The sequence below is a fragment of the Streptomyces sp. NPDC004629 genome (assembly GCF_042873595.1).
Lineage (GTDB): Bacteria > Actinomycetota > Actinomycetes > Streptomycetales > Streptomycetaceae > Streptomyces.
In genome coordinates, this window is sequence record NZ_JBIALO010000027.1 from 57,672 (window position 1) to 113,468 (window position 55,797).

52 protein-coding genes (2 of these 52 running past the window's edge) are annotated in these 55,797 nt (G+C 71.7%); 27 read left to right on the plus strand and 25 right to left on the minus strand.

The window, feature by feature from the left end; translation table 11 throughout:
* From ACFYTE_RS32265 to ACFYTE_RS32275, 3 genes are all read right to left on the minus strand, one after another.
* Window positions 1–1,674, minus strand: the 5' portion of a protein-coding gene (locus ACFYTE_RS32265) for a glycosyl hydrolase family 18 protein (RefSeq protein WP_388718287.1). Its footprint begins 147 nt before the window's first position; the window shows 1,674 of its 1,821 coding nt (coding positions 1–1,674); its start codon is at window positions 1,672–1,674; its stop codon lies off the left edge, out of view.
* A 154-nt stretch (window positions 1,675–1,828) separates the two neighbouring features.
* Complete coding sequence (locus ACFYTE_RS32270; protein WP_388718290.1) at window positions 1,829–2,470, minus strand: response regulator; 642 nt, start codon at window positions 2,468–2,470, stop codon at window positions 1,829–1,831.
* Window positions 2,467–3,636 (minus strand): sensor histidine kinase, encoded by a 1,170-nt coding sequence (locus ACFYTE_RS32275; RefSeq protein ID WP_388718293.1) that lies wholly within the window; start codon window positions 3,634–3,636, stop codon window positions 2,467–2,469. The genes ACFYTE_RS32270 and ACFYTE_RS32275 overlap by 4 nt, the downstream gene beginning before the upstream one ends.
* A 152-nt stretch (window positions 3,637–3,788) precedes the next feature.
* On the opposite strand from ACFYTE_RS32275, the gene ACFYTE_RS32280 reads away from it, so the two are divergent.
* On the plus strand, window positions 3,789–4,352 hold the full coding sequence (locus ACFYTE_RS32280; RefSeq protein WP_388718296.1) for a hypothetical protein: 564 nt from the start codon (window positions 3,789–3,791) through the stop codon (window positions 4,350–4,352).
* Between the two features lie 29 nt (window positions 4,353–4,381).
* On the opposite strand, the gene ACFYTE_RS32285 is transcribed toward ACFYTE_RS32280, so the two are convergent.
* The gene (locus ACFYTE_RS32285; RefSeq protein ID WP_388718299.1) at window positions 4,382–4,954 is read right to left on the minus strand and encodes a cob(I)yrinic acid a,c-diamide adenosyltransferase; all 573 of its coding nucleotides are present in this window, start codon (window positions 4,952–4,954) and stop codon (window positions 4,382–4,384) included.
* A gap of 230 nt (window positions 4,955–5,184) precedes the next feature.
* Between ACFYTE_RS32285 and ACFYTE_RS32290 the strand changes: the two genes are divergently transcribed.
* From ACFYTE_RS32290 to ACFYTE_RS32300, 3 genes are all read left to right on the plus strand, one after another.
* On the plus strand, window positions 5,185–6,033 hold the full coding sequence (locus tag ACFYTE_RS32290; RefSeq protein ID WP_388718303.1) for a 3-hydroxyacyl-CoA dehydrogenase family protein: 849 nt from the start codon (window positions 5,185–5,187) through the stop codon (window positions 6,031–6,033).
* Between the two features lie 201 nt (window positions 6,034–6,234).
* Window positions 6,235–6,558 (plus strand): STAS domain-containing protein, encoded by a 324-nt coding sequence (locus tag ACFYTE_RS32295; RefSeq protein ID WP_007499006.1) that lies wholly within the window; start codon window positions 6,235–6,237, stop codon window positions 6,556–6,558.
* Window positions 6,559–6,878: 320 nt separating this feature from the next.
* Complete coding sequence (locus ACFYTE_RS32300) at window positions 6,879–9,452, plus strand: ATP-binding protein (protein ID WP_388718307.1); 2,574 nt, start codon at window positions 6,879–6,881, stop codon at window positions 9,450–9,452.
* Window positions 9,453–9,512: 60 nt separating this feature from the next.
* On the opposite strand, the gene nucS is transcribed toward ACFYTE_RS32300, so the two are convergent.
* Window positions 9,513–10,193, minus strand: coding sequence for an endonuclease NucS (gene nucS, locus ACFYTE_RS32305; protein ID WP_388718310.1), 681 nt, complete (start codon window positions 10,191–10,193; stop codon window positions 9,513–9,515).
* A gap of 299 nt (window positions 10,194–10,492) precedes the next feature.
* Between nucS and ACFYTE_RS32310 the strand changes: the two genes are divergently transcribed.
* On the plus strand, window positions 10,493–10,885 hold the full coding sequence (locus ACFYTE_RS32310; protein WP_388718313.1) for an SCO5389 family protein: 393 nt from the start codon (window positions 10,493–10,495) through the stop codon (window positions 10,883–10,885).
* Window positions 10,886–10,978: 93 nt separating this feature from the next.
* Here the strand turns inward: ACFYTE_RS32310 and ACFYTE_RS32315 are convergent, their stop codons facing one another.
* Window positions 10,979–12,007, minus strand: a complete 1,029-nt coding sequence (locus ACFYTE_RS32315; protein ID WP_388718316.1) for an LLM class flavin-dependent oxidoreductase — start codon at window positions 12,005–12,007, stop codon at window positions 10,979–10,981.
* A 210-nt stretch (window positions 12,008–12,217) separates the two neighbouring features.
* Here ACFYTE_RS32315 and ACFYTE_RS32320 point away from each other — a divergent pair, with 210 nt between their 5' ends.
* Window positions 12,218–12,559, plus strand: coding sequence for an ATP/GTP-binding protein (locus ACFYTE_RS32320; RefSeq protein ID WP_388718319.1), 342 nt, complete (start codon window positions 12,218–12,220; stop codon window positions 12,557–12,559).
* A gap of 46 nt (window positions 12,560–12,605) precedes the next feature.
* Here the strand turns inward: ACFYTE_RS32320 and ACFYTE_RS32325 are convergent, their stop codons facing one another.
* The 7 genes from ACFYTE_RS32325 to mce form a co-directional block, all read right to left on the minus strand.
* Window positions 12,606–13,496 carry an ABC transporter permease gene (locus tag ACFYTE_RS32325; protein WP_388718322.1) on the minus strand — a complete coding sequence of 297 codons (891 nt, stop codon included), beginning with the start codon at window positions 13,494–13,496 and terminating at the stop codon, window positions 12,606–12,608.
* Complete coding sequence (locus ACFYTE_RS32330; RefSeq protein WP_388718325.1) at window positions 13,493–14,884, minus strand: ABC transporter ATP-binding protein; 1,392 nt, start codon at window positions 14,882–14,884, stop codon at window positions 13,493–13,495. The genes ACFYTE_RS32325 and ACFYTE_RS32330 overlap by 4 nt, the downstream gene beginning before the upstream one ends.
* Window positions 14,885–15,011: 127 nt before the next feature.
* Window positions 15,012–15,782, minus strand: a complete 771-nt coding sequence (locus tag ACFYTE_RS32335; protein WP_388718328.1) for an ABC transporter permease — start codon at window positions 15,780–15,782, stop codon at window positions 15,012–15,014.
* Window positions 15,783–15,785: 3 nt separating this feature from the next.
* On the minus strand, window positions 15,786–16,739 hold the full coding sequence (locus tag ACFYTE_RS32340) for an ATP-binding cassette domain-containing protein (RefSeq protein WP_388718331.1): 954 nt from the start codon (window positions 16,737–16,739) through the stop codon (window positions 15,786–15,788).
* 83 nt (window positions 16,740–16,822) lie between these two features.
* The gene (locus ACFYTE_RS32345; protein ID WP_388718334.1) at window positions 16,823–17,758 is read right to left on the minus strand and encodes a cellulose-binding protein; all 936 of its coding nucleotides are present in this window, start codon (window positions 17,756–17,758) and stop codon (window positions 16,823–16,825) included.
* Between the two features lie 183 nt (window positions 17,759–17,941).
* On the minus strand, window positions 17,942–21,823 hold the full coding sequence (gene scy / locus ACFYTE_RS32350; RefSeq protein WP_388718337.1) for a polarized growth protein Scy: 3,882 nt from the start codon (window positions 21,821–21,823) through the stop codon (window positions 17,942–17,944).
* A 213-nt stretch (window positions 21,824–22,036) separates the two neighbouring features.
* Window positions 22,037–22,477, minus strand: a complete 441-nt coding sequence (mce, locus tag ACFYTE_RS32355) for a methylmalonyl-CoA epimerase (protein WP_388718340.1) — start codon at window positions 22,475–22,477, stop codon at window positions 22,037–22,039.
* Between the two features lie 150 nt (window positions 22,478–22,627).
* Between mce and ACFYTE_RS32360 the strand changes: the two genes are divergently transcribed.
* A complete protein-coding gene (locus ACFYTE_RS32360; protein WP_388718342.1) occupies window positions 22,628–23,830 on the plus strand; it encodes an acetyl-CoA C-acetyltransferase in 1,203 nt (400 codons plus the stop codon).
* Window positions 23,831–23,895: 65 nt separating this feature from the next.
* Window positions 23,896–24,852, plus strand: a complete 957-nt coding sequence (meaB, locus tag ACFYTE_RS32365) for a methylmalonyl Co-A mutase-associated GTPase MeaB (RefSeq protein WP_388718344.1) — start codon at window positions 23,896–23,898, stop codon at window positions 24,850–24,852.
* 363 nt (window positions 24,853–25,215) lie between these two features.
* On the opposite strand, the gene ACFYTE_RS32370 is transcribed toward meaB, so the two are convergent.
* The 4 genes from ACFYTE_RS32370 to ACFYTE_RS32385 form a co-directional block, all read right to left on the minus strand.
* Entirely contained in the window at window positions 25,216–25,692 is a 477-nt protein-coding gene (locus tag ACFYTE_RS32370) for a MarR family winged helix-turn-helix transcriptional regulator (protein WP_388718346.1), read from the minus strand.
* A 92-nt stretch (window positions 25,693–25,784) separates the two neighbouring features.
* Window positions 25,785–26,585 (minus strand): AIM24 family protein, encoded by an 801-nt coding sequence (locus ACFYTE_RS32375; RefSeq protein WP_388718348.1) that lies wholly within the window; start codon window positions 26,583–26,585, stop codon window positions 25,785–25,787.
* Window positions 26,582–27,232: an AIM24 family protein gene (locus tag ACFYTE_RS32380; RefSeq protein ID WP_388718350.1), complete on the minus strand. Its 651-nt coding sequence runs from the start codon at window positions 27,230–27,232 to the stop codon at window positions 26,582–26,584. Before ACFYTE_RS32380 ends, ACFYTE_RS32375 begins: the two co-directional genes overlap by 4 nt.
* A 1-nt stretch (window position 27,233) precedes the next feature.
* Window positions 27,234–27,866, minus strand: coding sequence for an AIM24 family protein (locus ACFYTE_RS32385; protein WP_388718415.1), 633 nt, complete (start codon window positions 27,864–27,866; stop codon window positions 27,234–27,236).
* A 154-nt stretch (window positions 27,867–28,020) separates the two neighbouring features.
* On the opposite strand from ACFYTE_RS32385, the gene ACFYTE_RS32390 reads away from it, so the two are divergent.
* From ACFYTE_RS32390 to ACFYTE_RS32405, 4 genes are all read left to right on the plus strand, one after another.
* Entirely contained in the window at window positions 28,021–28,365 is a 345-nt protein-coding gene (locus ACFYTE_RS32390) for a DUF3817 domain-containing protein (RefSeq protein ID WP_388718352.1), read from the plus strand.
* Window positions 28,362–28,655, plus strand: a complete 294-nt coding sequence (locus tag ACFYTE_RS32395; protein ID WP_388718354.1) for an MTH1187 family thiamine-binding protein — start codon at window positions 28,362–28,364, stop codon at window positions 28,653–28,655. Before ACFYTE_RS32390 ends, ACFYTE_RS32395 begins: the two co-directional genes overlap by 4 nt.
* A 182-nt stretch (window positions 28,656–28,837) precedes the next feature.
* Window positions 28,838–29,590 carry an SRPBCC family protein gene (locus ACFYTE_RS32400; protein ID WP_388718356.1) on the plus strand — a complete coding sequence of 251 codons (753 nt, stop codon included), beginning with the start codon at window positions 28,838–28,840 and terminating at the stop codon, window positions 29,588–29,590.
* Entirely contained in the window at window positions 29,587–30,234 is a 648-nt protein-coding gene (locus tag ACFYTE_RS32405) for a TetR/AcrR family transcriptional regulator (protein WP_388718358.1), read from the plus strand. The genes ACFYTE_RS32400 and ACFYTE_RS32405 overlap by 4 nt, the downstream gene beginning before the upstream one ends.
* Window positions 30,235–30,598: 364 nt before the next feature.
* Here ACFYTE_RS32405 and ACFYTE_RS32410 read toward each other — a convergent pair whose 3' ends face one another.
* Window positions 30,599–31,585 carry a DUF5937 family protein gene (locus ACFYTE_RS32410; RefSeq protein ID WP_388718360.1) on the minus strand — a complete coding sequence of 329 codons (987 nt, stop codon included), beginning with the start codon at window positions 31,583–31,585 and terminating at the stop codon, window positions 30,599–30,601.
* Window positions 31,586–31,798: 213 nt separating this feature from the next.
* On the opposite strand from ACFYTE_RS32410, the gene ACFYTE_RS32415 reads away from it, so the two are divergent.
* From ACFYTE_RS32415 to ACFYTE_RS32430, 4 genes are all read left to right on the plus strand, one after another.
* Window positions 31,799–32,944: an MFS transporter gene (locus ACFYTE_RS32415; RefSeq protein ID WP_388718417.1), complete on the plus strand. Its 1,146-nt coding sequence runs from the start codon at window positions 31,799–31,801 to the stop codon at window positions 32,942–32,944.
* A 10-nt stretch (window positions 32,945–32,954) separates the two neighbouring features.
* The gene (locus ACFYTE_RS32420; RefSeq protein ID WP_388718362.1) at window positions 32,955–33,464 is read left to right on the plus strand and encodes a MarR family winged helix-turn-helix transcriptional regulator; all 510 of its coding nucleotides are present in this window, start codon (window positions 32,955–32,957) and stop codon (window positions 33,462–33,464) included.
* 129 nt (window positions 33,465–33,593) lie between these two features.
* The gene (locus ACFYTE_RS32425) at window positions 33,594–33,932 is read left to right on the plus strand and encodes a DUF3817 domain-containing protein (RefSeq protein ID WP_388718364.1); all 339 of its coding nucleotides are present in this window, start codon (window positions 33,594–33,596) and stop codon (window positions 33,930–33,932) included.
* 75 nt (window positions 33,933–34,007) lie between these two features.
* Window positions 34,008–35,708, plus strand: coding sequence for a methylmalonyl-CoA mutase (locus ACFYTE_RS32430; RefSeq protein WP_388718366.1), 1,701 nt, complete (start codon window positions 34,008–34,010; stop codon window positions 35,706–35,708).
* Here ACFYTE_RS32430 and ACFYTE_RS32435 read toward each other — a convergent pair.
* Entirely contained in the window at window positions 35,705–36,361 is a 657-nt protein-coding gene (locus ACFYTE_RS32435; RefSeq protein ID WP_388718368.1) for a TetR/AcrR family transcriptional regulator, read from the minus strand. The genes ACFYTE_RS32430 and ACFYTE_RS32435 overlap by 4 nt on opposite strands.
* 224 nt (window positions 36,362–36,585) lie before the next feature.
* On the opposite strand from ACFYTE_RS32435, the gene ACFYTE_RS32440 reads away from it, so the two are divergent.
* From ACFYTE_RS32440 to ACFYTE_RS32455, 4 genes are all read left to right on the plus strand, one after another.
* Window positions 36,586–37,563 (plus strand): tetratricopeptide repeat protein, encoded by a 978-nt coding sequence (locus ACFYTE_RS32440; RefSeq protein WP_388718370.1) that lies wholly within the window; start codon window positions 36,586–36,588, stop codon window positions 37,561–37,563.
* Between the two features lie 660 nt (window positions 37,564–38,223).
* Window positions 38,224–38,856 (plus strand): DUF6230 family protein, encoded by a 633-nt coding sequence (locus ACFYTE_RS32445; protein ID WP_388718372.1) that lies wholly within the window; start codon window positions 38,224–38,226, stop codon window positions 38,854–38,856.
* Window positions 38,857–38,973: 117 nt separating this feature from the next.
* Window positions 38,974–39,522 (plus strand): DUF6114 domain-containing protein, encoded by a 549-nt coding sequence (locus ACFYTE_RS32450; RefSeq protein ID WP_388718374.1) that lies wholly within the window; start codon window positions 38,974–38,976, stop codon window positions 39,520–39,522.
* Window positions 39,512–40,888 carry a hypothetical protein gene (locus tag ACFYTE_RS32455; protein ID WP_388718376.1) on the plus strand — a complete coding sequence of 459 codons (1,377 nt, stop codon included), beginning with the start codon at window positions 39,512–39,514 and terminating at the stop codon, window positions 40,886–40,888. Before ACFYTE_RS32450 ends, ACFYTE_RS32455 begins: the two co-directional genes overlap by 11 nt.
* Before the next feature lie 124 nt (window positions 40,889–41,012).
* Here ACFYTE_RS32455 and pyk read toward each other — a convergent pair whose 3' ends face one another.
* The 3 genes from pyk to pta all read right to left on the minus strand — a co-directional run bounded on the left by pyk (window position 41,013) and on the right by pta (window position 45,913).
* A complete protein-coding gene (gene pyk, locus ACFYTE_RS32460) occupies window positions 41,013–42,443 on the minus strand; it encodes a pyruvate kinase (protein WP_388718378.1) in 1,431 nt (476 codons plus the stop codon).
* A gap of 108 nt (window positions 42,444–42,551) precedes the next feature.
* On the minus strand, window positions 42,552–43,814 hold the full coding sequence (locus tag ACFYTE_RS32465) for an acetate kinase (RefSeq protein WP_388718380.1): 1,263 nt from the start codon (window positions 43,812–43,814) through the stop codon (window positions 42,552–42,554).
* Window positions 43,811–45,913 (minus strand): phosphate acetyltransferase, encoded by a 2,103-nt coding sequence (pta, locus tag ACFYTE_RS32470; protein WP_388718382.1) that lies wholly within the window; start codon window positions 45,911–45,913, stop codon window positions 43,811–43,813. The genes ACFYTE_RS32465 and pta overlap by 4 nt, the downstream gene beginning before the upstream one ends.
* 268 nt (window positions 45,914–46,181) lie before the next feature.
* On the opposite strand from pta, the gene ACFYTE_RS32475 reads away from it, so the two are divergent.
* Entirely contained in the window at window positions 46,182–47,207 is a 1,026-nt protein-coding gene (locus ACFYTE_RS32475; protein WP_388718384.1) for an ATP-dependent 6-phosphofructokinase, read from the plus strand.
* A gap of 361 nt (window positions 47,208–47,568) precedes the next feature.
* Here the strand turns inward: ACFYTE_RS32475 and ACFYTE_RS32480 are convergent, their stop codons facing one another.
* Window positions 47,569–48,429 carry a 5'-methylthioadenosine/S-adenosylhomocysteine nucleosidase gene (locus tag ACFYTE_RS32480; RefSeq protein ID WP_388718386.1) on the minus strand — a complete coding sequence of 287 codons (861 nt, stop codon included), beginning with the start codon at window positions 48,427–48,429 and terminating at the stop codon, window positions 47,569–47,571.
* A gap of 31 nt (window positions 48,430–48,460) precedes the next feature.
* Between ACFYTE_RS32480 and ACFYTE_RS32485 the strand changes: the two genes are divergently transcribed.
* Window positions 48,461–49,018 (plus strand): hypothetical protein, encoded by a 558-nt coding sequence (locus ACFYTE_RS32485; RefSeq protein WP_388718388.1) that lies wholly within the window; start codon window positions 48,461–48,463, stop codon window positions 49,016–49,018.
* Window positions 49,019–49,027: 9 nt separating this feature from the next.
* On the opposite strand, the gene ACFYTE_RS32490 is transcribed toward ACFYTE_RS32485, so the two are convergent.
* The gene (locus tag ACFYTE_RS32490; protein WP_388718390.1) at window positions 49,028–49,714 is read right to left on the minus strand and encodes a response regulator; all 687 of its coding nucleotides are present in this window, start codon (window positions 49,712–49,714) and stop codon (window positions 49,028–49,030) included.
* Window positions 49,711–51,414, minus strand: a complete 1,704-nt coding sequence (locus ACFYTE_RS32495; RefSeq protein WP_388718392.1) for an ATP-binding protein — start codon at window positions 51,412–51,414, stop codon at window positions 49,711–49,713. Before ACFYTE_RS32495 ends, ACFYTE_RS32490 begins: the two co-directional genes overlap by 4 nt.
* 121 nt (window positions 51,415–51,535) lie before the next feature.
* Here ACFYTE_RS32495 and ACFYTE_RS32500 point away from each other — a divergent pair, with 121 nt between their 5' ends.
* The 5 genes from ACFYTE_RS32500 to ACFYTE_RS32520 form a co-directional block, all read left to right on the plus strand.
* Entirely contained in the window at window positions 51,536–52,963 is a 1,428-nt protein-coding gene (locus tag ACFYTE_RS32500; RefSeq protein WP_388718419.1) for a cation:dicarboxylate symporter family transporter, read from the plus strand.
* A gap of 421 nt (window positions 52,964–53,384) precedes the next feature.
* Window positions 53,385–53,525 (plus strand): hypothetical protein, encoded by a 141-nt coding sequence (locus tag ACFYTE_RS32505; protein WP_388718394.1) that lies wholly within the window; start codon window positions 53,385–53,387, stop codon window positions 53,523–53,525.
* A gap of 46 nt (window positions 53,526–53,571) precedes the next feature.
* Window positions 53,572–54,000 carry a MerR family transcriptional regulator gene (locus tag ACFYTE_RS32510; protein WP_388718395.1) on the plus strand — a complete coding sequence of 143 codons (429 nt, stop codon included), beginning with the start codon at window positions 53,572–53,574 and terminating at the stop codon, window positions 53,998–54,000.
* Window positions 53,997–54,329, plus strand: coding sequence for a thioredoxin family protein (locus ACFYTE_RS32515; RefSeq protein WP_388718397.1), 333 nt, complete (start codon window positions 53,997–53,999; stop codon window positions 54,327–54,329). Before ACFYTE_RS32510 ends, ACFYTE_RS32515 begins: the two co-directional genes overlap by 4 nt.
* A 137-nt stretch (window positions 54,330–54,466) precedes the next feature.
* Window positions 54,467–55,797: the 5' portion of a HelD family protein gene (locus tag ACFYTE_RS32520; protein WP_388718399.1), read on the plus strand. It continues 940 nt past the right edge of the window; the window shows 1,331 of its 2,271 coding nt (coding positions 1–1,331); the start codon lies at window positions 54,467–54,469; the stop codon falls past the right edge of the window.

A 55,797-nucleotide genomic window follows, 5' to 3' on the forward strand; every position in this document is an offset into this window, starting at 1 on the left:
GTTGCTGCCGCACTTTGCGTACGCCGTGCCCGCGACGGTGCCGGTGGCCGGGCAGGACGTCTTGAGCACCTTGTAGTCCTCGATGCCCGGTTCGTAGGTGCCCGCCGCCGGTCCGGTGGCCGTGCCGCCGGGGGCGTCCTGGGTGACCCCGGTCCAGCCGCGTCCGTAGAAGCCGATGCCGATGAGCAGCTTCTTCGCCGGCACGCCCTGCGCCTTGTACTTGGCCATCGCGTCGGCGGTGGTGAAGCCGGCGGTCGGGATGCCGCTGTAGGAGGTGAGCGGGGAGTGCGGGGCCGTCGGGCCCTGCGCCGCCCAGGCGCCGAAGAAGTCGTACGTCATCACGTTGTACCAGTCGACGTACTGCGCAGCACCCGCGTAGTCGGTGGCATCGATCTTGCCGCCGGAGGAGCCGTCGGCCGTGGTGGCCGCGGTGACCAGGTACTTGGCGCCGAACTTGGCCCGCACCGCCGACATCAGGTTCTTGAAGGCGTCCCGCCCGCTGCTGTCGCAGCTCAGGCCGCAGGCGTTCGGGTACTCCCAGTCGATGTCGATGCCGTCGAAGACGTCGGCCCAGCGCGGGTCCTCGACCAGGTCGTAGCAGGACTGCGCGAAGGCCGCCGGGTTCTTGGCCGCCTCGGTGAAGCCGCCGGACCAGGTCCAGCCGCCGAAGGACCACAGCACCTTGAGGTTCGGGTACTTGGCCTTCAGCTGCCGCAGCTGGTTGAAGTTGCCGCGCAGCGGCTGGTCCCAGGTGTCGGCGACGCCGCTGACCGACTGGTCGGCGGTGAAGGACTTCTCGTAGTCGGCGAAGGAGTCGCCGATCGCGCACTTGCCGCCGGTGACGTTGCCGAAGGCGTAGTTGATGTGCGTGATCTTGGCCGCGGAGCCGGACGTCACCAGGTTCTTGACCTGGTAGTTGCGGCCGTAGATGCCCCACTCGGTGAAGTAGCCGAGCTTGACCTTGTCGCCGGTGGGCGGCTCGGTGGTGCCCCCGGTGGTGCGCACGGCGACCGCGCCGCCGGCCGGGCCGGTCTGGTCGGCGGTGTCGCGGGCCCGGACGCTGTACGAGTAGTCGGTGCCCGCGGTCAGGCCGGTGTCCGTGTACGAGGTGGTCGTCACGGTGGCGACCTTGGCGCCGTCGCGCAGCACGTCGTAGTTCTTGACGCCCTTGTCGTCGGTGGCCGCCGACCAGGACAGCTTCACCGAGGTGTCGGTGATGCCCGAGGCCGTCGGGGTGCCCGGCGCGGACGGCGGGTTGTCGCCCGGTACCGTGGTGCCGTCACAACTGCCGCCGTTCAGCTTGCAGTTGGCGGGGGAGCCGGAGCCCGCGCCGTTGAAGCCGAAGGAGACCGAGGCGCCCGGGGCGAGGGTGCCGTTGTAGGACTTGTTCTTGGCGGTCCAGTGGGTGCCGGAGGATGTGACGTCCGCGTCCCAGGAGGAGGTGACGGACGTACCGGAGGGGAAGTCCCAGTCGATGGTCCAGGAGCTGATGGTCGTGGTGCCGGTGTTCTTGACGGTCCACTTGCCCTCGAAACCGGTTCCCCAGTCCTGGGTCTTGGTGTAGGTGGCCGTGGCGGTCTCGGCCGCCTGGGCGGGACCGGCGAGGCCGACCAGTCCGGCGAGGGGGAGCAACAGGGTCGCGAACCCTGCCGCGGCTCTGTGTCTGAAGCGCATCGCGCGCCTCCTCTTCTGTTGTCGGCCACCAGGGCGCCAGAACCGGTGACCGGGGTGTCGGGGCATGACTTGAGCCTTCACGCCCACAGTGCCGCGAGAATAGAAAGGTCTGGACCACGGGTCAATAGGTCTGGACCACTACGCCTGTGGTCGGTCAGATCCCCAACTCCTGTGCCAGCACCGCGGCTTGCACCCTGCTGCGCAGCTCCAGCTTGGCCAGCAGACGGCTCACATGGGTCTTCACGGTCGCCTCGGCCATGGCGAGCCGCTCCCCGATCGCCGCGTTGGACAGCCCCTCACCCAGACACGACAGCACCTCACGTTCCCGTCGCGTCAGCGCCTCAAGCGCCGCCGGATCGGCCGTCGTCCGGCGCACCGGCCGGGCGGCGAACTCGGCGATCAGCCGCCGGGTGACCGCCGGAGCGACGATCCCCTCCCCGCGCGCCACCGTGCGCACCGCCGACAGCAGGTCCCTCGCGTCGGTGTTCTTCAGCAGGAACCCGGCGGCCCCGGCCCGCAGCGCCCCGAACACATACGCGTCGAGGTCGAACGTGGTCAGCACCAGCACATCGGCGAGCCGCTCCCCGACGACCTCGCGGGTCGCCGCCACCCCGTCCTTGCGGGGCATCTGAATGTCCATCAGCACCAGGTCCGGCCGCAGCTCCCGGGCCAGCTCCACCGCCCGCTCGCCGTCCGCCGCCTCGCCCACCACTTCGATGTCGGGCGCGCTGCGCAGGATGAGCACCAGCCCGGCGCGGACGGCGGACTGGTCCTCGGCGACCAGAACACGGATCATTCGGGGTCTCCTTCGGTCACGGGAAGGGTGGCGCGCACGGTCCACACGGTGCCCTCGGGGCCGGCCTCGAAGCCGCCGCCCAGCAGCACGGCCCGTTCCCGCATCCCGATGAGTCCGGCCCCGGAGCCGGGCGCCCGAGGGCCCTGCGGACGGCCGTACGGGCTGCTCACCCGCACGTCCAGGACGCCGTCACGCTGGACGAGGCGGACGGTGACCCGCCCCGGACCCGCGTGTTTGAGCGCGTTGGTCAGGGACTCCTGCACGATCCGGTAGGCGGCCAGCTCCACGGGGGCCGGGACCCGGTCGTGCCCGGTGTCGAGCGTGACGTCGAGGCCGTTGGCGCGGGCGCCGTCGACCAGGGTACCCAGGCCGTCCAGCGTGGGGGTGGCGAACGGCTCGTCGTCGGCGTGGTCCCGCAGGATCCGGATCAGCCGGCGCATCTCGGCCAGCCCCTCGACGCTGTTCTCCCGGATCACCCCCAGCGCCGCCTTGGAGGTTCCGGGGTCGTCGATCGACAGTGCGGCGGTGGAGTGGATGGCGATGGCGGACAGATGGTTGGCCACCAGGTCGTGCAACTCGCGTGCCATCCGCGCCCGTTCCGCGGTGACGGCCTGGGTGCGGTCCATCTCGGCGAGCAGCGCGGTCTGTTCCGCGCGCAGCCGCGCCGCCTCGGCCGCGTCCCGGTGGTTGCGCACCACCCAGCCGGTCGCGGCCGGCGCGAAGGCGACGACGCCCACGCCGACCCCGATGAGCATCCCCTGCGGATCGCGCCAGAGCGCCGCCGGCACCACCCCGCCGAGCACGGTGAGCAGCCCGGTGATCCACGGGATGCGGCGGGCGGCGGCGGGCGTGCCGTACAGGACCGCCGCGTACACCAGGTCCGTGTAGAGCACGATCGTGGCGATGCTGCCCCGGGTCAGCAGGTCCGCGACCACCGCGACCGTGCCGATCAGCAGGCCCAGGCCGGGCCGGATGCGGCGCAGCGGCTCGCAGGCCGCCGTCACGGCCAGCGGCACCAGGGGCGCCCAGTACCCGGGCCACAGGACCAGGTCGTCCGACATGACTCTGGGGAAGATGCCGACCGCCCACAGCAGCAGCCCGCCCAACCACCCGCCCACCGCGATGCGCAGGTCGTCGCGGTGCGGGAGGGGCAGGGTCGGGGCCATGGCCCCATCCAACACGGCCCGCGGGCGGCCCGCTTCTTCCCGGGGGAGTGTCCGGCACTGCATCTTTCGATGTACTGAGAGTTCGTCGCCGATGACGACGAAACGGGCGGCCCGGGCCGGAAGACTGGAGGGGTGAGCGAGGGGAGCGAACCGTGATCGTCGGGTTGATCATCGCCTGTGAGGTGGCGTTCTGGGTGCTGCTGGCGGCCGGGCTGGCCTTCCGGTATCTGCTGCGGATGCCGCGCACCGGCCTGGCGCTGCTGCTGTGCGAGCCGCTGCTGGAGATCGTGCTGTTCACCGTCACGGCGATCGACCTCAAGAACGGGGCGGAGCCGGACTGGCGGCACGGTCTCGCGGCCGTCTACATCGGCTTCACGGTGGGCCTCGGGCACGCCACGATCAAGTGGGTCGACGCCCGGGTCGCCCATCGCTTCGCGGGCGGGCCGCCGCCGGTGAAGCCGCCCAAGTACGGCATGGCCCGCGCCGTCCACGAGTGGCGGACCGCGGGCCGCTGGATCCTCGCCTCAGCGGTCGCCATCGCGCTGTTGCAGGCCGCGGTCTGGTACGTCGGCTCCGACGGCGGGACCGGATCGCTGCGGGCCTGGCAGCTGAGGATGGTGTGGCTGATCGGGATCAACGTGGTGATCGCCGCCAGCTACACCCTGTTCCCCAAGCGCGCACCCGCCGGGCAGCGGGATTCCGCCAAGCTGCCCTGAGCGCGCCCGCGCCCCTCGGGGCGAAACGGCTAGCGCTCCCCGCCCGGTACCCACAGCACGTCGCCGGTCTCCTGGTTCGCCGTGCGGGCCAGGATGAACAGCAGGTCGGACAACCGGTTGAGATAGGTCGCGGTGAGCGGGTTCATGGTGTCGCCGTGCGCCTCAAGGGCCGTCCAGGTCGAGCGCTCCGCGCGGCGGACGACCGTGCAGGCATGGTGGAGCAGGGCGGCGCCGCGGGTGCCACCCGGCAGGATGAAGGAGCGCAGTTTCGTCAGCCGCTCGTTGAAGCGGTCGCAGTCGGCCTCCAGCCGGTCGATGTAGAACTGCTCGATCCGCAGCGGCGGGAACTCGGGGTTCTCCACCACCGGGGTCGACAGGTCCGCGCCCACGTCGAACAGGTCGTTCTGCACCCGGGTCAGGACCTCGACGACCTCCGCGTCGAGATCGCCCAGCGCGATCGCCGTGCCCAGCACCGCGTTCGCCTCGTTGGCGTCGGCGTACGCGGCGATCCGCAGGTCGGTCTTGGCGACCCGGCTCATGTCACCGAGGTTCGTGGTGCCCTGGTCGCCGGTCCTGGTGTAGATGCGCGTCAGATTGACCATGTGGCCAATCTAGACGCTGCCTCCACGCATGCCGAGGGCGTGCCCGGCGCAGGACGGACGGCCCCGGCCCGCCCGCATCGGTCCGGCACGGACGTGCGTGGCGCGGGGAGCCGGAATCCATGCGTTCCGGACTGTGAGGAGGATCGCCGATCAGCGGCCGTACAGCCCCGTACGGGCACTGCTAGGGTCCGCCGGAGAGGCAATCTGAACAGTGCGTAAGGGGAGTCGGAGTGGCACGGAAGCTCGCCGTCATCGGGGCCGGTCTCATGGGGTCCGGCATCGCCCAGGTCTCCGCGCAGGCGGGTTGGGACGTGGTTCTGCGTGACGTCACCCACGAGGCGGTGGAGCGTGGCACCGACGCGATCAGGGCCTCGTACGACAAGTTCGTGGGCAAGGGGAAGATGGCGGCGCAGGACGCCGACGCCGCACTCGCCCGCATCACCGCCACCACCGACCTGGACGCCGCGGCGGACGCCGACGTCGTCGTCGAGGCCGTCTTCGAGAAGCTGGACGTCAAGCACGAGATCTTCCGCGCGCTCGACAAACTGGTGCGCCCGGACACCGTGCTCGCCTCCAACACCTCCGCCATCCCCATCACCAAGATCGCGGCGGTGACCGAGCGCCCGGAGCGGGTCGTCGGCGTGCACTTCTTCTCGCCGGTGCCGATGATGCAACTGGTCGAACTCGTCCGCGGCTACAAGACCAGCGACGAAACCCTCGCCACCGCACGGGAGTTCGCCGAGTCCGTGGGCAAGACCTGCATCGTCGTCAACCGGGACGTGGCCGGCTTTGTCACCACCCGGCTGATCTCGGCGCTCGTCGTCGAGGCGACCAAGCTGTACGAGTCGGGCGTCGCCACCGCCGAAGACATCGACCTGGCCTGCAAGCTGGGGTTCGGCCACGCCATGGGCCCGCTCGCCACGGCGGACCTCACCGGCGTCGACATCCTGCTGCACGCCACCAGCAACATCTACACCGAGTCCCAGGACGAGAAGTTCGCGCCGCCGGAGCTGATGCGCCGGATGGTTGACGCCGGTGACATCGGACGCAAGAGCGGGCAGGGCTTCTACACCTACTGACCTCCGGCCGACCTCTGGCCGACCTTCCGGCTGACCTCCGATCGAGCAGCCTCGCCGAGACCGCACCGACCCCTGAGATATCACCCTCAAGGGTGAATTCGGTATCGGTTCGCTGACAGACGGCAACCTGGTCGCCGCTGAAGCAGTCAGACGGTGCACAGCACCGTCCGACTACGCCGCCGCACTCACGGGGAGCGCATTATGCACATCAGGGGCGACCACGCCGAGCTGGTCGTCGGGGGCCGCCTCGACGTCCGCAGCGCGGCGGACGCCCGTACGGTCCTGCACTCGGCCGTCGACGACGGAGTCGGCGACCTGGTCCTCGACCTGTCCGAACTCGACTCCTGGGACGCCACCGGGCTCGGGGTGATCATGGGAGCGCACCGGCGGGCCGGCCGCTGCGGTCGCCGCCTGGTGCTGCGCGACGTACCGCCCCAGATGCAGCGCCTGCTCGTCGCCACCCGGCTGCACCGGATCCTGGCCATCGAGGGGGGCATCGGAGTCGAGTCCCTGCCCCGGGTGTGACGCCGCGATCGGGTGTGACGCCGCGATCGGGCGCGACGCCGCGATCGGGCGCGAACCGGGCGAGGGGGAAGACCCGGGCAAGGGGAAAGACCCGGGCGCAGCCCCTGGAACCGCACGTCGTGCGCAATCCTCACTGGACCGTGACGTCTCGGGCCGACCGGTACCCCGGCCTGTCGTAGATACTGTGCCAAGGATTAAGGTTCGGTCGCCCGCTGCCATGCGACCCTCAAGCGGGCCCGGACCAGAGGCGACAGCGCGGTGTGCAGCAGGCCGGGAGGGGCCGGACAGGGGCACACGACGCTTTTGGGGGGCTTGAACCCATGGACCCGACCAACCCGGAACCCGAGGACCACGGCCACGAAGGCACCGGCCACATGCCGCGCCCGCGTCCGCCCCGGGAATCCCTCACACCGGACTTCGGCCAGAGCACACCCGCGCTCGCCCGCACGGTGCGGCTCGTCTCCGGTGACTTCCTGCTCACGGTCAATCCCGTCGACGGCAGTGAGATAGAGCCCTGCCCGCCGCGGGAGCGGCCCGGCCGGCCGGTGAAGTCCACCGCGGCCGAGCGCGCCGAGTCCGAGCGGGCCGCACGGCCGCCCGTGCCGCCGGGACCCGCGGGACCCGTGCTGCCGCTGCTGGAACGCCAGGACGAGCGCGAGCGCCTGCTGCGGCTGCTGGCCCGCGGTCGCTCCGTACGCCTCACCGGGCCCTCCGGGTCCGGCCGCACCTCTGTGCTCGACCTCGTCGCCGAGGACTGCGCGGACCTCGCCCCCGACGGCGTGGTCCGGCTGAGCGGCTTCCACCGCACGGCGGGCGAGCTGCTGTACGACCTCTTCCACGCCGTGTACGACGCGCCCGGATACCGGCCCGAGCGGGACGAACTGCTCGGCCTGGTCGCCGAGATCGGCGCCGTCGTCGTCCTCGACGACATCGAGTTCGGCGGTGCCGCCCTCGACGAACTGATCGGATCCACCCCCGAGTGCGCGTTCCTGATCAGCGCCACCCCCGAGGTGCCGGCACCGTCCGCCGACTCCACCGTCGAAGAGGTCTTCCTCGGCGGCCTGGACCGGGTCGGCGGCGTGGAACTGCTGGAGCGCGCCGTAGGCCGGGCCCTCACCGAGGAGGAGGCCAACTGGGCGGGCGACCTCTGGTTCGAGTCCGAAGGGCTGCCCCTGCGCTTCGTCCAGGCCGGCGCCCTGCTGCGACAGCGCGACCGGCTGCGGGCCAGCGCGGGCGCCGTGGACGAGTTCGGGGTCTTCGAGGACGTACGGCCCGCCTCCCCGCTGTCGGCGTCCTCCGAACGGGGCGGCGGCCCCGTGCCCTTCGACGCGGACGCCGAGGACGGCGAGGAGGCGCCCCTGCCGTCGCTCGGCGAGGCGGCGGCGCCCGCGCCGCTGCTCGCCTCCCGGCTGAGCGCCTCGGCACGCGCCACCCTGCGGCTCGCCGTCGCCCTCGGCGGCGAGGTGCCGCACCAGGCGCATCTGCCCGCCCTGGCCGGCGACACCCACGCGGACGCCGCGCTCGGTGAACTCGCGGGCTGCGGACTGGTCTCCCCGGTCGGCTCCCGCTACCGCCTCGCGGCGGGCGTGCAGACCCAGTTGGAGGCCGCCGGCTACGCCGACGACCTGGTCGCCGAGGCCCTGACCGCCGCCCGGCACTACGCGTGGTGGGCCGGTCACCCCTCCGTCACGCCCGAGCGGGTGTGCGCCGAGGCCGACGCCGTGCTCGCCGCGCTGGCCGTTCTCGTGCCGCGGACCCCGCCGGCCGTCGAGGACGAGGAGAGCCCCGCCGTCGGGCTCGCCCGCACGGCCGCGCCCGCCTTCGCCTCGGGGCTGCACTGGGGCGCCTGGGAACGGGCGCTGCGGTCCGGCGCCGAGGCCGCGAGGCTCGCCGGGGACGTGGCCGAACAGGCGTACTTCCACCACGAGTTGGGCGTTCTCGCGCTGTGCGGCGGTCAACTGGACCGGGCCCGCGCCGAACTGGAGGCGTCCATCGGTCTGCACGGCGCCCTCGCCGACAAGCGGGGCGCCGTGGCCGGCCGCCGCGCCCTCGCCCTGGTCGCCGACCGCGCGGGCGATGCGCCCGGGGCCGGTGCGCCCGCGGGCGGTGCCGGCTCGGGCGAGGAGGCACCTGCCGGCCGCCGCGACCAGTCCGCCGCGCCGCCCGGCGGTGTCCCCGCCGGCTTCTCCGCCGCGGTCCCGCCGGTCGGCGACACGGTCGTCACCCACCGGATCGCCACTCCGGGCCCGGCGCCCGCGCCGGGGCCCCGGGGCGGGCTGCGCCGGCTGGCCCGGCGCAACCTGGTGGCCGCCGGTTCCGGCGCGCTGCTCGCGGCCGTGCTCGGCACGGTGGTGACGCTCGGCATGACGTCCCACGACAGCGCCGACGACCCGTCCGGCAAGGCCGACGTCAACCCGTCGGCCGGTCAGGGCGCCGACGACGGCGCTCCGGGTGCGGACACACTCAAGGACGACAGCGGCGACACCGGCACGGCGACCAGCAGACCGACCGACCCGGGTCCCGACGGCACGCTCGGCACCTCCGACGACCCGACGCCGCCCCCGCCCGCGGCCACGACCGGGCCGTCGGACGACCCGACCGGGACGCGGCCGGGCGATGACGGCACGTCGGGTCCGTCGTCCAAGCCGCCGACCGGTGAGCCGTCGACGTCGAAACCGCCGACGTCCAGGCCGCCGACGTCCAAACCGCCCACGACACCGTCGACCTCGCAGCCGCCGCCCTCCGAGTCGCCGACCTCACAGCCGCCGGAGTCCTCGCCGTCCACGTCCGACTCGGCCAGCGGTCCCGCCTCCAGCGCGCCGGCGGAGGCGAGCAGTTCGGCGAGCGCGCCGGACGGCACGGGCTCGCCGAGCGGCCCGGACTCCGTCATCTGACACGCGGCGGGCCGGATCCGCCGCCCCGGATCCGGCCCGCCGCGCGCTCTCGCGTGCCCGTCAGAACAGCCGCAACTTGTCGTCCTCGATGCCCCGCAGGGCGTCGTAGTCCAGCACCTGGCAGCCGATGCCGCGGTCGGTGGCGAGGACCCGGGCCTGGGGCTTGATCTCCTGGGCGGCGAAGATGCCGCGGACCGGGGCGAGATGCGGATCGCGGTTCAACAGCTCCAGATAGCGCGTGAGTTGCTCCACGCCGTCGATCTCGCCGCGCCGCTTGATCTCGACGGCGACGGTCTGTCCCGCCGCGTCCCGGCACAGGATGTCGACCGGACCGATGGCGGTCATGTATTCGCGGCGGATCAGCGTGTAGCCGTCGCCGAGCGTCTCGATGCGGTCGGCGAGCAGTTCCTGGAGGTGTGCTTCCACGCCGTCCTTGATCAGGCCGGGGTCCACGCCGAGTTCGTGCGAGGAGTCGTGCAGCACCTCCTCCATCGTGATGATGAGCTTCTCGCCCGCCTTGTTGATGACGGTCCAGACACTCGCGGAGCCGTCGCAGTCCCCCGTCTCCTCCTTGAGCGTGCAGGGCGGGGACATCCAGTTGAGGGGCTTGTAGGCCCGGTCGTCCGCGTGGATGGAGACGCTGCCGTCCGCCTTGACCAGGATCAGACGGGGAGCGGAGGGAAGGTGGGCGGTGAGCCGTCCGGCGTAGTCGACGGAGCACCGGGCAATGACGAGACGCATGGTCGGCAACGCTACTCGACGCGCCCCGATGCCCGCGATTCGCCCGCCGGCACCGCCTCGCCCCCGCCGGCCGCCTTTGGGGCGGGTCGTCCCGCTTGCCATGTAAAGAGTTGTTCATCCCTGGCCGATTGTGCGCCCAATCCGATCGGCCCATGTACGCATTCTGCTGGTGCCGTCACCGACCGTTGCCTACCGTAGTAAACGGGAGGTCGCGGCATGTGTACTCAGCGTGTCCGTCATCGCGAACTCCCTGACCTGTCCGGCAACCCCTGCACAGCGGGGGTGCGAGAGGAGAACTCATGTCGCTCGACGTCTCACCGGCCCTACTCGAACAGGCCGAGCGAGGCGAGGTCGACGAAGCCGATTTCGTCGACTGCGTCCGGACCTCCCTGCCCTACGCGTGGGAGATGATCAGCTCCCTGGTGGCCCAGCTGAAGGTGGACGGCGGAGAGTTCGCCGACAACCAGACGCCCCCGCCGGACGAGCAGGCACGCGGTCAGCTGCTGCGTGCGCTCGCGAGTGACGCGATACGCGGCGCGCTGCAGCGGCACTTCGGTGTGCGGCTGGCCTTCCAGAACTGCCATCGGGTGGCGGTGTTCCCGCTGGACGGCGCGGTCGACGAGACGTTGGCCCGTTTCACCTCGGTGCGCAGCCAGTTGCTCAACCAGTCGCCCGAACTCCGGGACTGCTGACGGTGTGAGCCGCTTGCTTGCCGCCCCGCCCGCGGGAGGTGCCATCAGTTCTGGGGCGGCAAGCTCCCCGCTCGGCACGGAGTCCGCACCGCGTCAGCGGAGTTGCGGCAGTACCTCGGTGCCCAGCCGCCGTACGTTCTCCTCCGTCGTCGCGAGGTCGCCCGAGCCCTCGACGAGCAGGGCGAAGCGGGAGATGCCCGTCCGCTCCGACGTCGCCGCGAGCCGGTCCGCGCACAGCCGCGGGGTGCCCACCGGATGCAGCCCGCAGAGGAGTTCGGTGTAGGCGAGGGGATCGCGCATCGCGCGCACCCGGCCGTCCACCGTCACATGCGCTTCCAGTCCCTGTTTCAGCCACCCGGGCATCGCCTTCAGCAGCGTCTCCACTGCCTCGCTGCCCCGGTCGGCGATCTGGCAGACGCCCGCCGACACATGGGCGGCACCGGCGATCTCGTCGGCGGACCGTCCCGCCGCGCGCGCGTGCCGCCGCCACAGGGCGACCATCTCGGCCTTCTCCTCGTCCCCGGCGTGCATTCCCAGCAGCATCGACAGCCCGTGTTCGGCCGCCAGCCGGACGCTCGCCGGGGAGGTGCAGGCCACCACGACCTCGGGGCCCGGAGCGTCCGTCAGCGCCTCCGCGGGGCGCGGCACGACCGGGACCTCACGGAAGGCGAACCGCTCGCCCGAGGCCGCGACCGCCGGTTCGCGCAGCCAGCGCACCAGCAGATCGAGTGACTCCGGGAAGCCGTGCTCGTACGCGGCGAGACCCGAGCCGAACACCTCCAGGTCCACCCAGGGGCCGCCGCGTCCGACACCCAGTGTGAAGCGCCCGCCGCTCGTCACATGCAGCAGCGCGGCCTGTTCGCCGAGGGCGACCGGATGGACCGTGGGCAGCACGCTGACCGCCGTGCCGACCCGGATGCGGCTGGTGCGGCCCAGCAGCAGCGCCGCCAGGGTGATCGCGGACGGACAGGTGCCGTACGGCACGAAGTGGTGCTCGGCCAGCCAGACCGCGTCGAGCCCCGATTCCTCGGCGACCTGCGTCGAGCGAACGGCCCGGTGCAGCGCCTCCCCCTGGCCCTGCCCCGGGAACTGGGCGGCCAGCACAAAACTTCCAACTTGCATTGCGTTTCCTGCTTTCCTGGCTCCCCCGCCCGGCATAACCCCCTGACACGTGCCGAGGACACGGTCTCGCGACGGGATTTGCCGATTGTCTGCAGAATGCAGGGCTGCGGTGGGCGACTTGTGTGCTTTGGCAACCCTTCGCGTACCCCCGTGCGGGCCGCGTAGGCTGGACACAGCCCCTGCATCCTGTATAGCCCCGTGAGGTGTCCCGTGTCCCCGCGTCGCAACCGGCCCAAGGACCCCAAGGGCGCGACCTCGTCCGGCCGGAGCGCCGAGGACGACCGCGCCGGCCGCTACGGCGGCTGGCAGTCCACGGAGCAATGGCAGGGCGAGAACTGGAGCGTGCGCCATGTCGCCGGGGCCAGCGTGGAGGGCAAGACCTACCGCTGCCCCGGCTGCGACCAGGTCATCCCCTCCGGCCTCCCGCACGTGGTGGCCTGGCCGGAGCACTCGGGCGTCGACGACCGCCGCCACTGGCACAAGGCCTGCTGGAACGCGAAGGACCGCCGCACCACACGGGCGCAGCGGTCCCGTAACGCACCGCGGTTCTAGGCCCCCTCGCCCCACGCGCGTGCGGGCCGGGCGGCGGCGAGCGGGGTCAGACGTCGCGCTTCTCCAGGAGAAGGCAGGCCGCGCCGAACGCGACCGCCGTCACACCCAGGGCGATCCACAGCGGGTCCCAGCCCGACGGGCCCGAAGTGCTCAGCGAGTTGGCGTAGAAGACGCTCAGCTGGTTCGGGATCGAGTACTCGAACAGCGCCTCGCGCAGCTTCTCCAGCGACGACGAGAACATGAACAGGGCGATCACCAGCGGCGCGAGCAGGGCACCGATCATGATGGTGATCGCGCCCGCCGAGTGCCGGATCATCGAGCCGACGAGCAGCGAGAGCAGTCCGAGCAGCGCGATGTACAGGCTGACGCCCACCGTGCCCTTCAGCCACTCCCCGCCGGACGGGGTCCGGGCACCGGGGAGTCCGTCCAGCATGGACGTCTGCGCCAGGGCGACGACGGAGGTGGCCACCAGCGTGACGACGAAGGCGACGACGAAGAACACGAGCGCCTTCGCCGCCAGCACCCGCACCCGCGAGGGGCAGGCCGTCGTCGTCGTACGGATCATGCCGGTGCCGTACTCCGACGCGGTGGTCAGCACGCCCAGCGTGATGATGCACATGCTGCCGAGCAGCAGTCCGAAGAAGCCGAGCGCCAGCGGGTTCTCGTCGGACATTTCCGAGGACGTGCCGCTGACCAGCGCCCCGGCCAGCAGACCGATGCCGATCACGAGGAGGACGAACACACCGAGCGTCCACATCGTCGAACGCACCGACTTGATCTTCGTCCACTCGGAGGTGACCGCATGCCCGAGGTGGGTGCGCACCACCGGGATCGGCGAGGTGTAGCCGGGGAACGGGCCGCCCGGGGCCGGCCGCCAGTCGGTCGCGTCCATGGCCGCCTGCGGCGCCTGGGGCATCGGGGGCTGGTGGGTGCTCATCGGGCGTCCTCGGGCTTGGTCGGGTCGGCGGAGACGGGAGCGGCGGCGGGCGCCGCGGACTGCACCGGCTCGGCGGCCGGCGCCGCGGGCTGGGCGGGCGCTCCGGCCGCCGGGGCGGGCGCGGCGGCCGGCTGGGCCGGTGTGCCCGTGGCGGGCGGCGCCTGGGGCGGCTGCGGGGCCGGCTGGGCGTACGGGTTGGGCTGCCCCGTGCCGGGCGCCGCCGCGGGCGCGGCGCCGTACGGGTTCGGCGCGCCCGCCGGGGCGCCGTACGCACCCGCGGGCGCCTGCTGCCCGCCGTAGGGCCCCGCGGGCGCCCCGCCCGGCGCCTGCTGCCCCGGCGGCATCGCGAACGGCTGACTGCCCTGCTGGGGCGGCGGCGGGGCGTACCAGCCCGGCTGGCCCTGGCCCGGCACCGGCATCGGCGGCTGCGCGCCCGGCGGCAGCGGCTGCTGGAGCCCGGCCTTCTGGTCGATGGTGGAGCGGTAGTCCACGGCGCCCTGCGTCATCCGCATGTACGCCTCCTCCAGCGACGCCTGGTGCGGCGACAGCTCCCACAGCCGCACATCGGTCTCGTGCGCCAGCTCGCTGATGCGGGGCAGGGGCAGCCCCGTCACGCGCAGCGCGCCGTCCTGCTCCGGCAGCACGTGCCCGCCCGCCTCGGTGAGCGCGGAGGTCAGCTTCTCGCGCAGCTGGGGTTCGGTGTCCGGGGTCCGCACGCGCGCGAAGTCGGCGGAGTTGGCCGAGATGAAGTCCGTCACACTCATGTCGGCGAGCAGCTGCCCGCGCCCGATGACGATCAGATGGTCGGCGGTCAGCGCCATCTCGCTCATGAGGTGGCTGGAGACGAACACCGTCCGCCCCTCCGCGGCGAGCGCCGTCATCAGATTGCGCACCCACAGGATGCCCTCGGGGTCGAGCCCGTTGACCGGTTCGTCGAACAGCAGCACCTGCGGGTCGCCGAGCAGCGCCGCTGCGATGCCGAGCCGCTGCCCCATGCCGAGCGAGAAGCCCTTGGAGCGCTTTTTGGCCACGTCCTGGAGGCCGACGACACCGAGCACCTCGTCCACGCGGCGGGCCGGGATACCGGACAGCTGGGCCAGGCACAGCAGATGGTTGCGGGCGTGCCGGCCGCCGTGCACCGCCTTGGCGTCGAGCAGCGCGCCCACCTGACGGGCGGCGTTGGGCAGCTTGCGGTAGGGGTAGCCGCCGATCGTCACCGAGCCCGCGGTGGGGTTGTCCAGACCCAGGATCATCCGCATGGTCGTCGACTTCCCCGAGCCGTTCGGCCCGAGGAAGCCGGTGACGGCCCCCGGCCGCACCTGGAAGGAAAGATTGTGGACGGCGGTCTTGTCGCCGTAGCGCTTGGTCAGGCCGACAGCCTCGATCATGCTCCGGTCCCCATCGGAAGGTATGCCTCGAACAGTTCAGGACAGCGGGGCACACGCCCCCGTAAGGGTTAGGAGCTTATCCGGGCGCTGACGGTTCCGCCCAAGACACAGTAAAGGCCCGTCGTCACTAGGCGTCCCGCTTCTTCAGCAGGACGTAACCGCCGATGACGGCCGCGAGCACCCACAGCACCATGATGCCGAGGCCGCCCCAGGGCCCGTACGGGGTGTCGTCGTCGACCCCGGGGACCACCTGCATGATCCGATTGCCGGCCTGGTCGGGCAGGTACCGGCCGACGTCCTTCGTCGCGTTGACGCTGCCGAGGATGTTCGAGATCAGGAAGAAGAACGGCATCAGGATGCCGAGTGACAGCATCGGCGAGCGCAGCATCGTGGTGACGCCCATCGAGAACACCGCGATGAGGGTCATGTAGAGCCCGCCGCCGATGACGGCCCGCAGTACGCCGGGGTCGCCGAGTTGCGTCCGGTGGGAGCCGAGCATCGCCTGGCCGAGGAAGAACGCGGCGAAGCTGGTCACCAGGCCCACCGCGAGCGCCAGCCCGGCGGCCACCGCGATCTTGCTGAACAGGAACGTGCCGCGCCGCGGGACCGCGGCCAGCGAGACCCGGATCATGCCGGTGCTGTACTCGTTGGACACCACCAGCACCCCGAACACGATCATCGCGAGCTGACCGAGGCTCATACCGGCGAAGCTCACATAGGTCGGGTCGAACGACAGCCGGTCCCGGGCGGACATGTCGTCGAACTGGCTGCGCGACAGGGCGGAGATCAGCATGCCGAGGGCGAGCGTGACGACCACGGCGAGGGACAGCGTCCACACCGTCGATGCCACGGACCTGATCTTCGTCCACTCGGACCGGATGACCTGTGCGGTCGTCATGGCTCAGGCTCCCTTCCAGTCGGCACCCCAGTCCCGCGGGACCGGGGTGGCTTCGGAGTGCGCGTGGTACTCCACCGACTCCGCCGTCAACTGCATGAACGCCTCCTCCAGGGAGGCCTGTTGCGGGCTCAGCTCGTGCAGCACGACCCCGTGCTGGGCGGCCAGTTCGCCGATCCGCTCGGCCTTGCCGCCCTCCACCTCCAGCGCGTCGCCGTCGGTCCGCACGACCGCGATCCCGGCCTCGTGCAGCATGTCGAACAGCCGTTCACGCTGTGGGGTGCGGATACGGACGTACGACCGCGAGTTCTCCCGGATGAAGTCGGCCATCGAGGTGTCGGCGAGCAGCTGCCCCTGTCCGATGACGACGAGGTGATCGGCCGTCAGCGCCATCTCGCTCATCAGATGGCTGGAAACGAACACGGTCCGGCCCTGGGCGGCCAGAGACTTCATCAGGTTCCGGATCCAGTGGATGCCCTCCGGGTCGAGCCCGTTGACCGGCTCGTCGAACATCAGGATCCGCGGGTCGCCGAGCAGCGCGCCCGCGATCCCGAGCCGCTGCCCCATGCCGAGCGAGAACCCCTTGGCCTTCTTCCGGGCCACCGCAGTGAGCCCCACCGTCTCCAGCACCTCGGTCACCCGGCCGGTGGGGACCCCGTTGCTCTGCGCCAGACACAGCAGATGGTGGTAGGCGCTCCGCCCGCCGTGCACGGCCTTCGCGTCCAGCAGCGCGCCTATGTACGTGAGCGGGTCCTTCAGTTGGTCGTAGTGCTTGCCGTCGATCCTGACGTCGCCCGCGGTGGGGTGGTCGAGACCCAGGATCATCCGCATCGTCGTGGACTTGCCGGCGCCGTTGGGCCCGAGGAAGCCCGTGACGATGCCCGGCCGCACGGTGAAGGTGAGGTCCTGCACCGCGACCTTGTCGCTGTACCGTTTGGTCAACCCCTCCAGCTCGATCATGCCGACACGTTAAGACGGGACGAAGCCCTCCGCCACCTGAGTGGCGGAAGGCTTCGCGTTGTTCGGTCGGCGTACGCCGGGCGTTACCGGGACTGCTGGGCCGGCACACCGCGGGAGATCGGCTCGTCCTCGGTGGGGGAGCCGGCCGCGGCCACCGCGGCACCCGTGAGCGTGGCGAGCATCTCGCGGACGTTCGTCAGCTGGGCGTTGATGCTGTCGCGGCGGTTGGTGAGCGCCGCCAGCTCGCGCTCGGATTCCGAGCGGATGCGGTCGGCCTTGGCGTTGGCGTCGGCCACGATGTCCTCGGCCTGGCGCTGGGCCGTCTCCACCGTCTGGCGGGCGCGGCGCTCGGCGTCCGTGCGCAGCTTCTCGGCCTCCAGGCGCAGCTGCTCCGCGCGGTGCTCGATCTCGGCAAGGCGCTTCTCGGCCTTCTGCTGACGCGAGGCCAGGTCGCGCTCGGACTGCTCGCGGCGCTTGGCGAGGTTCGTCTCGAAGTCGGCGGCGGCCTGCGCGGCCTTCGCACGGGTCTCCTCGAAGAGGGCGTCCGCCTCCTCGCGCTTGGACTGCGCGTCCTTCTGCGCATCGGCACGCAGCTGCGAGGCGTCACTCTTGGCCTTCTCGACGATCCGGACGCCCTCGTCCTCGGCCTTGGCCTTGCGCTCGGACGCGAACGACTCCGCGTCGTTGCGCACCTGCTGAGCTGCCGACTCGGCCAGCTCGCGGTGCTGCTCGGCCGCCCGGCGGGCCTCCTCGCGCAGATCCTTGGCCTCCTCCTCGGCGAGGCGGAGGATCTTCTCGACCCGTGCGCCGAGACCTGCGTACGACGGTTCGGCGTCGCTTACCTGTGCCTGGGCGTTCTGCGTTTCGAGGTGGAGTTCCTCGATGCGCTTTTCCAGAGCGGTGATGCGGGCGAGCGCGCTGTCACGGTCGGAGACGAGTTTGGAGATCCGTTCGTCCACCTGAGCGCGGTCGTACCCACGCCGCACAAGCTCGAAGCCGTAGGGGGAAGTGTCGCTCATGGGGTTCCTGTCGAAAGAGACCGGTGAGGTGATAGGGGGAATCCTAGGGGCCGAAGCGGTGTGTCATCGAGCGGATGCGTGTTTGATCTGGAGAATGACACCCCTTTTGAGTGGCGAAGCGGCAGATGGCTTGCCAAAGACTTGGGCAAAGAGCCCACAACATACCGGAACGCTCCTGGCCCGCTAGCCTTCTGACGACTTGCCACCCGATCGGGGAGCGCCGACCGTGGCGCCCGCCTTGACCCCTGAGTCCTTGCCGGACGACGGGGCCTCGAAGGACTCCAACGCCTCCAGGACGTCCTGGACACGGGAGATCTCCGCATTGATGTCCTCGCGGCGGCGCACCAGGACCTCAAGTTCGCGCCTGCCCTCCTCGACCGTGCGCCGGGCCTCGCGGATCGCCTCGGCCTTCAGCTCCTCGGCCTCCTTGACGAGCGTGGCCTTCTTCTGCTCGGCCTCCTTGAGCAGCCCCTCGGCCTTCTTGACGGCGGCGATACGGACCTTGCCCGCCTCGGAGTTGGCCTCCGAGACGATCTCCTTGGCCTTCGCCTGCGCCTTGGCCAGCTGCTCCTCGGCGGCCTTGATGAGTGCGTCGCAACGGTCGCCGGTCGACCTCATCGTCTCGGCGGCCTCGCGGCGGGCCCGCTCGTGCAGCTCCTCGATCTCGTTGGTCAGGCGCTCGCGCAGCTCCTCCGCGCGCTCCCGGATCGCGGTGGCGTCCCGGCGGGCGCCGACCAGCAGCTCGTCCGCGTCCGTACGGGCCTTCTCCACCGTCGAGTTGCCCTCGACCGTCGCCTCCGACATCAGCCGGTCGGCCTCCTGGCGGGCCGCGCCCACCATCGTGTCGGCCTGCGCCTCGGCGTCCGCGGTGGTCTTGTGGGCCTGCTGCTGCGCCTCGGTGAGCAGCTTGTCGGCCTCCGCCGTGGTCTCCGTGATGAGCGTGTCGACCTGCTCGGCCGCCTCGGACCGCCGCTTGTTGGCGTCCCTGCGGGCCTCGTCCAGCGTCCGGTCGGCCTCCTCGCGCGCCGTGGACACCAGCCGCTCGGCCTCCGCCTCCGCCTGCGCCCTGACCCGCTCGGACTCGGAGCGGATCCGCTCGGCGTGCTGCTGCGCGGAGCCGACGGTCTCGGCGGCCTCGGCGCGCAGCCGCTCCGCGTCCCCGCTCGCGTCCGCGACCAGCCTCTCCGCCTTGGCGACGGACTCGGCCCGCACCCGCTCGGCCTCCGCGGCCGTGTCCGCGCGCAGCCGGTCGGCCTCGACGACGGTCTCCCCCTGGAGCCGCTCCGCCTCGCTGCGCGCCTCGGTGATCAGCGTGTCCGCCTGCGTCGCCGCGTCCGACCGGATGCGGTTGGCGTCCTCGCGGGCCTCCGCGCGGGTGCGCGCGGCGGCCTGCTCGGCCTCGGCGATGGTGTCCGACGCCTCGGTGCGCACCCGCTGGGCGTGCGCCGACGCCTCCGTACGCAGTCGCTCCGCCTCGGTGATCGCCTCCGTCGTCGTCCGCTCGGCGAGCGCCCGGGCCGCCTCCGACTCCTCCTGGGCCGCCTGCCGCATCCGGCTCGCGTCCTCGCCGGCCCGCTCCCGCTCGGCGTAGGCGTCGGCGCGGACCCGGTCCGCCTCCTCCTCGGCCTCCCGCCGCGTCCGCTCTGCCGCATGCTCGGCCGCCGAGCGCAGACCGGTGATCTCCTCCTGCGCCTGCTCGTGCAGCCCCGCGACGGACTCCCGGACCTGCTGGGCGTGCTGCTCGGCCGCGGAGACCATCTCGGTGGCGCGCCGGTCGGCCTCCTCGACCAGCCGGACCGCCTCGGCCTGCGCGTCCTCGACCCGCTTGCGGGCCGACGCCAGCAGTTCCTCGCTCTGCTCGCGGGCCCGTTCCCGCTCCTGGTCGGCCTCCTGGCGGGCGGCGCCGATGAGTTCATCCGCCTCACGGCGGCGCCGGGCGGCCTCCTCCTGCGCGGCGGCCAGCGTCTCCGACGCCTCCGTGCCCAGCCGCTCGGCGGCGGCCTGCGCCTCGGCCCGCACCCGGTCGGCGGTGTCCTGCGCCTCCGCCTTGAGCCGCTCGGCCTCGGCCGCGGCCTCCGAGCGCAGCCGCACCGCGACGGCCTCGCCCTCCGCGCGGGACGCGGAGGCGTCGGCGGCGGCCTCGGTGCGCAGCCGCTCCGCCTCCGCCTCCGCCTGCTGCTGGAGCGTGCGGATCCGCTCGGCGGCCTCGGAGCGCAGCCGCTCCGTCTCCTCGGCGGCCTCACGGCGCAGCCGCTCCGCCTCCTCACGGGCGTCGTCCAGCGCCTGCTCGGCGGCGGCGAGCCGTTCCTCGGCCTCCGTGTGCAGCCGGGTCAGCTCCTCGGCCGCCTCTTCACGCCGCGCCTCGACGGCCCGCTCGGTCTCCTCGCGCAGCTCGCGTGCGGCCCGCTCGGCGTCCGCCGTGACCGCCTCGGCCCGCTCCGCGGCCTCCGCACGGTGCCGCTCGGCCTCCTTGCGGGTGCGCTCCAGGGTCTCCTCGGCCTGCCGGCGCAGTGTCGTCGCCCGCTCGATGGCCTCCGTACGGACCTTCTCGCTGTCCGTCGTGGCCGTCTGGCGCAGCTCGTCCGCGTCCGCCTTGGCCTTGGCCAGCAGCTCCTCGGCGGACCTGGCCGCCTCCTCGATCTGCTGGACCGCCTCGCGCCGGGCCTCGGCGCGGATGCTCTCGCCCTCGGCCACCGCGTCGGCCCGCAGCTGCTCGGCCTCGCCGCGCAGCCGGCGCGCCTCCTCCTGCAGCTCGACTGTCTTGGCCCGGTACTCCTTGGTGTCGTCCTTCGCCGCGCCCTTGAGCTGCTCGGCGATGTCGTGCGCCTCGGCGCGCAGCCGGTCCGCCTCGCTCTCCGCCTCGGTGCGGATCCGCTCGGCCTCCTCGGCCGCGGCCTTGGTGGTCCGCTTGGCCTCCTCGGCGGCCTTGTCGAGGACGTCCTCGGCGGTCTTCGCCGCCTTCGACAGCTGGGAGGCCGCCTCCTCGGCGGTGACGGTACGGGCCTTCTCGCCGGCCTCGGCGACGATCTTCTCGGCCTCGGCGCGGGCGTCCGCGACGATCTGCTCGGCCTCGGCCCGGGTGTGCTCCGCGTCCTTGGTGGCCTCGCTGACCAGCCGTGCGACCTGCTCCTTGGCGGTGCGCGTGCGCTGCTCGTTGGTCGCCTCCGCGCCGGCGAGGGCCTTGGCGGCGGCCTCCTTCGCCTCGGTGACCAGCTTCTCCGCCTCGCTGCGCGCCTCGCGCAGCGAGGTCTCGGCCTCCGCCATGCGCTGCTCGGCGGCCCGGCTCAGCTCGCTCGCCTGCCGGCGCGCCGCGTCCGACTCCGAGGCGGTGGAGGAGCGCAGCTGCTCGGCGTGGTCGGTGGCCTCCTGGGCCTGCGTGGAGGCGGCGTTCAGCAGCCGCTCGGCGTCGGTGCGGGCCCGGCGCAGCAGCTGTTCCGCCTCCGCGCGGGCGGCCTCGGCCTCGGCCTGGAGCCGCTGCCTGGCCTGGGCGGTCAGCCGCTCGGCCTCGGCGCGGGCCGCGGCCATGGCCTGCTCCACCTCGGCGCGGGACTCGTCGAGCAGGCGGCGGGCCTGCGCCTCGGAACGGGCGCGCAGCTGCTCCGCCCACGCCACGTTCTCGTTGACGTGCGATTCGACGGTCTGCCGGCGCTCGGCCAGCTCCTGGTCGAGCTGCTGGCGCCGGGTGACCGCCTCCTGGTGCAGCTCCGCCTGGAGCCGGGCGGCCTGCTCGGCGTGCTCCTGGAGGATGCGCTGGGTCTGGGCGCGGGCCTGGCTCAGCTCCCGCTCGGCGTCCTGGCGCAGCTGGTCGGCCTGCACCTGGGCGTTGCGCAGCAGCTGCTCGGCCTGGTAGCCGAGGTCGCCGCCGTCGAACGCCGGCCGGGACATGATGGTGCGCCGCGCCTCGTGCAGCTTGGCGCGCAGCACCTCGACCTGGTAGCCGAGGTCCTCGGCGTGCTGGATCGCCTTTTCCCGCTCGGTCTTCAGCCGCTTCATCTCGGCCTCGAACCGAGAGAGGTGGTCGACGTCAGCCGCCGGCTCTCGCTCCTGGCTCTCGTAGCCCCGCACTGCGCGGTCCCATCCGTCCCCTGGTCGCAAGTTTCTCCGAACGAGCACCGTCCGTCCGCCGAACGGGGCCCCCGGGGAATGGTGTCAGATCAACGGCGGAGCACGGGCTGCTGCCCCGATGCTCGTCCCCCGAAACCCGGACCCCGGCATGCGGCCGCCGCCCGGCCTTCGAGGGCGACCGCCCCCAACCCTACCGGCCCCTATGTACGCGGGTCAGTGCTCAGGTGACTCAACAGGCGCCGAAGTGACCAGTTCTGTGAGTACGCCATGGCAATCCTTCGGGTGCAGGAAGGTGATCCGGGACCCCATGGAGCCGCGCCGGGGCTCGTCGTACAGGACGCGTACGCCCTTGTCGCGGATGGCGGCGGCGTCCCCGTCCACGTCCGGCGTACCGAAGGCGATGTGGTGGACGCCCTCGCCGTTCTTCGCCAGCCACTTGGCGACCGTGGAGTCCTCCCGGACCGGTTCCAGGAGCTGGAGGTACGAAGCGCCGCCGTCGGACGTATCGTTGATCTTGAGCATGGCCTCGCGTACGCCCTGCTCCTCGTTGATCTCGGTGTGGAAGACCTCGAAGCCGTAGGTCGCCCGGTAGAACTCGACGGTCGCGTCGAGGTCGTGGCAGGCGATCCCGATGTGGTCGATTCGCGTCAGCATGAGTTCAGTGCAGCGCTCCGGAGGTGGTTACGCAACGTGCGCGCGATCACACCGAAAGGCCGGTGACGGCCGCGACTACCCCTCAGTACATTCGAAGTAAACCCTCGTTCACTCCTCAGCTTCTGTGCAGCTGGAAGGGGATCGCACCTCATGTCAGCAACGAACAGCACGACCTCCGTCATCGTCGCCGGTGCCCGTACGCCGATGGGGCGGTTGCTCGGCTCACTCAAGTCCTTCTCGGGAGCCGACCTCGGCGGCTTCGCAATCAAGGCCGCCCTCGACCGTGCGGGGATCGGCGGCGACCAGGTGCAGTACGTGATCATGGGCCAGGTGCTCCAGGCCGGGGCGGGCCAGATCCCGGCCCGCCAGGCCGCGGTCAAGGCCGGCATCCCCATGAGCGTGCCGGCGCTCACCGTCAACAAGGTGTGTCTGTCCGGGCTCGACGCCATCGCCCTCGCCGACCAGCTGATCCGTGCGGGTGAGTTCGACATCGTGGTGGCCGGCGGCCAGGAGTCCATGACCAACGCCCCCCACCTGCTCCCGAAGTCCCGCGAGGGCTATAAGTACGGCGCGGTCGAACTGCTCGACGCGATGGCGTACGACGGCCTGACCGACCCGTGGGAGAACGTCCCCATGGGCGAGTCCACCGAGAAGCACAACACCCGCCTGGGCATCGGCCGCCCGGAGCAGGACGAGATCGCCGCCCTCTCCCACCAGCGCGCCGCGGCGGCCCGGAAGAACGGCGTCTTCGAGGCCGAGATCACCCCGGTGGAGATCCCGCAGCGCAAGGGCGACCCGGTGCTGTTCAGCCAGGACGAGGGCATCCGCGCCGACACCACCGCGGAGTCGCTGGCCCGGCTGCGCCCGGCGTTCGCCAAGGACGGCACCATCACCGCGGGCAGCTCCTCGCAGATCTCGGACGGCGCCGCGGCCGTCGTGGTGATGAGCAAGGCCAAGGCGCAGGAGCTGGGCCTGGACTGGATCGCGGAGATCGGCGCGCACGGGAACGTGGCGGGTCCGGACAACAGCCTCCAGTCGCAGCCGTCGAACGCGATCCGGCACGCCCTGAAGAAGGAGGGCCTGGAGGCCGCCGACCTCGATCTGATCGAGATCAACGAGGCGTTCGCGGCCGTCGCGGTGCAGTCAATGAAGGATCTTGGAGTATCCACCGAAAAGGTGAACGTCAACGGCGGTGCCATCGCGCTGGGTCACCCGATCGGTATGTCCGGTGCGCGGCTCGTCCTGCACCTGGCGCTGGAGCTGAAGCGGCGCGGCGGCGGGATCGGCGCGGCGGCCCTGTGCGGGGGCGGCGGTCAGGGTGACGCGCTGATCGTGCGGGTACCGAAGGCCTGACGGGGCCCGTACGGCGGATGGCCGCGGGCACGCCGAGCACGTCGTAGCGAGCGAACGGAGCAGTGATGCAGGACGTCTCCTCTCTGGTGGCCCAGGCCAGGGACGGCCGGCCGCGGGCCGTGGCCCGGCTGATCTCCCTGGTGGAGGGGGCGTCCCCGCAGCTGAGGGAGGTGATGGCGGCGCTCGCGCCGCTGACCGGCGGCGCGTACGTCGTCGGGCTCACCGGTTCCCCGGGTGTCGGCAAGTCGACGTCGACCTCGGCGCTGGTGGCGGCGTACCGCAAGCAGGGCCGGCGGGTCGGCGTCCTGGCCGTCGACCCCTCGTCCCCCTTCTCCGGCGGGGCCCTGCTCGGCGACCGGGTGCGGATGTCGGAGCACGCCTCCGACCCCGGCGTCTACATCCGCTCCATGGCGACCCGCGGGCATCTGGGCGGGCTCGCCTGGGCCGCGCCGCAGGCGATCCGCGTGCTGGACGCGGCGGGCTGCGAGGTGATCCTCGTCGAGACGGTCGGGGTCGGCCAGTCGGAGGTGGAGATCGCCTCCCAGGCCGACACGTCCGTCGTCCTGCTGGCCCCGGGGATGGGCGACGGCATCCAGGCGGCCAAGGCGGGCATCCTGGAGATCGGCGACGTGTACGTCGTCAACAAGGCCGACCGGGACGGCGCCGACGCCACGGCCCGCGAGCTGAACCACATGCTCGGCCTGGGCGAGGCGCGCGGCCCCGGCGACTGGCGGCCGCCCATCGTGAAGACGGTCGCGTCCCGCGCGGAGGGTGTCGACGAGGTCGTGGAGGCGCTGGAGAAGCATCGCGCGTGGATGGAGGAGCGGGGGGTGCTGGCGGAGCGCCGGCTGGCCCGCGCGGCCCGCGAGGTGGAGACGATCGCGGTCACGGCCCTGCGGGAACGCATCGGCGACCTGCACGGCGACCGCCACCTGAGCGCCCTCGCGGAACGCGTCACCTCCGGTGAGCTGGACCCGTACAGCGCCGCGGACGAACTGGTAGCGGGCCTCACCCAAACCTGAGCGTCCCGCTCCCGTCGGCCCGGGACCCCCTCGTCCCCGGCGCCTGCACGCGCCCGGCGCACGCCACGGTGCCGCTACCGGCACCGGCGCCCGTGACCCGCGCGCCGGTGCCGCATGCCCTCACCGGCGCCGTACTCGGGCGCCCTTCGAGACCGGTGCTTCTGCTACCGCTCCGGGCAGCCCGGGCGACCTGCGCATGCCCCCGCCGCCGCCCCCTCGTCGGGGGTCCCGGCGGACACATGCGCCTTCCTGACGCCACGGTCGCCCGTCGGCGCGGTGGTCCGGGCGTCGGCCGGTGGGCGCTCGGGGTGGGCTGTCTGACGGGCTTGCTGTCAGTGGGTGCGGTGAGCGGCGCCGTAGCGGTCAGGGGCGGCCTCGTTGGCCCCTCAGGTGTTCCGCGATCGGCTTCAGGCCCTTTTCCAGTTCCGTCAGGGCCTCCGGTGCCAGCAGATCGATGAAGTGCCTGCGTACGGACGCCACATGATGGGGCGCGACCTTCTGCATGGTCTCCATGCCGTGCTCGGTCAGCACCGCGTACAGCCCCCGCCGGTCGGACTCGCAGTTCTCGCGCCGCACCAGGTTCGCGTTCTCCATGCGCGTGATCTGGTGCGAGAGCCGGCTCTTGGACTGGAGGGTGGCGGACGCGAGGTCGCTCATCCGCATCCGTACGTCCTCGGACTCGGACAGATTCACCAGGATCTCGTAATCGTTCATCGTCAGGCCGAACGGCTGCAGATCCTTTTCGAGCTGGTACGTCAACAGCCTGTTGACCTCCAGGTGGGTGCGCCAGGCGCACTGCTCCGCTTCGGTCAGCCAGGGCGTGGCCGTCTCGGTCTCCATGAATGAAGTCTACCTAAGAGGTTGAAAGGTGAACTAGCGAGGGCGGTGTGACCGTGCGCACGCGTTCGACGTCACACTCCGCAGACTACCGCTCACAGTCCGAAGCGACGCTGGATGTCTCCCAGCTGTCCGGGAAGACGCGGTCCGCCCTGGCCCGCTCCGTGACCTCCGGACATCCCGCCGCCCGGCACCCCGGGCTCGCCCGGAACGGCCCCCGTGGCCTGCTCCTCCATCAGCTTCTCGGTCGACTGGAGCAGCACCGTGCCGGCCCCCACGAACTCGAACTGATGCTCCTCCCCGGAGGCCCCGCCGAGCCCCGTCATCCCACGTAGACCGCCCAGGACACCGGTCAGGTATCCGTGGTCGTAGTGGTGGCACGGGGAGGGGCAGTCGGCCCATCCGACCAGCGCCTGCGGGTCCACCCGGACCGGGGGCTCCATGAACACCACGGGGCCGTTGGACGCGGCCACGAACTTCCCGGTTCCGATGAGTGTCAGAAATCCCGGCACGATCGACTGTTTGAGCGCAAGACTTGGCTGAAACGCGAGCAGGTTGCCCGAGCGAATGGTCAGATTGCCCTCGTCCAGGTCGTACGAGTTGACGTCGAAGGCCCGGTCGGCGAGGAGCATCTTGCCCGAGCCCTCCGCCACCACCCAGTCGCTCGCGTGCAGAGGCGAATGGAACGACGTACGGACGAGACGGTCGAGCCGCCCGTGCCCGATCCCGTTGAACTCGATCGCCCCGTAGTAGGCGATCATCTTCCCCTTCTGCAGGAACCACTGCCCGCCCTTCAGTTCCACACAGAAGGTGTAGCCGTTCACGTTGTCGTCGGCGGGCAGCGTCATCGGGTCGTACACCACGGGCCCCGCGCCCGGACCTGCGTACCTGCTCACAGCTTCTCCTCCGAGGCCTGGACGTACACCGTGCCGCTCCCGCTCAGCTCCAGCTGGAACGCCTCGCCGGAGCCACGACCCACCATGTCGCGCCAGCCGAGCGCGGTGGAGAGCTTGTTGCGGACGTCACCGTGGTGGGCGACATACGCCTGCGGGTCGACGTGGACGGGACGCTGCGGTGTGATCGGCAGCTCGAACACCCCGCCGTGCGCCATCACGGCGACCGACCCGTGTCCCTTGAGCGTGGTGGTGAACAGTCCCTGCCCGGTGACCTGCCCGCGCACCATCCCCATGGCCCCGCCCTGCGAGCCCATGAACATCGTCCCCTGCTGGAGCGTGCCCTCGAAGGCGAGGAGCCGGTCCGCCTCCACGTACAGGGTGTCGCCGGAGAGGTTGATCACCTGCACATGGTGGCCGCCGTGCCCGAAGAAGACGGTGCCGCTGCCCTCGACGGTCATCAGCGGGGTGGCCTCACCCGTGACCCGGCGGCCGATCATCGACCGCACACCGCCCTGCCCGCCCTGGATGTTGGGGGTGAAGGAGACATCGCCCCGGTAGGCGAGCATGGCGCCGCGCTGGCTGAACAGCCGCGTGCCGGGGACCACGGTGGCCTCCACCATCTTCGAATTGACCTCCCGCAGACCCATGTCACACATCCCCCGCGATGGTGTTCCGCTCGCTCGGCTGCACGTACACCAGCCCCTCGCCCTCGAACCGGATCTGGAACGCCTCGCCCCCGCCCTCGCCGAGGAAGGTGCGGAAGGTCACACCGGCCTGGAAGGACTGGCGCACCTCGCCCTGATGGGCGATGTAGGCGCCGGGGTCGACGGTCAGCGGGTACTGCCGGCTGACCCGCAGTACGACGGCCGGCCCGTCCGACATGATCGCGGCCTGCCCGCGGCCCTCGACGGTGGTCGTGAACAGCCCGTTGCCCTGAGAGGCGCCGCGCAGTCCGGTGAACGTCGTGCCGGTGCGCAGCCCGGCGTCGGTCGCGAGCAGATTGCTCGACTCCACGTACAGCTTGTCCCCCTGGAGATCGACGAGGTTGATTTCCGAGGCGCGGTCCGCGAACCAGCACGTGCCGTGCCCCTTCACCTCCATCACGGTCATCTGCTCGCCGGTGAGCCGGCGGGTCACCATGCCGCGCAGCCCCTCACCGCCACCGGTCAGCTTCTTGAAGCTCATCTGCCCGTCGTACGCGACCATCGACCCGTTCTTCGCCTTCACGGCGTCCCCGGTCATGTCGACGGCGAGCACCCTGCTGCCTTGAAGTCGAAACATCGCCACCCGGCGACGGTAGCGGGCCCGCCGTGCCGAGGGGAGGGGGTACTCCCGAGCGGCCCTCGGCGGTTTGCCACAATGGGCGGGAGTTTGTGTTCGCGTTCACAAACCGGCGCCAGACGAACTGCCGCCCCGCTCCCACCGAAGGTGACCCGTGGACATCAAGACCGCCAGCGCCCTCCGCCGTCTCCGTCTGGTCTCCGCCCCGGAGGCCGTGTCCTTCCTCATCCTGCTCGTCTGCTCCGTCCTGAAGCGGACCACGGACTTCAACGCGGTGCCCGTGATGGGCGGGATCCACGGTCTGCTGTTCGTCCTGTACGTGATCTTCTGGGCCGACGCCTGGAACCGTGCCAAGTGGGGCCTGGGGACCGCGGCCCTCTACTTCGTTCTCTCGGTCCTGCCCACCGGCGGCTTCTTCGCCGAGCGCAAGCTGCGCCGGGAGGCCGAGGACGCGGTCATCGCCGCCCGCGCCCGCAGGGAAGGGGTTGTCAACGCATGATCGTCGCCTTCTCCGTGACGCCCCTGGGTGTCGGCGAGGACGTGGGGGAGTACGTCGCCGACGCCGTCCGCGTGGTCCGCGGGTCGGGCCTGCCGCACCGCACCGACGCCATGTTCACCTCCGTCGAAGGGGAGTGGGACGAGGTCATGGACGTCGTCAAGCGCGCCGTCGCCGCCGTGGAGGAGCGCGCCCCGCGCGTCTCCCTGGTACTCAAGGCCGACATCCGGCCCGGTGTCACCGACGGCCTCACCTCCAAGGTAGAGACCGTCGAGCGTCATTTGGCGGGCTGAGGCCCTGCGCACCGCCCGGCTCCCGAAACCCCGGCCCGCACATGTCCCAGGGCCGGGGTTTTCCCATGTCCCGCCGTACGCCCGCCCGTTCGGGGGTTTGAGCGGTCGCTCAAACGGGTGTACGTTGCCTGCCGGGTGGTTGAGCGGTCGCTCAAACACCGGTCGGCTTGGGGGAATTCACCGTGGAGCTCTACGTGGAGGCACGCGTGCGTGCCGATCTCGACGCGCTCTGGGACCGCACGCAGGACCCCGCCCAGCGGCCGCGCTGGGACCTCAGGTTCACCGAGATCACCCGCCTGCCGGGCGCGGAGGGCGAGCCGCGGCGGTTCCGGTACGCCACCCGTGTGCTGCCCTTCCTCAAGGTCTCCGGCACCGGGATCTCGGCCGGTGAGAAGGAGCGCCCCGACGGCACCCGCACCTCCGCGCTGCGCTTCGCGACCCCGCACCCGCTCTCCCCGATCGCCGCAGGCGGCGGCTACTTCCGCTACGTCCCCGACGGCGACGGCGTCCGCTTCCTCACCGGCTACGACTACCGCCCCCGCGGCGGCGCCCTCGGCGGGCTCGCCGACCGGCTGCTGCTGCGCCCGCTGATGGGCTGGGCGACCGCCTGGTCCTTCGACCGGCTGCGGCTGTGGCTGGAGCGCGGGATCACACCGGAGCGCGCGCTGCTGAACTGGCTGGCCGAACTGCTGGTCCGGGCGCTGGTGCTCACCGCGGGCTGCGCCGGGCTCGGCCTCGGCTCCTTCGTTCCGCGCTTCGGCTCGTTCGCCCCCGCCGTGGCGTACCTGTGCCCGCTGCTCCTCCTCGTGGCCATGGCCCTCGCCCTGTTCAAGGCGCCGCTGCCCGGCACCCCGGCCGCCCGGCGCTGCCTGCGCACCGCGCCCGCACGCGCGCGTGCCCCGCGCCTCCTGTGCTCCCTGGCGAACCCGTCATGACCGCGGAGTCGAAGACCACGGAGACGAAGACCAAGCTGCTGGAGGGTGCGCTGCGCACGCTCACCGAGCAGGGCATCGCGAAGACGTCGGCCCGTACGGTCGCGGCGGCGGCCGGGGTGAACCAGGCGCTCGTCTTCTACCACTTCGGCTCGGTGGACGAACTCCTCGCCGCCGCCTGCCGCTACGGCGCGGAACAAGCGGTCTCCCGGTACCGGGCCCGGCTCGCCGCCGTCACCTCGCTCACCGAACTGCTGGCCGTCGGCCGCGAGATCCATGAACAGGAGCGGGCCGACGGGCAGGTCGCGCTGCTCGGCCAGCTGCTGGCCGGCGCCCAGACCCACGCGTCCCTCGGCCCGGCCACGGCGGCCGGCCTCGACCTGTGGATCACCGAGATCGAGCGGGTCCTCACCCGCGTCCTCACGGCCACCCCGTTCGCCGAGTTCACCGACCCGGCGGGGCTGGCCCGGGCGGTCGCCGCGTCCTTCGTCGGGATCGAGCTGTACGAGGGGGTGGACGAGCGGGGCGCCCAGGCGGCCCTGGACGCGCTGGAACAACTCGGCGCCCTGGTGGCCGCCCTGGACGAACTCGGCCCGATGGCCCACCGCGCGATCCGCCACCACCTGCGCCGCCCGACCCCCCGCTGACCCGCCCCCGGAACGCCCACGCTCCGCCTGAATCGGCTGAGGCCGGCTGGGTGCGGGGGCTGTTCGGGGTGGTCGGGGCCGGCTGTGGTCGGCCGGACGCCGGTTCCGCCCCGGTTTCGCTGCTCCTGACCCTGGTCCGCTGTTCCTGACCCTGGTCCGCTGTTCCTGACCCTGGTCCGCTGTTCCTGACCCGGGTCCGCCGGTCCTGACGCGGGTCCGTCGGGATCGATCGGGTTCGCAGAGCCAAATCCGGGTTTGCCCAGACCGATCGGGTTCGCCGGCCCTGGCGCGGGTTTGCCGGGGGCGGTCGGGGTTGCCGCTGGTCGGAGCGGGGGTGGTGGAGTGGGCGTGTTGGGGTGGGTGGCTAGGTCGGTTCGCTTGATGTGAGGGCGATGCCGAGGGGGGTGCGTTCGTACAGGACTTCGTGGCCGTAGCGGCGGGCCGTCAGCAGGCCGCCGTCGCGCAGCACCGTCAGATGCGCGGACACCGAGGACGGGGCGAGCCCGAGACGGCGCGCCAGCGTCGTCGTGCTCGCCGGTTCGTCGAGCGCGCCCAGCACGGCGGCGCGCCCCCGGCCCAGCAGCCGCACCAACCGGTCCGGGGCGGGGCCCGCGGGCTCGGACCACAGGCCGCCGATGCCGCGGGCCGGGTAGACCAGGGCGGGCTGCCAGGGCGGGTCGAAGGAGCTGATGACATCCGGCCAGACGAACACGCTCGGCATCAGCACCAGGCCCTGCCCGCCCAGCCGCCGCTCGTGCCGGTCGTGCGATGCCACGATCAGCGTCCCGCCCTGCCAGCTGCACCGCTCGCTGATCTCCGGCAGCAGCCCGCCGAGACCGACCTGGGCGAACCGGCGGGAGTGGAAGGCGATGTCCGCCTCCAGCAGCGTGCGCAGCCGCGGCCAGTCCGGCGCGATGAGCACCCGCCACGCCTCCTCCAGAAGGTCCGCCAACTCGCGGACCATCCGCTCCGGGTCGGTGAGCCAGGCCCGGCCGTACGGCGACCGCAGCGCCCCCCGGGTCGCCCGGAGCGACCGGGCGGTGTCCTCGCGGGCCGCCGCCGGATCGGCCGCGCGCACGGCCGCGATCTCCTCCTCGAAGGTGGCCGTCGGACCGATCGGGGGCGGGCCGAGCCAGTCGGGCGAGTGGCCGCGGCGCGGCATCAGCAGCCACAGCGGGGCCAGGTCGAGGCCCGCCGCGGCCGTGCGGATGCGGCGCAGCCAGGGCGCGTGGTAGCCGCGCCGGTCCGCGTGCTTGAGCGTGCGCACCGCCTGCTGCGTCTCCCACAGCGGGGACAGCGCGAACCGGCAGCGCAGGAAGTCGATCTCCTCGAAGTGCAGCAGCGACGGCATGACAGACCTCCCGGGCGCGACGGCGTGCAGCCGGGCCGCCCCGGCCGGATCGGATTCGGCACACACCGAATCTTTACGCCCGACGGCACGCGCGCGTGCACGCTGCCGTGCGTGACATCAGATCAGCAGGTGCCGGCACCGCCGGCCACCGGGTACGCCCGGGTTTTCGCCGTGCCCGAGTTCCGGGCCGTCTTCGCCGCCCACACCCTGTCCATGCTGGGCGTGATCGTCAGCGAGATCGCGCTGTCCGTGCTCGTCTACGACCTCACCGGCTCGCCCCTGCTGAGCGCGCTGACCTTCGCGCTCGGCTTCCTGCCGTACGTGCTCGGCGGCACCCTGCTCGCCGGGGTCGCCGACCGCTTCCCGGCCCGCCGCGTGCTCGTGGTGTGCGACCTGGTGTGCGCCGGGTGCGTCGCGCTCATGGTGGTGCCCGGGACCGGCATCGGCGGGCTGCTCGCGCTGCGCTGCTGCGTCGCCGTCGTCGCGCCGGTGTTCGCCGGCACCCGCATGGCGACCCTCGCCGATGTCCTCGGCGGCGGCGATCTGTTCGTGCTGGGCCGCTCGCTGCTGCGGATCGTGGCGCAGAGCGCCCTGCTCGTCGGGTACGGGCTCGGCGGACTGCTGCTCGCCGTGGTCTCGCCGCGGCACGCGCTGCTGATCACCGTGACCACCTTCCTGGGCTCGGCCGCGCTGCTGCGCCTCGGTACCCGCAGGCGGCCGGCCCGGGCCCGGGCCGCCGGGCTCGGCGACCCCCCGGGCGGCGCCCGGCTGTTCCTCGCCGACCGGCGGATACGCCTTCAGCTGCTGCTGTTCTGGGTGCCCGCGATGTTCTGCGTGGTCCCGGAGGCACTGGCCGCCCCGTACGCGGACGCGCTCGGTGTCGGCTCCGCCGGGCTCGGCCTGCTGATGTGCGCGCTGCCGGTCGGCACCGTCCTCGGCGAACTGTACGCGGGTGCGCGGCTCGGTCCGGCCGCCCGGGAGCGGATCGCGCTGCCGCTGGTCTGCCTCACCCTGCTGCCCTACCTCGGCTACGTCCTGCGCCCCGGGCTCGTGGTCTCGCTGCTGCTCCTGCTGATCGCGGGCGCCGGGTCCGCGTACACGCTCGGCCTCGACCAGCGGTTCGTCCGGGCGGTGCCGGACGAACTGCGCGGGCGGGCCATGACCGTGCTGAGCGCGGGGCTGATGACCGTCCAGGGCGCGGGCATGGCGCTGGCGGGTGTGGCGGCCGAGGCGTTCGGGGTGCGGGCGACCGTCGCCGGGGCCGGTGCGCTGGGGGTGGTGTGCTGCTGCGCGCTGGCCGCGGCGTACCGGGCGACCGAAAGCCGAGACGGGGCTGACCGGCATATGACCGGCCGGTAAGGTCAAGGGCGTGCCGAAGCCACTCAGCCTTCCCTTCGATCCCATCGCCCGCGCCGACGACCTGTGGAAGCAGCGGTGGGGGAACGTGCCGTCGATGTCCGCGATCACCTCGATCATGCGGGCGCACCAGATCCTGCTCGGCGAGGTCGACGCGGTGGTGAAGCCGTACGGGCTGACGTTCGCCCGTTACGAGGCGCTGGTGCTGCTCACCTTCTCCAAGGCGGGCGAGCTGCCGATGTCGAAGATCGGCGAGCGGCTGATGGTGCACCCCACGTCGGTGACGAACACCGTCGACCGGCTGGTGCGGTCGGGTCTCGTGGACAAGCGGCCCAATCCGAACGACGGGCGCGGCACGCTCGCCGTGATCACCGACAAGGGCCGGGAGGTCGTCGAGGCCGCCACCCGGGACCTGATGGCCATGGACTTCGGGCTCGGCGTGTACGACGCGGAGGAGTGCGCGGAGATCTTCGCGATGCTGCGTCCGTTGCGCGTCGCCGCGCGGGACTTCGAGGACGAGTAGAGTTTTCGCGGGTCAGCGCGCTGCTCTCCGCCGACGCGGAGGTGATCCGACCAGGTAGACCACGTGCAGCCAGCCGTGGGCGTGCTCCCCGCCGACGCGGGGGATTTTCGGGCGGATACGCTCGTATCCATGAAACAAAGCGTGCTGACCCGCTACCGCGTCATGGCTTACACCACGGGCGTCCTGCTCGTCCTGCTGTGCCTCGGCATGATCGCCAAGTATGGCTTGGATGTCGCTGGCGCCGCTGACTTCACCCGCGTTGTCGCCATCGCCCACGGTTGGCTCTACGTCGTCTACCTCGTCGTCGCCTTCGACCTGGGCTCCAAGGCGAAGTGGCCGGTCGGCAAGCAACTGTGGGTGCTGCTCGCCGGGACGATCCCGACGGCCGCCTTCTTCGTCGAACGGAAGATCAGCCACGAGTTGGAGGCCAAGGTCGGCGACCAGGCCCCCGCTGTCGCCAAGGCGTAGATCACACCGCCGTGCGAGCGACGCGCGGCGGTCTGCCATCGACATTTACTTGGACGTCCTAGTAAATTCGAGGGTATGGACGCTCACGCCATCGAGGACGGCCGCAGCCGCTGGCAGGCCCGCTATGACGCCGCGCGCAAGCGCGACGCTGACTTCACCACGCTCTCCGGCGATCCCGTGGAGCCGGTGTACGGGCCGCGACCCGGCGACACGTACGAGGGATTCGAGCGGATCGGCTGGCCGGGGGAGTACCCCTTCACCCGCGGTCTGTACCCGACCGGCTACCGGGGCCGAACCTGGACGATCCGCCAGTTCGCCGGGTTCGGGAACGCGGAACAGACCAACGAGCGGTACAAGATGATCCTCGCCGCGGGCGGCGGCGGGCTCTCGGTCGCCTTCGACATGCCCACGCTGATGGGGCGCGACTCCGACGACCCGCGTTCGCTGGGCGAGGTCGGCCACTGCGGGGTGGCCATCGACTCGGCCGCCGACATGGAGGTCCTGTTCAAGGACATCCCGCTCGGCGACGTCACCACCTCGATGACGATCAGCGGACCCGCCGTCCCCGTCTTCTGCATGTACCTGGTCGCGGCCGAGCGGCAGGGCGTGGACCCGGGCGTCCTCAACGGCACGCTGCAGACCGACATCTTCAAGGAGTACATCGCGCAGAAGGAGTGGCTGTTCCAACCGGAGCCCCATCTGCGGCTGATCGGCGACCTGATGGAGTACTGCGCGGCCGGCATCCCCGCCTACAAGCCGCTGTCCGTCTCCGGCTACCACATCCGCGAGGCCGGGGCGACGGCCGCCCAGGAGCTGGCGTACACCCTGGCGGACGGGTTCGGGTATGTGGAGCTGGGGCTGTCGCGCGGGCTCGACGTGGACGTGTTCGCGCCCGGCCTGTCCTTCTTCTTCGACGCGCACGTCGACTTCTTCGAGGAGATCGCCAAGTTCCGCGCCGCGCGCCGGATCTGGGCCAGGTGGCTGCGCGACGTGTACGGGGCGAAGAGCGAGAAGGCGCAGTGGCTGCGGTTCCACACGCAGACCGCCGGGGTGTCGCTGACCGCCCAGCAGCCCTACAACAACGTGGTGCGCACGGCCGTGGAGGCGCTGGCCGCCGTGCTCGGCGGGACCAACTCGCTGCACACCAACGCGCTGGACGAGACGCTGGCGCTGCCGAGCGAGCAGGCCGCCGAGATCGCGTTGCGCACCCAGCAGGTGCTCATGGAGGAGACCGGTGTCGCCAACGTGGCCGACCCGCTGGGCGGTTCGTGGTACGTGGAGCAGCTGACGGACCGGATCGAGGCGGACGCGGAGAAGATCTTCGACCGGATCAAGGAGCGGGGGCTCAGGGCGCACCCCGACGGGCGCCACCCGATCGGTCCTGTCACCTCCGGGATCCTGCGCGGGATCGAGGACGGCTGGTTCACCGGGGAGATCGCGGAGTCCGCGTTCCGCTACCAGCAGTCCCTGGAGAAGGGCGACAAGAGGGTCGTGGGTGTCAACGTCCACACCGGCTCGGTGACCGGGGACCTGGAGATCCTGCGGGTCAGCCATGAGGTGGAGCGTGAGCAGGTCCGCCTCCTCGGCGCCCGCAGGGCCGCGCGGGACGAGACGGCGGTGCGTTCCGCGCTGGACGCCATGATCGGTGCCGCACGGTCCGGGGCCAACATGATCGAACCGATGCTGGACGCGGTGCGCGCGGAGGCGACCCTCGGCGAGATCTGCGGCGCGCTGCGTGACGAGTGGGGGGTGTACACGGAGCCGGCCGGGTTCTAGGCAGTCCGGGCCGTCGCAGGCGGCTGTGGCCGGGGCGTCTCGGCCGCCGACAGGCCGTGCAGGAGGACGCGGGTGAAGTCGCGTACCCAGTCGGGATCGGCGGGCTCCGCGCTGACCAGGGTGCGGTGCACGACCGCGCCCGCGACCACGTCGAAGATCAGGTCGATCGTGCGGGCGGCCTCCGCGGGATCCGGCTGCGGGGGCAGCTCGCCGCGTCCCTGTGCCCGGGCCCGGCCCTGGAGCACCAGCCGCTTCTGCCGGTCGACGATCGAGGCGCGGATGCGCTCGCGCAGCGCCTCGTCCCGGGTCGACTCCGCCACCACTGCCATCAGGCCGCTGCGTGCCTCGGGGCGGGCCAGGATCGCCGCGAACTGGAGGACGACGCCCTCGATGTCGGCGGCGAGGCTGCCCCGGTCGGGCAGTTCCAGTTCGTCGAAGAGTTCCGCCACCGCGTCCACGACGAGTTCGTTCTTGCCCGCCCAGCGCCGGTAGAGCGTCGTCTTGGCGACCCCGGCCCGCGTCGCCACGTCCGACAACGTGAGCTTCGACCAGCCCAGTTCGACCAGCGCCTGCCGGGTCGCGGCCAGGATCGCGGTGTCCGCGGCGGCACTGCGCGGGCGGCCCGTGCGGGGGGCGGGGGTGCGGCTCTGCATCCCCCGACCATAACCGGCGGATTCCGTGCGGCCGTGAGAGAGATCACCGGGGTGTGGTGTCGCCCGGACCCCCGTTGGTATTACGCTACGAGTCGTAGCGAAAGCCCGTGCGGGACGTGCGCGGGCGAACGCGCACGCGAGGTGTGCCCTGGTGCGCGGGTGGGGACTCGGCGCGCTTTCACACCGCTTTTCACACAGGAGCGGGTACGGGGGAGGATAGACGTATGCAGCCACGGAACATGTCCATGAGCGGCGTCGTCGACCTCGCCGCGGTGAAGGCGGCCCAGGAGGCCAAGGCCAAGGCGGAGCAGACGCGCGCCGAAGTCGCCCGACAGGGCGGAACAGGGGCCGTCTCGCCGGCCGATCTCGTCATCGACGTCGATGAGGCGGGCTTCGAACGCGATGTCCTGCAACGCTCCGCCGAGGTACCGGTCGTCATCGACTTCTGGGCCGAGTGGTGTCAGCCCTGCAAGCAGCTGAGCCCGGTGCTGGAGCGGCTGGCCGTCGAGTACAACGGGCGCTTCCTGCTCGCCAAGATCGATGTCGACGCGAACCAGATGCTGATGCAGCAGTTCGGGATCCAGGGGATCCCGGCCGTCTTCGCCGTCGTCGCGGGGCAGGCGCTGCCCCTCTTCCAGGGGGCCGCCGGGGAGCAGCAGATCCGGCAGACCCTCGACCAGCTGGTCCAGGTCGCCGAGGAGCGCTTCGGGCTGACCGGTCTGGCCGTCGACCCGGACGCCGAACCGGCAGCACCGGGCGCCGCCGCGGCCCCGGCGCCGGCCGGCCCGTACGACGCGCTGCTGGAGGCCGCCGTGCAGGCGCTGGACGCCGGCGACCTCGGCGGGGCGATCCGCGCGTACCAGAACGTGCTGAGCGACGACCCGGGCAACAGCGAGGCGAAACTGGGGCTCGCCCAGGCCGAGTTGCTTCAGCGGGTGCAGGGCGCCGACCCCCAGCAGGTGCGCAAGGAGGCCGCCGAGAAGCCGGGTGACGCGCAGGCGCAGATCGCCGCGGCCGACCTGGACCTGGTCGGCGGGCATGTCGAGGACGCCTTCGGGCGGCTCATCGAGACCGTGCGGCGCACGGCGGGTGCCGACCGGGACGCCGTGCGGCGCCGGCTGCTTGAGCTGTTCGAGGTGGTCGGGGCCGACGACCCGCGGGTCGTCGGGGCGCGCAGGGCGCTCGCCCGGGCGCTGTTCTGACCGGGACCCCGAGCGGGGTGAGGGCCCCGTTCTGACCAGTTGCTAAACGCGCGGGCATGTGATGCCCGAGTGAAAGATTTGCCGACGAGACGTCAGAGCGGCCGCGCTTTACCAAATCTTGGTAATCGCGGCCGCTGTTACTCGCAGTAAGTCGAGGCCGTTGATCTGTCTGGTTCCGCCCGGAGATCAACGGCTTTGTTCTGCCCTTCGATGCCACCGAGCGTCGCGCTCCGGGACCGCTGGGTCGTGCTTCGGTTATCCGCCCGTTACTAGCCAGTAACGAACCCCCTTGTGCGGGCGGCGAGAATGCACCACGATCGGCGACGCTCGGTCCATTCCCGTACCCCGACAGCCAATCGGGCGCGCGGGTCCATCTGGGTCCCCACCGAGCAGAGCCGGCGGCAGTGGGGCCGGCTCTCGGGCAGGGGGGTCTTCGCCAGACCGGCGAAGCCTGTCCGGCAAGGTTGTGCGTGATGCGTGTCAGGCGCGACCAGTGGTTGTCGCTCGGGGGTGATCGCCGGTGATTTCGGGCGCGGTTCGTGTCCCCGGGCGCGGGCGTTCTCCTTCCCGAGGACGTAGCACTTCTCCCATCCCTGCCCGGCCGAGCCGCCGACTGGTGCGAGTCCGGGCCAGGAGATGTACGTCCGAGAAGGAGGAAATATGGAGTCCCAGGTGCGTGGCGGGACCAGATGGAAGCGGTTCGCTGTGGTCATGGTGCCCAGCGTCGCCGCCACGGCTTGTATAGGCGTCGCACTCGCGCAGGGCGCCCTCGCGGCGTCGTTCAGCGTCTCCGGCCAGTCGTTCAAGGTGACGGCCGACAAACTGGTGGGCACCGGCTTCGAGCAGTACGGGGCCATCGACGAGGGCTACACGCTCGACGGCAAGAAGACGGTTCACCCCGTCGCCGTCTCGGCGTTCAGGACCGCAAAGATCACGAACCTGTGCCAGTCCGTGGTCACCCCGAACGTCCCGGTGTTCGGTTCGGTCAGCCTGATCCTGAAGGCGGGCGGCGGCGACACCCCCGTCAGGGCCGACAACATCTACATCGACATTGCCGACCTCCAGGCCGACGCGACGTTCAAGAACATCGACATCGGTGTGGCCGCCAAGGACGCCAACAAGGGTCCGGGCATCAAGCAGGGCGACACCACGAACCCCTTCGGGTTCTCCCAGCAGTCGGACAAGGCCACGCTGGTCGGCGTGAAGCAGACGGCGTGGGCCACCACCGCCGGAACCTTCAAGCTCAGCGGCCTGAGGATGTCGCTGTCGACGGATGCCAAGGAGTGCTACTAAGCACTCGATGACGGGCGGGGGAGCCGAAGGGCGCCCCCGCCCTTCCCCTTCCGGCCGCGTCTTCACGCGCGGCACACATCTCCACCACAGCAATGCCGTACCAGGGAGCTGTATTCCATGAGCGCCGAGACTCCTGCCGCACCGGGTCAGTTCACCCGCCGAAGGCTGCAGTTCCGCGCCTGGCGGGGTACCCGTCCGTTCTGGGCCGGCCTGTTCGTCCTGCTCGCCGGCTTTCCGATCATGTACTTCCCGTACGCGCATCTCCAGTTCGGTCATCTGACGATCGCGATGGCCACCACCGCGGGAGCCGGGTCCCTGATCATCGGTGTGCTGCTCGTCGTCCTCGGCATCAGCCTCTGGTTCCAGCAGCACGTGCGGACCTTCGCGGGAGTCGCCGCGATCCTGCTGGCGCTGGTGTCCATCCCCGTGTCCAACTTCGGCGGCTTCATCGTCGGCTTCCTGTTCGCGCTGATCGGCGGGGCGATGGCCGTGGCATGGGCGCCGGGGGTGCCGTCGGCGCCGCAGCCGGCACAGGCGGGCGGTGCGGGCGTCGGGGACTCCCCAAAGGCCGCGCCCGGCAGTGCGACGGGCCCGGGGTACGAGGCGAACGACCTGTCAGGAACGAGCCCGGGCAACGGGGCGAACGGGAGGCACAGTGCCGGCTGACGAGGTGACCCACGGGACCCATGTGGACACGTCCCGTGTGAGAACCGGGCCGCGCCACGCGGCACCCAAGAAGCCGCTGTTCACCAGGTTCCACATGCCGGCGGGCAAAGCCATCGCCACCGTGGCGATGCCGACGGCGGTCCTCATGGGCATGGGGTTCACGTCCACGCTCGCCCTCGCCGACAACAACGACACACCGCCGTCGTCGAAGAGCCTGACGGCCGACGAGTACAAGGACTGTGTCACCGCGCTGGACGACTCGAAGGGCGCCTCGGCCTCGCCGTCGCCCTCCGGTTCGCCGAGCGCGAGCGAGTCAGCGGACCGGGCGACGCCGGCCCCGTCGGCGACGGACGGCACCGCCGACGGCGCCAAGGACACCTCGGGCAGGGCCTCTTCGCCGGATTCAGGTTCCGACGACAAGGCCACACCGAGCCCGTCCGCGTCCAAGTCCGCGTCCTCGGCGGGCGGTTCGGACACCTCCACCTCCGACTCCGGCAACCAAGCCACGCCCACCCCGTCGGCGTCCACCGGCGGCGGGAACCTGCTCGACACCATCGGCGACGCGATCACCGGCATCTTCACCGGCGGCGCGGGCTCCGGCTCCTCGGCGAGCGCGAGCCCCACGCCCTCCGCGTCGGCGTCCGCGGCGGACTCCGGGAGCAAGGACTCCGGCGGCAAGGACTCCGGAGACGGCAAGGACGCGGGCGGCAGCGCCGCCGACACCGTCGAGGACACGGCCGGCAAGGTCACCAAGACGGTCGAGGACACCGTCAAGGACACCACCGACAAGGCGTCCGAGGCGGCCGGGGACACCACCGACGCCGTGCGGGAGGCAGCCGGGTCGGCCACCTCCTCGCCCAGTCCCTCGGCAAGCGCCTCCGCCTCCGCCGACGACTGTCCGCTCGCCACGGACGACACGGGCGGCGTCGACAACGCGGTGCCGGTGGCGGACGACCCCTGGTACCTGAACGCCAGCTCGCTGCTGCTCAAGAACGCCGACTACCAGGGCATCGTCGAGGTGAAGCGCGCCAACGGCACCACCAAGCAGGTGCTGAAGTACGTCATCTCCGGCGGCACCGACATCGGTGACCTGCACCAGACGGTCAACGACAAGCAGGCAGGCAAGACCTACCACGTACAGGCTGCGGCCGGCTCGACGTCCACGATCCGCGACGGCGACACGGTGATGTACACGGAGAGCATCTCCGGAAACCTCTTCGGCCTGATCCCCGTGACGTTCAGCCCCGAAAGCCCGCCGCCGCTGAACATCCCGCTGATCTACTTCACCCATGTGAAGGTGACCCAGGCCGCCCAGTTCGGAGGCACCCTGCACGTGCCCGGCATGCACGTGTACACCACCGACTGACGCCCCCCACAAGCCCGTTCGGGAGCCGCGGAAGACACGAGGGCGCCCCCTGTCCGCAGGGGGCGCCCTCGGTGTCGTACGGGATCCTTCGGTGGGTCGGTGGCCGTCGGATCCGTTGGGGGTGTCAGTCCTTCTCGCCGCCGCCGAGGTGGTGGACGCGGACCATGTTGGTGGTGCCGGGGACGCCGGGGGGTGAGCCGGCCGTGATGATCAGGGTGTCGCCCGCGTCGAAGCGGCTCAGCTTGGTGACCTCCTGGTCGACCAGGTCGACCATCTCGTCGGTGCTGTTCACGAACGGCACGACATGCGATTCCACACCCCAGCTGAGCGCCAGTTGGTTGCGGGTGGACTCGTCCGTGGTGAAGGCGATGATCGGCTGGGCGGCGCGGTAGCGGCACAGCCGGCGGGCGGTGTCACCGGACTTGGTGAAGGCGATCAGGCCCTTGCCGCCGAGGAAGTCCGCGATCTCGCACGCGGCCCGGGCGACCGAACCGCCCTGCGTGCGCGGCTTCTTGCCCGGCACCAGCGGTTGCAGGCCCTTGGAGAGCAGTTCCTGCTCGGCCGCCCGGACGATCTTCGACATCGTCTTGACGGTCTCGACCGGGTAGGCGCCCACGCTCGACTCGGCGGACAGCATGACCGCGTCGGCGCCGTCCAGGATCGCGTTGGCCACGTCGGATGCCTCGGCGCGGGTCGGACGGGAGTTGGTGATCATCGACTCCATCATCTGGGTCGCCACGACCACCGGCTTGGCGTTGCGCCGGCACAGTTCGATCAGGCGCTTCTGCACCATGGGGACCTTCTCCAGCGGGTATTCGACGGCCAGGTCGCCGCGGGCGACCATCACGCCGTCGAACGCCATCACGACGTCCTCCATGTTCTCGACCGCCTGCGGCTTCTCCACCTTGGCGATCACCGGGACGCGGCGGCCCTCCTCGTCCATCACCTTGTGGACGTCGGCCACGTCCCGGGCGTCCCGGACGAAGGACAGCGCGACCAGGTCGCAGCCCATGCGCAGCGCGAACCGCAGGTCCTCGATGTCCTTGTCGCTGAGCGCGGGCACGTTGACGGCCGCGCCGGGCAGGTTGATGCCCTTGTGGTCGGACACGACGCCGCCCTCGATGACGATCGTCCGCACCCGGGGGCCCTCGACGTCCAGGACCTTCAGCTCGACGTTGCCGTCGTTGATCAGGATCTGGTCGCCGCGCGAGACGTCGTTCGGCAGGCCCTTGTACGTCGTGCCGCAGATGCTCTTGTCGCCGGGGACGTCCTCGGTGGTGATGACGAACTCGTCGCCGCGCTCCAGTTCCACCGGACCCTCGGCGAAGGTCTCCAGGCGGATCTTCGGTCCCTGGAGGTCGGCGAGCACGCCGATGGCGCGGTTGGTCTCCTTGGACGCGGCGCGGACGCGGTCGTACCGCGCCTGGTGCTCGGCGTGGGTGCCGTGGCTGAAGTTGAACCGGGCCACGTTCATGCCCGCCTCGATCATGGCGACGAGCATCTCGTGGGAGTCGACCGCGGGGCCGAGAGTACAGACGATTTTCGAACGGCGCATGGGGCGATCCTATCGGTTTGTTTCGCTACGGAATATTCCGTCTGATGGAAGACACAAATGGGCGGGTTCACGCTCAGGCGAGTGCCAGGCGAGTGCCGGTCGAATTCCTCAGACGCCCTTTCCGACCAGTGCGTAGGTCTGTTCGGCGATCTCCAATTCCTCGTCCGTCGGAACCACGGCCACGGCGACCCGCGCGTCCGGCGGCGAGATCAGCCGGGCCCCGTCGCCCCGCGCGGCGTTCAGCTCCGGGTCGACGTCGAGGCCCAGCGCCGCCAGGCCCTCGATCGCCGCCGCCCGCACCGGGGCGGCGTTCTCGCCGACCCCGGCGGTGAAGACGACCGCGTCCACCGTGCCGAGTACCGCGTAGTAGGCGCCGATGTACTTCTTCAGCCGGTGCACGTAAATGTCGAAGGCGAGCCGCGCCCCGGCGTCGCCCTCCTCGATCCTGCGCTGAATCTCCCGCATGTCATTGTCGCCGCACAGGCCGAACAGACCGCTCCCCTTGTTGAGAAGAGTGTCGATCTCATCCATGGACATTCCGCCAACGCGCCGCAAATGGAAGATGACGGCGGGATCCAGGTCACCGGAGCGGGTTCCCATCACCAGCCCCTCCAAGGGCGTCAGTCCCATCGAGGTGTCCACGCACCGGCCGCCGCGGACCGCCGAGGCCGACGCCCCGTTGCCCAGGTGCAGCACGATCACATTCACCTCCTGCGGGGCCCTGCCGAGCAGCCGCGCGGCCGCCCGGGAGACATACGCGTGCGAGGTGCCGTGGAAGCCGTAGCGCCGCACCCGGTAGCGGTCCGCCAGTTTCGTGTCGATCGCGTAGCGGGCCGCGTACTCCGGCATCGTCGTGTGGAACGCGGTGTCGAAGACCGCGACCTGCGGCAGGTCGGGGCGCAGCGCCCGCGCCGTGCGGATGCCGGTCAGATTCGCCGGGTTGTGCAGCGGCGCGACCGGGATCAGCCGCTCGATCTCGGTGAGCACGGAGTCGTCGATGACGGTGGGCTCCGTGAAGAACATGCCGCCGTGCACCACGCGATGCCCGATCGCGGCCAGCTCCGGCGAGTCGAGGCCGATGCCGTCCCGGGACAGCTCCCCGGCGACGGCCTTCAGGGCGGCGTCGTGATCCGCGATCGGCCCGTTCTGCTCACGGGTCTCGCCCGTGGTCCGGCAGGTGTGCCTGAGCCGGGAGGTCTGCTCGCCGATCCGCTCCACCAGACCGACGGCGAGCCGGCCGCCGTCGCGCATGTCCAGCAGCTGGTACTTCAGCGACGAGGAGCCGGAGTTCAGGACGAGGACGCGGGAAGCGACGGCGGCCGGTTGCGGCTCGCCGGACGGCGTCGTGGCGGGCGACGGGCGGGAGGTCACTGGGCGGCTGCCTTCTCGTGCGGGGCCGGGGCGGGGCTCTGGGCCTGGACGGCCGTGATGGCGACGGTGTTGACGATGTCCTGGACGAGGGCGCCCCGTGACAGATCGTTGACCGGCTTGCGCAGGCCCTGCAGCACCGGTCCGACGGCGATCGCGCCGGCCGAGCGCTGCACGGCCTTGTAGGTGTTGTTGCCGGTGTTCAGGTCGGGGAAGATCAGCACGCTGGCCTGCCCCGCCACCTCGGAGCCCGGCAGCTTGGTCGCGGCGACCGTGGGTTCCACCGCGGCGTCGTACTGGATCGGCCCCTCGATCTTCAGATCGGGCCGCCGCGCGCGGGCCAGCTTCGTGGCCTCACGCACCTTGTCGACATCGGCGCCCGAACCGGACGTGCCGGTGGAGTACGACAGCATCGCGATCCGCGGCTCCACGCCGAACTGCCGCGCGGTGGCCGCCGACTGGACGGCGATGTCGGCGAGCTGCGCGGCGTCCGGGTCCGGGTTGACCGCGCAGTCACCGTAGACCAGCACCTTGTCGGCGAGGCACATGAAGAAGACCGACGAGACGATCGAGGACTCCGGCCGGGTCTTGATGATCTCGAACGCGGGCCGGATGGTGGCCGCGGTGGAGTGCACGGAACCGGAGACCATGCCGTCCGCCAGGCCCTCCTCGACCATCAGGGTGCCGAAGTAGTTCACGTCGGCGACGACGTCGTGGGCCAGCTCCGCCGTGACGCCCTTGTGGGCGCGCAACCGGGCGTACCGCTCGGCGAAGGCCTCGCGCAGCTCGGAGACGGCCGGGTCGATCAACTGCGCCTCGCCGAGGTCGATGCCGAGGTCGGCGGCCTGCTTGCGGATCCGGTCGACCGGCCCGAGCAGGGTCAGATCGCACACGTCCCGGCGCAGCAGCACCTCGGCGGCGCGCAGCACGCGTTCCTCGGTGCCCTCCGGCAGGACCACCCGGCGCCGGTCGGCGCGGGCCTGCTCCAGCAGCTTGTGCTCGAACATCATCGGGGTGACGCGGTCGCTGCTCGGCGCGGAGACCCGGCGCAGCAGGTCACCGGTGTCGACGTACCGCTCGAACAGGCCGAGCGCGGTCTCCGCCTTGCGCGGGGTGGCCGCGTTCAGCTTGCCTTCCAGGGAGAACAGCCGCTCGGCGGTGGGGAAGCTGTTGCCGGCCACGGACAGCACCGGGGTGCCGGGGGCGAGGCGGGCGGCCAGGGTGAGGATCCCGTCGCTGGGGCGCTCGTCCAGGGTCAGCAGGACGCCCGCTATCGGCGGGGTGCCGGCGCTGTGCGCGGCCAGCGAGCCGACGACCAGGTCGGCGCGGTCGCCCGGGGTCACCACGAGGCAGCCCGGGGTCAGCGCGGCCAGCAGGTTGGGCAGCATGGCGCCGCCGAAGACGAAGTCGAGCGCGTCCCGGGCGAGCCCCGAGTCGTCGCCGAGCAGCACCTCGGCGCCCAGGGCCTGGCCGATCTGCGCGACGGTCGGCGCCGCCAGGGCCGGCTCGTCCGGCAGCACGTAACAGGGCACCGGCAGCCGGTTCGCGAGCTGTCCGGCCAACTCCTCGCGGTCGCCCGGGGCCACCCGGTTGGCGACCATCGCCAGTACGTCGCAGCCCAGGCCCTGGTAGGCCCGGAAGGCGTTGCGGGTCTCGGCGAGCACGGACTCGGTGCTCTGCCTGCGGCCGCCCACCACCGGGATGACGGAGGCGCCGAACTCGTTGGCGAGCCGGCCGTTGAGGGCGAGTTCGTCGGGCAGTTGGGTGTCGGCGAAGTCGGTGCCGAGCACCAGGACGACGTCGTAGTCGCGGGCCACCAGGTGGAAGCGGTCGACGAGCGTGGACACCAGCTCGTCGCTGCCCTGCTCGGCCTGGAGCGTGGACGCCTCGTGGTAGTCCATGCCGTAGACGGTCGCCGGGTCCTGGGAGAGCCGGTAGCGGGCCCGCAGCAGTTCGAAGAGGCGGTCGGGGTGGTGGTGCACGAGCGGACGGAACACACCCACCCGGTCGACCTGCCGGGTCAGGAGTTCCATGACTCCCAGCTCGACGACCTGGCGGCCGTCGCCGCGGTCGATCCCGGTGACGTACACACTGCGGGTCACGCGTGCTCTCCGTTTCGTCGCGTTCGTCTCGTTCATCGCGTTCATCGCGTTCGTCTCGGTGGCTCGTTCATGTCGGCGCCGCCGCACACCCTTCGGCGGCTGTTCCGGCACGCACAAAAATCGCCCACCGGGGTGAGCGGAACCCCCTTGACAATACCTTCGCCCGCGGATAAAGCGCCCGTCAGGACGGGGGTCCACGTCCGCCCCCGGGACATGAAACAATCGGACTGGCTCACCCGCGTCGACAGCGAGCAGGAGACACAGCAGGATGCGCATCGGAGTCCTCACCGCAGGCGGCGACTGCCCCGGCCTGAACGCCGTGATCCGGTCGGTCGTGCACCGGGCGGTCACGAACTACGGCGACGAGGTGATCGGCTTCGAGGACGGCTACCGGGGACTGCTCGACGGCCACTACCGCACCCTCGACCTCGACGCGGTCGGCGGCATCCTCTCCCTCGGCGGGACCATCCTCGGCTCCTCGCGCCTGGAGCGCGACCGGCTGCGCGAGGCCTGCGAGCGGGCCACCGACATGGTCGACGAGTTCGGGATCGACGCGCTGATCCCGATCGGCGGCGAGGGCACGCTGACCGCGGCCCGGATGCTCTCCGACGCGGGCCTGCCGGTCGTGGGCGTCCCGAAGACGATCGACAACGACATCTCCTCCACGGACCGCACCTTCGGCTTCGACACCGCGGTCGGCGTCGCCACCGACGCCATGGACCGCCTCAAGACCACCGCGGAGTCCCACCAGCGCGTGATGGTCGTCGAGGTCATGGGCCGGCACGCCGGCTGGATCGCCCTGGAGTCCGGCATGGCCGGCGGCGCCCACGGCATCTGCCTGCCCGAGCGGCCGTTCGACCCGGGCGACCTGGTCAAGATGGTCGAGGAGCGGTTCGACCGCGGCAAGAAGTTCGCCGTCATCTGCGTCGCCGAGGGCGCGCACCCCGCCGAGGGCACGATGGACTACGGCAAGGGCGCGATCGACCAGTACGGGCACGAGCGCTTCCAGGGCATCGGTACGGCCCTCGCGTACGAGCTGGAGCGGCGGCTCGGCAAGGAGGCCAAGCCGGTCATCCTCGGCCATGTCCAGCGCGGCGGCACGCCGACCGCGTACGACAGGGTGCTCGCCACCCGCTTCGGCTGGCACGCGGTGGAGGCCGCGCACCGGGGCGAGTTCGGCAGGATGACCGCGCTGCGCGGCACCGACATCGTGATGGTGCCGCTCGCGGAGGCGGTCACCGAACTGAAGACGGTACCGAAGGACCGGATGGACGAGGCCGAGTCGGTCTTCTGATCCCCCTCATCCTGGTGAGCATCCGGACGCCACGGGTGGCCACCGACGGCACGGGCGTCGGGCGTCGAGGTGCGTCGGGGGTACCGGGGCGTGGTCGTGACGATGCCGCCGGTGGCGCGGGCGTTCGCCGTTCTTCTCCAGTCGTGCGCGAGCCAGGGCGAGGCCGAAGGCCGTGTCGTCCGGTGGCGTGGGTGTGCCGGAGTCGGTGGTGGGTGGCGCGTGGGCAGGTCGGTGTTGCCGTGCCGTGAGGGGCGCCGGGGCGTGGTGGTGATCGGGCCGCGTGGAGGGCGGGTTTCGTGCGTGGCACGCGCGTGGGCGTCCGGCTCAGCCCTTGACCGCGCCGCCCATTAGGCGGGTGCCGTCAGCGGTGGTCGTCGGTGCGGTCGGTGCCCACCGCCTTGCCGACGACGGGTGCGTGGAAGGTGCCGCCCCGGAAGTCGATGTGGTCGCCGCCGTACGTGCCTTGGGCGTCCTCCTCGGGTCCGGCGGGGGCATCGCCGTCCGGGGCGTGTGTGCGCAGCACCGCCACGGCGACGGCCGCCGCCCGCGCCGCGGCCCGCTCCTGGGAACCGGCGGCGTCGGCCCGCTGCTTGTCCGCGTCGGCGCGGTCGCTGATGCCGCGGATCACCAACGCGTCGACCTGCCCGCTCAGATGGGCCGCGTGGACCGCTCCCGAACCCTCCGTCTCGATCGCCGCCGCATCGTTGTAGTGCTCCCGCAGCTGCCGGGCGACGCCGGAGGCGGCGTCGGCCAGCACCACGTCACCGCTGGCGATCGGCTTGAAGTGCACGCGTACACCCGGCATGTCCCGTACGGCCGAACGGGCCGCCTGCACCAGCGCGTTGGAGCCGAACCATGCCTCCGGGCGGACCAGCAGGCCATCGGGTGTCTGCTTGCCGCCGTGCACGGCGTACACCTTGGTGCCCACCACCACGTCACCGAGGGCGACGTCGTCCTTGAGGGCGCCCGCGACGCCGACGAACAGCACCGCCCGCGGACGCAGCCAGTCGATGAGCGGACCGGTGAGCGCGGCGGCGGTCCGCGCGCCCTCACCCAACTCGGCGGTCACCACCTGCCAGGAGCAACCGGGCAGCCGTCCCACCTCCACCCGGGTCCCGCCCGCATGCACCCGCTCCCGGCGCTCCGTCACATGGGCGCGCACCGCCGCGTACTCCAGCGCGAGCGCGGTCAGGACCAAAACGGTGGGCGGTGTCTGCGGCACACTCTTAAGGTAGCCGGGGGAAGGGGCGCGAGTGCCGGAACGAGACGTCAGCGTGGGCCAGTTGCTGCTCACCGAGTACCAGACCGTCAAGGACGAGCAGAAGAGCCGGATCGGCTTCCGCGACAACCTGCTCTACGTCACCCTCACCGTGGTGGCCGCGGTCGTCGCCGCCGTGGCCCAGGCCGGCCGGCCCGCCATGCTGCTCGCCCTGCCCCCGGTGTGCGTGGTCCTCGGCTGGACCTACCTGGTCAACGACCAGAAGATCTCGGCGATCGGCGCCTATGTGCGCGACGAACTGGCGCCGCGGCTGGCCGAACTGGCCGGTGCGGAGGCGACGGAGGTCTTCCGCTGGGAGGCGGCGCACCGGCAGGACGCCCGGCGCCTGTCCCGCAAGGTCGTGCAGCTGGTGGTGGACCTGCTGGCGTTCTGCGTGGTGCCGGCGAGCGGGCTCGCCGTGTACTGGGTGGCGGGCGGGCCGTCGGCGGGGCTGGTGTCCCTGTCGCTGCTGGAGGCCCTCGCGGTGGGCGGACTCGGCCTCAACATCGTGCTCTACGCCGTGCCGCTCAGTCCGGCGGCCGAGCCGGACTGAGCGCTCACCTCACTGCCCCGTCACCCACCGGTACTGCAGTTCCGGGCGGCCCACCGTGCCGTACTGCGGGCTGCGGGCCGCCCGGCCCGTGTCGACCAGGTGCTCCAGGTAGCGGCGGGCCGTGATGCGGGAGATGCCGACCGCCTCGGCGACGCCGGCCGCGGTGAGTCCGCCGGTGCGGTCGCGCAGGGCCACCGTGACCCGCTCCAGGGTGGGCGCGCTCAGACCCTTCGGCAGCGCCGCCGGGCTCGGCGCCCGCAGCACCGCGAGCGCCCGGTCCACCTCGTCCTGCCCGCTGGCCTCGCCGGCCGCCGCATGGAACTCGGCGTAGCGCAGCAGCCGGTCCCGCAGGGTCGCGAAGGTGAAGGGCTTCAGGACGTACTGCACGACCCCGAGCGAGACCCCTTCGCGTACCACGGTCAGGTCCCGGGCGGACGTCACCGCTATCACATCGGCGTGATGGCCGGCCGCCCGCATCGAGCGGGCGAACTGCAGGCCGTGCACGTCCGGCAGGTGCAGATCGAGCAGCAGCAGGTCCACCGGGGTGCGGTCCAGCACCCGCCGGGCCTCCGCGCCGGTGTGCGCCTTGCCCACGGCGACAAAGCCCGGCACCCGTCCGACGTACAGCACATGCGCGTCCGCGGCGACCGGGTCGTCCTCCACGACGAGGACCCGGATGGGCTGTCCCGCCGTCATGCCCCACCTCGCGCCGCGGCGCTGCCGATCCTGCGGGCCGGCCCCGCGGTCCCGCCCAGGGGCAGCCGTGCCTCGAACACCGCACCGCCCGCACCGCCGGCACCTCCGGCCCCGCCCTGTTCGTTCTCCGTCACCGTCAACGTGCCCTCCTGCCGGGTCACTGCCTGCCGCACCAGCGCGAGGCCGAGCCCACGGCCCTGGGGCCCGGCCGGCTTGGTCGTGAATCCCCGCTGGAACACCAGCTCGGCATGGGCCGGATCCACCCCGCTGCCCGAGTCGGCGACCCGCAGCACCAGTTCGGCGCGGCCCCCCGCGGCCGCGTCCGCCGTCTCTTCGGCGTATGCCGTCACCGTGACCCGGGCCCGCACGGTGCCCTGGGCCGCGTCCACCGCGTTGTCGATCAGATTGCCGAGGATGGTCACCAGGTCGCGGGCCGGCAGGCCCTGCGGGAGCAGACCGTCGTCCAGCCGGCTCTCCGGCGCCACCACCAGCTCCACGCCCCGCTCGTTGGCCTGGGCGGTCTTGCCGAGCAGCAGGGCGGCCAGCACCGGCTCGCTGACCGCGGCCACCACCTGGTCGGTCAGCGCCTGGGCCAGCTCCAGCTCGGCGGTCGCGAACTCCACCGCCTCCTCGGCACGGCCCAGCTCGATCAGGGAGACCACCGTGTGCAGCCGGTTCGCCGCCTCGTGGGCCTGCGAGCGCAGCGCCTGGGTGAAACCACGCTCCGAGTCCAACTCGCCCATGAGCGACTGGAGTTCGGTGACATCCCGGAGGGTGACGACGGTGCCGCGGCGCTCACCGCCGGACACCGGCGAGGTGTTGACGACCAGCACCCGGTGCGCCGTCAGATGCACCTCGTCGACCCGCGGCTGCGAGGCCAGCAGCGCCCCGGTGAGCGGTGCGGGCAACCCGAGGTCGGCCACCGATCGGCCCACCACCTCCTCGGGGCCGACGCCGAGCAGTTCCCGACCGCCGTCGTTGATGAGGGCCACACGGAACTGGCCGTCCAGCATCAGCAGCCCCTCGCGCACCGCGTGCAGCGCGGCCTGGTGATAGTCGTGCATGTGGCTCAGCTCGGCCGCGTTCATGCCATGGGTGTGCCGGCGCAGCCGGGCGTTGATGACGTACGTGCCGACGCCGCCCAGCGCCAGGGCGCCGGCCGCGACCCCGGCCATGGCCGTGACCTGCTCCTGCACCCGCTCGCTGATGGCCTCGACGCGGATGCCCGCGCTCACCAGGGCGATGACACGGTTGCCGTCCCAGACGGGCGTGACGGCGCGCACGGACGGGCCGAGGGTGCCGGTGTACGTCTCGGTGAAGGAGTGGCCCTCAAGGGCGGGCCCGATGTGCCCGAGGAACTTCCCGCCGATCTGTGCGGTGTCCGGGTGGGTCCAGCGGATGCCCCGCGGGCTCATGATCGTCACGAAGTCGACGCCGGTGTCCCGCTGGACCTGGAGCGCGTACGGCTGGAGCCGGGCCGTCGGGTCCGGGGCGTTGATCGCCTCCCGCACCGAGGGGGCGTCGGCTATCGAGCGGGCCACGGCCGTGGCCTGCCGGCCCGCCGCGTCCTCGGCCTGGCCGCGGTCGCTGAGATAGGTGAACAGCGCGTACCCGGCGACCACGACCGCGATCAGCACGGCCTGCATGGCGAACAGCTGGCCGGCCAGGCTGCGGGGTCGGGGCAGGGCGGAGAAGCGCATGTCGTCAGTGTGCCCCTCCGGTTGAGCGCGAACTAAATGAACGTAAGGGTGACCGCCCTCACAGACCAGGAGATAGTCACGGCATCCCCCATATCCCCCGGACGTGAGCCGCACGCCGGTGATGCCGACGAAGACGTCAAGGAGGGCAGCCGTGGCCGCCAGCACATCCGAAACGGCACCTGCCGCACCCGCCGCGAAGCGGGACCGCACCCACTATCTGTACATCGCCGTGATCGTCGCGGTCGCGCTCGGTATCGCCGTGGGGCTCATCCGGCCCGACTTCGGGGTCGAGCTGAAGCCGCTCGGCACGGGCTTCGTGAACCTGATCAAGATGATGATCTCGCCGGTCATCTTCTGCACGATCGTGCTGGGCATCGGCTCGGTCCGCAAGGCGGCCAAGGTCGGCGCGGTCGGCGGTATCGCGCTCGGCTACTTCCTCGTGATGTCGCTCGTCGCGCTCGCCATAGGTCTCGTCGTCGGCAACGTGCTGCACCCCGGTGACGGGCTGCACCTGACCGACGCGATCAAGCAGACCGGGCACGACCAGGTGGCCGGCGACGCGCTGCCGCCGGTGGACTTCGTGCTGTCGATCATCCCTACCACGTTCGTCTCCGCCTTCACCGAGGGCCAGGTGCTCCAGACCCTCCTGATCGCGTTGCTCGCCGGGTTCGCGCTACAGGCCATGGGCTCGGCCGGCCAGCCGGTGCTGCGTGGCATCGAGCACATCCAGCGGCTCGTCTTCCGCATCCTCGCCATGGTGATGTGGGCCGCGCCCATCGGTGCCTTCGGCGCCATCGCCGCGGTGGTCGGCTCGTCGGGCCTGGAGGCGCTGAAGAGCCTCGCGGTGCTGATGCTCGGCTTCTACGTCACGTGCGTGCTGTTCGTCTTCGTCGTGCTCGGTGCGCTGCTGCGGGCCATCGCGGGGCTGAACGTCTTCGCGCTGTTCACGTACCTGGCCCGGGAGTTCCTGCTGATTCTGTCCACCTCCTCCTCGGAGTCCGCGCTGCCGCGGCTCATCGCGAAGATGGAGCACCTGGGCGTCAGCAAGCCCGTGGTCGGCATCACCGTTCCGACCGGCTACTCCTTCAACCTCGACGGCACCATGATCTACATGACCATGGCGTCGCTGTACATCGCCGACGCCTTGGGCACGCCGATGTCGGTCGGCGAGCAGATCCCGCTGCTGCTGTTCCTGCTGCTCGCCTCCAAGGGCGCCGCCGGCGTCAGCGGCGCCGGGCTCGCCACGCTGGCGGGCGGTCTGCAGTCGCACAAGCCCGCGCTGGTCGACGGCGTCGGTCTGATCGTCGGCATCGACCGCTTCATGAGCGAGGCCCGCGCCCTGACGAACTTCGCGGGCAACGCCGTCGCCACCGTCCTGATCGGCACCTGGACGAAGGAGATCGACACGGACCGCGTCCGGCGGGTGCTCGCCGGTGAGCTGCCGTTCGACGAGAAGACCCTGCTGGACGAGGGCGAGCAGGCGCCGGCGGCCGGGCTGCCGGAGCAGCCGGGCAACGGCGACAGCGAGAAGGAGCTGGCCAAGGCGTGACGGCTCCGCCGCGCCCCGGCCCGGCCCCGATTCGGGACGTGCGGTTTCGCCGGGCCTCGTTGCGGCGCCGATTCCGGACGTGTGGCTTCGCCGGGCCTCGTGGCGGCCCCGATTCGGGACGTGCGGTTTCGTCGGGCCCCGGCCCGGCCCCGATTGCGGACGTGTGGTTTCGTCGGGCCTCGTTGCGGCGCCGATTCGGGACGTGTGGTTTCGTCGGGCCTCGTTGCGGCGCCGATTCGGGACGTGCGGTTTCGTCGGGCCCCGGCCCGGCACCGACTCCGGACGTGCGGCCCGGCCTGAACCCGGGCCGGACGTCCGGCCACCGCCCCGGGCGGCCGAGCATCCCCCGTTGCCCGGCCGCCCGGTTCCGTGATGAGCCCGCCACCTGCTCATCCTGCGCTGCCTGGCCGTGGAGCGTGCCGTGCGGGGGGCGTTCGGCTACCGGCACTCCGCGCTGCTACTGGTGGCGGCGCTGCTGCGCGGTGGACGCCGGGCCTTCGACGCGGAGCGGCGCAGCGCCTCCCTGCTGGAGATGGCCCGGTCCGCGGGGAGCCCCGGGTGACCGACGGGTTGCCCTGACCTCGACGTCAACGCCTACCGTCGAGGACATGCGTATCGGCGAGCTGGCCGCACGGGCCGGGACCACCACGCGGACACTGCGGTACTACGAGGCGCGGGGGCTGCTGCCCGCGCGCCGCGACGGTAAGGGCCACCGCGTCTACGACGAGCGGGACCTGCGGCTGCTCACCCAGATCCGGACGCTGCAGGACTTCGGGTTCGACCTGGAGGAGACCCGGCCGTTCGTGGAGTGTCTGCGGGCCGGGCATCCGGAGGGCGACTCCTGCCCCGCCTCGCTCGCGATCTACCGGCGCAAGCTGGACGAGCTGGACGCGCTCATCGGGGAGCTGCGGGCGGTGCGGGCGCAGGTCGCCGGGCAGTTGGGGCGGGCGGAGCGGGCCAGGGACGCGCTGGCCGCCGAGGCGCTGGTTCCGGGTGGTCCGGAACCCGAGTGCGAACTGGGAGGACACCGACGATGACCAGGACGGTCGGCGTGGCCGAGGTGACGGACGGGGACTTCACGGCGGAGGTGATCGAATCCGACCTGCCGGTGCTGGTGGAGTTCACCGCCGACTGGTGTCCGCCGTGCCGGCAGATGGCGCCGGTACTCGGCGCGCTCGCCGCCGAGACGAGTGACCGGCTGAAGGTCGTGCAACTGGACGTGGACGCCAACCCGCTGACCACCAACGCGTACAAGGTGCTGTCGATGCCGACGTTCATGGTGTTCCGGAACGGTGAGCCGGTGAAGGCGATGGTCGGGGCGCGGCCCCGGCGCAGGCTCCTGGAGGAGCTGTCCGACGTGCTGTAGGACGGTGACGCCCGTAAAAAATCCCCCGAGCAATTGCGCTCGGGGGATTTCCCTGCGTATATTCGGTGATTCGCGACTTCATGGAATTAAGTCGCGAAGAAGTTCACTGAGCACAGTATATCCGGGCGGGAGCGGAATTGTCAAACACCGAATTTCCGGACGATGAATTGCGTCGCGAGCAGGAATTCATCGACGGACTGTACGCGCGTGTGGACGCGCTGCGCGGCGACACCGAGACCTCCGTCGCGGACGCCCTCGCGCAGGGCGACAAGCCCATGCAGGCCCGCCTGGAGCGGGACATCCTGGTCGCCGAACGGTCCGGGCTGCTCGCCGCGCTGAACGCCGTGGACGGCTCGCTCTGCTTCGGCCGCATCGACCTGACCTCGGGCACCACCCACCACATCGGCCGTATCGGGCTGCGCGCCGAAGACGCCGAGCGCACCCCCGTCCTCATCGACTGGCGCGCCGATGTCGCCCGCCCCTTCTACCTGGCCACCGGCCACACCCCGATGGGTCTGCGCCGGCGCCGGCACATCTCCACCGACGGCCGCAGGGTCACCTCCCTGCACGACGAGATCCTCGACCTCGGCGACGCCACCCGCACCGGCCACGAGGACCCGACCGGGGACGCCGTGCTCCTGGCCGCGCTCACCTCCGCGCGCACCGGCCGCATGAGCGACATCGTGCAGACCATCCAGGCCGAGCAGGACGAGATCATCCGGGCGCCCCACCGCGGGGTGCTGGTGGTCGAGGGCGGCCCCGGCACCGGCAAGACCGCGGTCGCGCTGCACCGGGCGGCCTATCTGCTGTACGAGCACCGGGACCTGCTGGCCCGGCGGGCCGTCCTGGTCGTCGGCCCGAACCCCGCCTTCCTCGGCTACATCGGCGAGGTGCTGCCCTCGCTCGGCGAGACGGGGGTGCTGCTCGCCACGGTCGGCGAGCTGTTCCCCGGGGTGCGGGCCACCGCCCAGGACACCCCGCGGGCCGCGGCGGTGAAGGGCCACGCCGACATGGCCGACGTGCTCGCCGCCGTCGTACGCGACCGGCAGGCGCTGCCCGACCCGGTGATCGCGATCGAGCACGACCGCGAGGTCCTGATGCTCGACGACGGCCTGGTGAAGGTCGCCCGCGAGCGCACCCGCGCCGCCGGGCTGCCGCACAACGTGGCCCGCGAGCACTTCGAGGGCCACATCCTCAACACGCTCACCGACATGGTGGCCGAGCGCATCGGCACCGACCCGTACGACGGCGGCAACCTGCTGGACGCCGGCGACATCACCCAGATCCGCGACGAACTCGCCGAGAACCCGGACGTCTGGTCCGCCATCGACCGGCTGTGGCCGAGGCTGACCCCGCAGCGGCTGCTCGCGGACTTCCTCGCCGACCCCGACGGGTACCTGAGCGACGAGGACGCCGCCGCGATCCGCCGTCCGGTGACCCGGGCGTGGACCGTGGCGGATGTGCCGCT

What these genes read in the sequence shown, in the direction of transcription:
- ACFYTE_RS32270 (WP_388718290.1), bottom strand. Translation starts at nt 2,470, where the DNA reads ATGATCCGTGTTCTGGTCGCCGAGGACCAGTCCGCCGTCCGCGCCGGG.
- ACFYTE_RS32275 (WP_388718293.1), bottom strand. Translation starts at nt 3,636, where the DNA reads ATGGCCCCGACCCTGCCCCTCCCGCACCGCGACGACCTGCGCATCGCG.
- ACFYTE_RS32285 (WP_388718299.1), bottom strand. Translation starts at nt 4,954, where the DNA reads ATGGTCAATCTGACGCGCATCTACACCAGGACCGGCGACCAGGGCACC.
- ACFYTE_RS32295 (WP_007499006.1), top strand. Translation starts at nt 6,235, where the DNA reads ATGCACATCAGGGGCGACCACGCCGAGCTGGTCGTCGGGGGCCGCCTC.
- ACFYTE_RS32300 (WP_388718307.1), top strand. Translation starts at nt 6,879, where the DNA reads ATGGACCCGACCAACCCGGAACCCGAGGACCACGGCCACGAAGGCACC.
- nucS (WP_388718310.1), bottom strand. Translation starts at nt 10,193, where the DNA reads ATGCGTCTCGTCATTGCCCGGTGCTCCGTCGACTACGCCGGACGGCTC.
- ACFYTE_RS32310 (WP_388718313.1), top strand. Translation starts at nt 10,493, where the DNA reads ATGTCGCTCGACGTCTCACCGGCCCTACTCGAACAGGCCGAGCGAGGC.
- ACFYTE_RS32315 (WP_388718316.1), bottom strand. Translation starts at nt 12,007, where the DNA reads ATGCAAGTTGGAAGTTTTGTGCTGGCCGCCCAGTTCCCGGGGCAGGGC.
- ACFYTE_RS32325 (WP_388718322.1), bottom strand. Translation starts at nt 13,496, where the DNA reads ATGAGCACCCACCAGCCCCCGATGCCCCAGGCGCCGCAGGCGGCCATG.
- ACFYTE_RS32330 (WP_388718325.1), bottom strand. Translation starts at nt 14,884, where the DNA reads ATGATCGAGGCTGTCGGCCTGACCAAGCGCTACGGCGACAAGACCGCC.
- ACFYTE_RS32335 (WP_388718328.1), bottom strand. Translation starts at nt 15,782, where the DNA reads ATGACGACCGCACAGGTCATCCGGTCCGAGTGGACGAAGATCAGGTCC.
- ACFYTE_RS32340 (WP_388718331.1), bottom strand. Translation starts at nt 16,739, where the DNA reads ATGATCGAGCTGGAGGGGTTGACCAAACGGTACAGCGACAAGGTCGCG.
- ACFYTE_RS32345 (WP_388718334.1), bottom strand. Translation starts at nt 17,758, where the DNA reads ATGAGCGACACTTCCCCCTACGGCTTCGAGCTTGTGCGGCGTGGGTAC.
- mce (WP_388718340.1), bottom strand. Translation starts at nt 22,477, where the DNA reads ATGCTGACGCGAATCGACCACATCGGGATCGCCTGCCACGACCTCGAC.
- ACFYTE_RS32360 (WP_388718342.1), top strand. Translation starts at nt 22,628, where the DNA reads ATGTCAGCAACGAACAGCACGACCTCCGTCATCGTCGCCGGTGCCCGT.
- meaB (WP_388718344.1), top strand. Translation starts at nt 23,896, where the DNA reads ATGCAGGACGTCTCCTCTCTGGTGGCCCAGGCCAGGGACGGCCGGCCG.
- ACFYTE_RS32370 (WP_388718346.1), bottom strand. Translation starts at nt 25,692, where the DNA reads ATGGAGACCGAGACGGCCACGCCCTGGCTGACCGAAGCGGAGCAGTGC.
- ACFYTE_RS32380 (WP_388718350.1), bottom strand. Translation starts at nt 27,232, where the DNA reads ATGGGTCTGCGGGAGGTCAATTCGAAGATGGTGGAGGCCACCGTGGTC.
- ACFYTE_RS32385 (WP_388718415.1), bottom strand. Translation starts at nt 27,866, where the DNA reads ATGTTTCGACTTCAAGGCAGCAGGGTGCTCGCCGTCGACATGACCGGG.
- ACFYTE_RS32395 (WP_388718354.1), top strand. Translation starts at nt 28,362, where the DNA reads ATGATCGTCGCCTTCTCCGTGACGCCCCTGGGTGTCGGCGAGGACGTG.
- ACFYTE_RS32405 (WP_388718358.1), top strand. Translation starts at nt 29,587, where the DNA reads ATGACCGCGGAGTCGAAGACCACGGAGACGAAGACCAAGCTGCTGGAG.
- ACFYTE_RS32410 (WP_388718360.1), bottom strand. Translation starts at nt 31,585, where the DNA reads ATGCCGTCGCTGCTGCACTTCGAGGAGATCGACTTCCTGCGCTGCCGG.
- ACFYTE_RS32415 (WP_388718417.1), top strand. Translation starts at nt 31,799, where the DNA reads ATGCTGGGCGTGATCGTCAGCGAGATCGCGCTGTCCGTGCTCGTCTAC.
- ACFYTE_RS32425 (WP_388718364.1), top strand. Translation starts at nt 33,594, where the DNA reads ATGAAACAAAGCGTGCTGACCCGCTACCGCGTCATGGCTTACACCACG.
- ACFYTE_RS32430 (WP_388718366.1), top strand. Translation starts at nt 34,008, where the DNA reads ATGGACGCTCACGCCATCGAGGACGGCCGCAGCCGCTGGCAGGCCCGC.
- ACFYTE_RS32435 (WP_388718368.1), bottom strand. Translation starts at nt 36,361, where the DNA reads ATGCAGAGCCGCACCCCCGCCCCCCGCACGGGCCGCCCGCGCAGTGCC.
- ACFYTE_RS32440 (WP_388718370.1), top strand. Translation starts at nt 36,586, where the DNA reads ATGCAGCCACGGAACATGTCCATGAGCGGCGTCGTCGACCTCGCCGCG.
- ACFYTE_RS32445 (WP_388718372.1), top strand. Translation starts at nt 38,224, where the DNA reads ATGGAGTCCCAGGTGCGTGGCGGGACCAGATGGAAGCGGTTCGCTGTG.
- ACFYTE_RS32450 (WP_388718374.1), top strand. Translation starts at nt 38,974, where the DNA reads ATGAGCGCCGAGACTCCTGCCGCACCGGGTCAGTTCACCCGCCGAAGG.
- pyk (WP_388718378.1), bottom strand. Translation starts at nt 42,443, where the DNA reads ATGCGCCGTTCGAAAATCGTCTGTACTCTCGGCCCCGCGGTCGACTCC.
- ACFYTE_RS32475 (WP_388718384.1), top strand. Translation starts at nt 46,182, where the DNA reads ATGCGCATCGGAGTCCTCACCGCAGGCGGCGACTGCCCCGGCCTGAAC.
- ACFYTE_RS32490 (WP_388718390.1), bottom strand. Translation starts at nt 49,714, where the DNA reads ATGACGGCGGGACAGCCCATCCGGGTCCTCGTCGTGGAGGACGACCCG.
- ACFYTE_RS32495 (WP_388718392.1), bottom strand. Translation starts at nt 51,414, where the DNA reads ATGCGCTTCTCCGCCCTGCCCCGACCCCGCAGCCTGGCCGGCCAGCTG.
- ACFYTE_RS32500 (WP_388718419.1), top strand. Translation starts at nt 51,536, where the DNA reads ATGCCGACGAAGACGTCAAGGAGGGCAGCCGTGGCCGCCAGCACATCC.
- ACFYTE_RS32510 (WP_388718395.1), top strand. Translation starts at nt 53,572, where the DNA reads ATGCGTATCGGCGAGCTGGCCGCACGGGCCGGGACCACCACGCGGACA.
- ACFYTE_RS32515 (WP_388718397.1), top strand. Translation starts at nt 53,997, where the DNA reads ATGACCAGGACGGTCGGCGTGGCCGAGGTGACGGACGGGGACTTCACG.